Source organism: Spirosoma pomorum, assembly GCF_054776615.1.
In genome coordinates this window covers 1-57,671 of sequence record NZ_BAAHBP010000025.1, presented here as the reverse complement: position 1 = coordinate 57,671, position 57,671 = coordinate 1, and the positions used below count along the sequence as shown (strand labels likewise).

Below are 57,671 nucleotides of genomic sequence, written 5' to 3'. Positions count from 1 at the left end.
AGCGGCTGATAGTAACACATGGCCGGTGGAGCAACCTCAGGACCGATTTTTCGGGCCGCCTGCAGAATGGTCGTTCCCGGCTCAACTTCGACCTCGATCCCGTCAATGGTAACTTTTACTAACTGTGGCTTAATATCTTCCATATGTATAGAACGGCTATCAACCGTTTAACAAATCAATTAATTTTCGAGGACGCTAGCTTAAACAAGCGCCATCTCGCCCCGGTAAACAGCACCGGGCTGGGTTGCTTCCTGAGGATTCGTAATGTGCCACTCAAATTCGTCGCGGAAGTGACGGATCGCACTGGCAACTGGCCAGGCCGCAGCATCACCTAACGGGCAGATGGTATTCCCCTCAATCCGGCGCGCTACGTCAACCAGCAAGTCGATATCTTGTTGATGGCCGTGGCCGTACTCAATCCGGTGTAATACTTTCTCCATCCAGCCGGTTCCTTCGCGGCAGGGGCTACATTGTCCGCACGACTCGTGGTGATAGAAGCGCGAGAAATTCCAGGTATTACGTACGATACAGGCGGTTTCGTCAAAAACAATGAATCCTCCAGAGCCAAGCATCGTTCCTGTCTTGAACCCACCTTCGGACAGCGATTCGTACGACATCAGTCGCTTATCGCCATTTTCTAGCGTGAGCGCTAGGTTGGCAGGAAGAATAGGGACGGATGAGCCACCCGCTACCAAGGCTTTGAACTTATGCCCCGGCCGGATGCCCTGGCACCATTCGTCGGCGTAAATGAAATCTTCGACTGGAACGCCCAGCTCGATCTCGTAAACGCCAGGACGCTTGAGGTGGCCTGACGCCGAAATCAACTTGGTGCCGGTACTACGTCCGATCCCGATCCCCGCATAGGCATCACCACCATTGTTCACAATCCAGGCCGTAGTGGCAATTGACTCGACGTTATTGACAACGGTTGGACTTTGGTAGAGACCCTTTACTGCCGGGAAAGGAGGTTTGTTACGTGGGTTACCCCGTTTACCTTCCAGCGATTCGAGCAAAGCAGTTTCTTCACCACAGATGTAGGCGCCACCACCCGGCTGAACAATCAGCTCCAGATCGTAGCCGGTACCCAGAATGTTTTTTCCCAGAAAACCCTTTGCAGTTGCTTCGGCAATGGCTTTTTCCAGAATATGGATCACGTACATCAACTCACCACGAACGTAGATGAATGACTTGTTGGCACCTAGTGCGTACGACGAAACGATCATTCCCTCAATCAACAGGTGAGGGAGATTTTTCATCAGGTAATGATCTTTGAACGTGCCTGGCTCTGACTCATCGGCATTGCAGACGAGGTAGCGGGGTACACCTTCTGGTTTAGCCAGAAAGCTCCATTTCATACCCATCGGGAAGCCAGCTCCACCGCGACCCCGAACGCCTGCCTTCTTTACTTCTTCAACAATTTCATCGGGCGTCATGGTTTTCAACGCCTTTTCAACAGCGGTATAACCGCCCTGCTTCCGGTAGACATCGAATGTCTCGATACCGGGAACGTTGATATGTTCGGTTAAGATTTTGGTAGCCATGGCGGATTATTTTGACAGCTCGTCGATGATTTCGTCCACCCGCTCGTTGGTCAGGTGCATGTAGTATTTTTCCCGGATCTGGAACACAGGGCCCATGCCGCAAGCAGCCAGGCACTCAACTTCTTTCAGGGTAAACTGACCATCCACCGTTGTCTGACCAGTTTCGATGCCAAGCCGCTGTTTCAGGTGAGCCAATACGTCTTCGCCACCCATCAGGCAGCAAGGGCCTGTCCGGCAATATTCGATAACGTGTTTGCCGACTGGGTCAAGATGATACATGGTGTAGAATGTAGCTACCTCATATACCTCGATTGGTTGAATATACAGCATTCGGGCAACGTAGTCCATCCCTTCCGGGCTGGTCCAGCCTTCCTGTTCCTGTAGTAGGTGCAGTAGGGGGAGTAATGCTGATTTTTGCCGACCCTCCGGATAACGAGCAATAATTTCCTGTGCTTTCGTCAGTCGGTCCGGCGTAAACTGTACGGGGGGATTTGTTTCAGTAGTCATAATGGTTCGGCCGAGTTACGCGTCGAGCTCTCCCGCAATTACGTTCATGCTACTCATAATAACGATGGCGTCGGATAGGGTTAGGCCCTTACACATTTCTGGATAAGCCTGGTAGTAAATGAAGCAGGGACGACGAAAATGCAGCCGGTAAGGCGCACGACCACCGTCACTAATCAAGTAAAAGCCTAGTTCGCCGTTGCCGCCTTCTACCGCATGATACACTTCACCAACGGGAGCATCGATCTCGCCCATCACAATCTTGAAGTGATAGATCAGCGCTTCCATGTTTTTGTATACTTCCTGCTTAGGCGGGAGATAGTACTGTGGCGCGTCGGCGTAGTACGGACCTTCTGGCAGGTTATCCATGGCCTGCTGAATGATACGCATGCTTTGCCACATCTCTTCGTTACGTACCATGAACCGGTCGTATGTGTCGCCACTTTGCCCAACAGGAATGTCGAACTCAAAGTCCTGGTACGAGGAATATGGATTCATAACCCGGACGTCGTAATCAACGCCCGCTGCCCGCAAGTTAGGACCGGTAAATCCGTAGCTCAACGCGCGTTCTGCCGAGATCCCACCAACGTTGACAACGCGGTCCATGAAGATCCGGTTGCGGTTGAATAGGTTTTCAAACTCACGGAGTACTTTGGGAAAACGAGCCAGGAATTCTTTGATTTTACGAATAGCGGTAGGCGAGAGGTCGCGCTCCATGCCGCCAATACGACCCATATTGGTCGTCAGACGGGCACCGCACATTTCTTCGTAGATCTCGTAGATGAACTCGCGTTCCTGATAGATGTAAAGAAAACCAGTGAATGCGCCCGTATCTACGCCTAGGATACCATTACAAATAATGTGGTCAGCAATACGGGCCAACTCCATCATGATAACCCGGATGTACTGAGCCCGCTTTGGAATGTCGATGCCTAGCAGCTTCTCGACCGTCATGTGCCAACCCATGTTATTGATGGGCGACGAACAGTAGTTCATCCGGTCAGTAAGGGTCGTAATCTGGTAGAAGGGCCGCCGTTCGGCAATTTTTTCGAAGGCGCGGTGAATGTATCCGATCGTCTGTTCGCTCGAAACGATTTTTTCGCCATCCATTTGCAGGATGTTCTGAAAAATACCGTGCGTCGCAGGGTGCGTCGGCCCCAGGTTCAGGGTTGTCAGTTCGTTAACGTACTGAACACCCGTATCATCGTTCCTGGCAGGAACGTTTTTATTAGCTATGTCGAGTTCTTCGGAGACCATGAGTAAAGGGTAAATGAATGAAAGAGGAAAAGAGTGAAAGTAGTTACGCTCATTCACCCTTTTGCTCGTTCACCATTGGTTATCGTCCAAACAGAGCATCAATTTTGTCTTCCCGGGTAGCATCCTCTAAAGGATACTGTTTCAACATGGGGTGATAATCCATCTCCTCCATATTGAGAATACGACGCAGATCAGGGTGACCGTCGAACATAATACCGAAAAGATCGAAAGTTTCCCGTTCCATCCAGTTGGCTCCTGCGTAGAGCGGAGTAATCGTTGGAATATGAACGTCTTCGTTGGAAAGATATACTTTGATACGAAGGCGGAAGTTGTTGACCAGACTATGCAGGTGATAGACTACACAAAACTCCTTGCCCACGGTATCAGGATAGTGAATCGCCGTAACATCGGTCAAAAAGCTCACCTGAAGCGTTTTATGGTCCTTTAGATACGTAACAAGAGAAACAAGCTGGTCGCGATCTGCCGTAAATGTCAGCAGATCGTATGGATCGTCGAAATCACTAACCGATTGACCGAATTGTTGAATAAGTGTCTGCGCAACTTCTTCGTTGGTCAGCATTGCGTAACTAGTGGATAAATGAACGAAAAAGATGAAACCGAAGCCATACTTACTGGATGTTATACGAGTTCAATAGCTTCTGGTATTCTTCGGTATTACGTCGACGTAATGATTCGTTTTTAGCTAACTCCTGAATCTGCATGACGCCATCCAGAATCTGCTCCGGACGAGGAGGGCAGCCCGGTACGTAAACGTCAACCGGTATGATGCGGTCAATACCCTGTAACACGCTGTACGTATCAAAGATACCACCACTAGAGGCACAAGCGCCAATGGCCATAACCCACCGTGGTTCTGCCATCTGCAGATAGACCTGCTTGACAATAGGTCCCATCTTTTTGGCAATTGTACCCGCAACTAACAGCATATCTGCCTGACGAGGGGAAAAGCTGGGCCGCTCTGAGCCAAATCGGGCTAGATCGTAAGTCGAACTCATTGTAGACATGAATTCGATACCACAGCAGGAAGTTGCAAAAGGAAGTGGCCAGAGCGAGTTAGCCCGCGCCAGACCAATCAATTTATCGAACGAAGTTGCCTGGAAACCTGCGCCATTGTAGCTCTCAGGGCCCTCAACCATTTTAATATCAGATGCCATAAAAAATGATGATATTATCCAATAAAGTAACGGAATAACTTCCTTTATAATTCAGTTACTCCCACTTCAGGACTCCTTTGCGGATAACATAGTAGAAACCTGCCAGCAGCAGTCCCATAAACAAAATCATTTCGACGAAACCTGTCATACCTAGTCCTTTGAAGTTGACAGCCCAGGGATACAAAAAGATCACTTCAACGTCGAAGAGAACGAAAAGAATAGCGATCAAGAAGTACTTGATCGAGATGGGCGTGCGCGCGTCGCCCTGAACTGGAATACCGCATTCAAACGGATCATCCTTCTTCTGACTGTTACGCTTTGGCCCAATCATGTGGGTAACAATCATCGTTGTAACGATGAATCCCAGTGCTAAACCAAGTTGAATAAGGACCGGTAAATAGTCAGCCGGTAAGTAGGTTGTATTCATACCAAACAAAGACTGAAAAAGGGGCTAAACGTTGTAAAAAAGGGCTTTAATTAGCTATAAATAGCACTAATTTACGACTACCTCAAAGATACAATTAATGCTTTGCATCACAATATTGGCCAGTTTCTTTAGAATTGTACTAAATAGCAGGCCCCGTATCTACTATAGATAACGGGGCCTGCTATTTAGTACATTGGCTAGTTACCGGTTGATAATAAGCCGCTTCGACAAATCGAAGCTTGCTGACTGAACACGGATGATATAAACGCCCTGTGCGAGATTAGCGATATCCAATGCTTTCCGTTCATTCAGGCTCGGAATCTGGGTCGCAAATACTCGTGCACCAGATAAGGAATAGATAGTTATAGCAGCGTTTTCCAGGTTTTCCAGCGTTTCGATGGTTACTACTCCCTCGCTCGTTGGGTTTGGGTATACACTCAAACCGCCATTTGACGCGTCAAACGTAAACGCTTTAGGGGCGCTAAAATCAGAGTAGCAGGTCAGGGAATTGTTGTTCAATCGAAATTCTGACTTAGTACGCGCGGAGTAATTAGAGGTGACCACTACTTTAACAACAGCGCTCGTCTGCGGAATAACCTCACTACCACGTCGCCAGTCATATAAGTCTGTTTGGCTACCAGTTGACGTAGGCAAAACAGCTTGTAACGTAAAGGTTCCTATTTGCTCAATAGATGGCGACGGCAGCTTGCTTCGAACCGTTAACGTAATGGGCGATGATTGCGCCGATCGACAACCATATACGTTAAGCGCCTGAACCGAATACTGACCACTTTGGTTGACTCGCACCGTGTTGCCAATTGCACTTGTACTCCAAAAGGCCGTACTGGTGCCGGTAGTTGTCGTTGCTAGAGCCAGCGTAGAATCTGCACACACCTGTTGTTGGCTGGCCGCGGGTACCGATGGCTGGCTAGCCAGAGAAATCACCGGCGTTGTTGGTTGAATAGGACCCTGTACATCAACCGTAGGGGATAGATACGTGTTGCCGGTCTCATCTTTTAGTACGGCCCGGTATACACCTGGAGTACTGACATTAATGCTACGACTGGTCTGACCCGTCCGCCAGGTATATGATTTGTACAGCGTAGGCAGGGTCAGGGTCAAGTTGTTGTTGGTTGTTGCACAGTTGACAGTAACTGCCGGTGGAGCCAGCGCCGGCAATGGACGCGAACTCTGGAAGAACACTGAACTTAAGCTTTCAAACCAGGCCTGACCTAATTGGCGGAGCCCATCACCACCGAAGTGTACATCGCCTTCGTAGCGTGGAATCTGGATATTATCGGTGTAAGGTCCCGCAAAAACGTTGTTATTGTAGGTATTGATTACGTCGTTTTGCGCCTGAATAACTTCCTGACTGACTTTACCCGAATTATAGGATGAACGAGCCAATACCCAGGCCGGATAACGTTTTGTATCCGCCCGTGTTTTGTTCACCAGGTACTGCATGTCCTCGGCGTAGGCTTGGCGAGTCGAGTTGAGCGGTACGTTGTCGTTTTCCCCCTGTTGCCAAAGTACGGCCCGCAATCCTTGTAGGGAGCAGTAATAACGAAGGGCAGTAATCAAGTTGCCGTAAGGCATACCCTCCGGGAAATTCTCGGAAGGTGTCCCCATCGCAAATATATTTTTGGTGACTTTTCCTTCTGAGCTCTCCCGCCAGTTTTTGATAACAGTTGCCTGCCAAGCCGTATTAATAAACAAGACGGGAACGTTGTACTGCTTGGCAATCAAATCCCCTAGTATACCCCAGCACCAGGCGCTTTGTCCACGAGGGCCAATCAGGGAGCTGGCGCTTAACTGCTGAAACATGGGTGATGGGGGATCGCCTAGCGAGTTAGCAGTAGTATTGTCGAACGTAACGCAGTTAACGCGGTCGTCGGATGCCGCAGGTGCACCAAAATTCTGAAAGCCCTGGGCGTTAGACTGGCCAGTGACGATGAAAACCTCACCAATACCGATTTTACGGATTACATCAGTGGCCAGTTCTGCCCCACCAACAAAGGCTCTGACCTCGAGCCGGTACCAGCCACCCTGCGCCCGGACAGATCCCTGAAAAACACCGCCCTGAGGACTGCGCTGAATAGTGGTCCAGTTCGTATTAAAGCCTTGTCCGCTTACTTCTGTCTGGACCCGAGCCTGAACACTATCGATGGGCTGATAATAGTTGCCAGATAAATAAATCGTGGCGGTATTGTCATTCTCTCGCTGGAAGACCGCCCGGCTTTCCGGGTAGGTAATTTTAATAGGCTGTGTTGACTGGGCTACTGCAGTATTAACTATGCATGGTAGACAGGCAATCAGAAACTTAAAAAATAAGTAACGATTCTTCATCCGTTGATCAATAAATAAGATCCTTTTTTGCTTACGCTCTCCCCTCTTTATGGTACAAATACGTAATTCGAAGGAGGTTCGGTTTCCTTAGATCTTCAGTCAGGAAACTATCTAGGTAAAGTGCAAAATTAGGGCTAATTTCTTTGATTAAACGGTAGATTATAGAGAATATTACAAACCCAACAAAATTCGCTTCGATACGTCAAAATCAGCCGCTTGAACGCGTAGTATATATGAACCTACAGCAAGACCCGTTAGATCAATTTGTTTTCGCTCGCCAAAAGTCGCAATCGAGAAATACGCCAGGCGCTGTCCAGTCAGGCTGTAGACTGTGATGAGACCATTAGTCAGCTCATTCTGCGTCTCTAAGTACACAATCTTGTCCGGATTTGGATTCGGATAAATGCTGAGCCCTTGGTTGCTGGGATCAACAGTGAATGTCAACGGAGCGGAAGCCACCGAAAAACAAGTCAGTGTTTGTGCGTATACCGTAGACGCTTTTGCCGTATACTGGCCTGATTGACTAGCCTTGATGTATTCCGTTTGAGCCGATAGTGAGTCATTATCACGACGCCAGCGAAAGGCTGTTCCGTTCGTCGAACTAACTGCACGTAGTGTATATACGCTGGCAATATTTACGGTTGGCGCTGGAGGCAGAGGCCGAGTTTCTAAGGCTCTTGAACCGGCTTGAGCGGAAACGCAACCATTTACATCACGCACTCTAGCTGAATACGTACCGGCTCGATTGACAACAATACTTGCAGTTGAATCACCTGTGTTCCAGAAAACAGTGTAAGGACCTTCTACTCGCAGCGTCGCCCGATCGTCTTCACAAATGGCAGAGCCCCGGTTTGATAAAATGGTTGGTGTTGCTGGCAGTGCATTGACAGTGACAACAATGGTACTTGAATTTGGCGATAAGCAACCGTTCCGATCTTGAGAACGAGCGGTATAGTTACCCGATGCAACGGCATTTATTTGGGCACCGGTTTGCCCTGTCGACCAGACAATGTTGTTATTACTGGCACCACGTAGCGTAACCTGATTACCAGCACAGAAGGTTGTTGTGCCTAAGGCAGTAATGGTTGGCGAAGCGGGTAATGGGTTTACCACCGTAGTAATTACATCGGATAAAACTGACGCACAACCAAAACGATTTATGGTACGAACGGCGAAAGTTCCAACCTGATTAGTCGTCAGGCTACGGGTTGTCTGACCGCTGGTCCATTGGTAAAGGGAATCAACGGGGGCGGTTAACGTAACGTTTTGGTCCGCACAGAAGGTCGTAGGACCACTGGTTGCAATGGTAGGTTTGGCTGGTACAGGATTAGCCGTCACTACGATACCATTAGAACGGGCTGACGTACAGCCATTCTGATCGGTAACCGTCGCGAAAAAGTTACCCGACGTACCTACAGTAACTGCCTTTCCTTGTTGTCCATCGCTCCAGTTGTACTGAACGTTATCGCTCGTAATACGTAAAACAGTATTATCTCCCTGACAGAACGTAGTCGGTTTATCATTCACGATACTTGGCATAGGCGGGAGGGGGTTAACGGTTACGTTGACCACGTTAGATGTAAACGTACAACCGCTCACATCCTGGTAGCGAACGTAATAAGCACCGGCTGAAGTCGTGGTGAAGACGCGGCTAGAAGCCACCGAGCTATTGTTTTGCTGATTAAGCCAGGTAACGTTATCGTAGTTCGTTGTCAGCGATAAGTTGCTGCCGATACACACTGATGGTGGACGATTATTAACGACGGAAGCTACCGGTAAATCTGCTACTCGTGCTTGACCCGTAAAGAACGTGTTACCGCGAGCATCTTTGACTTTAGCCCGGTATAGCCCTGAACTCTTGGTAATTGTATTACCTGTTTCGCCGGTTTCCCACACGATGGATGCATAGGAGCCGTTCACCGAGATGTTGACGTTATTATTATTGGCGCAGGCAACAGTCAGAGTAGGAGCAGCTGCTGGGCCAACGGGTGTTGAACGCTGAAAAAAGGAATCATTCAGACTGTTGCTCCAGGCCGAAGCTAATTCAGTTAACCCTGTTCTGTCGAAGTGAAGACCTTCTGGGTCTTCTAGCGGGGGACGTTTGCGCGGAATTTGAATATTGTCCGTTTCTGGACCTGCGAATGTATTAGCGGTGCTATTGATGACGGTGTTCTGTGCCGCAATGATGTTGGCATCCGTTAGACCGATAAAATCACCGTATGAAGCGCGGGCCACTACCCATGACATGTTGTTATTGTAATCAGCGCGGCTTTGCCCAATCACAGCTTGTAGGGAACTAACATACTGCTGGGCTGGGGTATTAAGTAGGTTATCCGCTTCCCCTTGTTCCCAAAGTACTGCTCGTAAGCCGAGTGTATTAGCGTAAAATTGCAGCGCTATTTTTAAATTGACGTAAGGCTGTCTGGGGAAATAAGGATCGCCAAAGATGTACCCGTAGGCAATACCGCCCTCTGGAGCGCTATCACTCCAGTTTTTCGAAGACGTTCCTGAAAAAGCGCTGTTAAAAAACATAACTGGCACGTTCAGACGCTTGACCAACAAGTCGCCTAATTGTCCCCAACACCAGCTGCCTACACCACGGGGAGCAATTGTAAAGCCCGACGTATTATCCAGTTTAGTAAAAACGGGGGTAGGAGGGTCGTTTGGAAATCCATTGTCCGGATAGCGGTAATTGACGCAGTTCACTAGATCGTTGCCCGGATTTGGCGCATCCTGGTGAACGCCTTGTGCATTAGATTGTCCAGCTACGATGAAAACTTCGCCTACACCAACTCGTTCAATCGACGTAGCGCCTACCTGCTGGTCGTTGTTCATGCCGCGAACTTCCAGATTATACCATCCTCCTTGACCCGTCAGATCCCCTGCAAATACTCCTCCTGTTGGATTACTCTGAATCGCACGCCAATCAGTGGTAGTACCCACTCCATCCCGGGCCACTAATCTGGCTTCTACTCGGGTCACTGTAGATGTATAGTAACCTGAGATTCGGAACGTAGCTTGGTTTGCGTTGTTACGTTGAAAAACAGCTCGACTTGTAGGAAACGAAACTTGAATCTGAGCTAGAACTAAAGAAGGTAGTAAAAATAAAAGGACCGCTACGTACAGATATTTCATAAGAGTCAACGCCGGCTGTGTGTGCCGTCAGATGGAAAGAAACAAGGGTTATTGGTTGTTGTCAGCAGGCTCGACAGTTGTCAAGTGCTGCCATATTATATCCTTTAAGTTATCTAATCCGATCTGACTTACCGCTGAAATAAGAGCAACCGGGACTTTTTGGGGCAAATTCTTTTTTAACGCATCAAGCGTTTCGGTATCAACGGTATCTATTTTCGTAATAGCTAGAATCCGGGTTTTATCCATCAGTTCCGGATTATACTCCCGCAACTCGTTGAGTAATGTGTTGTATTCCTGCCGAACATCTTCTGTATTAGCAGGGACCATAAACAATAAAATCGAGTTACGTTCAATATGCCGCAAGAACCGAAGCCCGAGCCCTTTCCCCTGCGAAGCGCCTTCGATGATGCCGGGAATATCGGCCATCACGAATGATTTATACCCTCTATAAGCTACGACCCCTAAATTGGGTACAAGGGTTGTAAAAGGATAGTCAGCAATTTCGGGTCGTGCCGCTGACATGACAGATAACAGTGTCGATTTTCCCGCATTAGGGAAGCCAACAAGCCCGACATCGGCTAATAATTTTAACTCTAAAACAACCCATTCTTCCCGTCCTGGTTCGCCTGTTTGTGCGTAGTCAGGAGCTTGCTGAGTAGCGGATTTGAAGTGATCGTTGCCGAGGCCGCCCCGCCCGCCGGGTAGTAAAATAATTTCCTGCCCGTCTTCAGTAATCTCAGCCAGTTTATTCGTTGATTCCGGATCTCGGGCTATTGTCCCCAACGGAACATCCAGAATAATATCTTCACCCTGAGCGCCTGTTCGGCGCCCTCCCTCTCCAGATACGCCGTTACCAGCTTTAACGTGTTTTCTGTACTTCAAATGGAGTAGTGTCCATAGCTGTGCATTACCCCGTAAAATAATGTGGCCTCCTCTCCCTCCATCACCACCATCGGGTCCCCCTTTAGGGACGTGCTTTTCTCGGCGAAAATGAACAGATCCCGCTCCGCCAGCGCCCGATCGGCAGTTAATCTTTACGTAGTCAATGAAGTTCGATGAAGCCATGCTTTTTTTTTATTACGCTAGCTGATTAGCCAGCGTTGCTTTACTGTGCTTTTACGGTTACCTGCTCAATTTTTTGGCAGATGGCCGTAAATATTGATTCAATATCTCCTATGCCATCAACGGCCAGGTATTTTCCCTGCTTCTCATAAAAATCAGCTACGGGCATAGTGTCGCTGTTGTACACTCGTACGCGTCGACGAGCTGTTTCCTCATCACGGTCGTCAGGACGGCCAGATGTCTCACCACGCTTCAACAACCGCCGGATCAATTCTTCGTCTTCAACGACTAATGAGATCATAGTCGTGATTTCCGTATCATACTGCGTCAACAAGGTGTCCAGAGCGATAGCCTGATTGACTGTACGAGGAAAGCCATCGAAAATGAAGCCAGATGCTTCCTGGTTTTCCCGCAGTTTATAATCAATCATACCAATGACTACCTCGTCGGGAACCAGCAAACCTTGGTCCATCAACTGTTTAGCCCGGAGGCCTAGTTCGGTACCGGCTGCAATTTGAGACCGTAGAAGATCGCCTGTAGAAAGATGAACCAGATTATATTTCTTAATTAGCTTTTCACTCTGGGTACCTTTACCAGCACCAGGAGGGCCAAACAAAACCAGGTTAAGCATAAAGCTTTACGGAGTTAACTATTGATTAAAAATGTGTTCGCAAATTTACGAGGCTGACTGATATAAAATAATTTATTAAAAAGGCCAACGATAGGTTTTTACGTTAGCAAAACTCGTAGGAATGGACACAAAAAAAGCGCGGGATTTTCATCCCACGCTTTTCATTGCTTTGTCACGAATTATTTCGTGCTTTTCTTCGCTGCCGTTTTAGGAGCAGGCTTCGTCGCTGCTTTAGGAGCCGGATCGAGTGCTGCTTTAGCCTGTGCGTCGTTAGGATCGATAGCAAGCACTTTATTCAAGTACTCCTTGCTCTTTGCATCGTCCTTATCTGCTGCAGCATAAGCTGCCAGGGCTTTGTATGCTGTAACTAAATAACGCGAATAGTCAGTCTTATCGGTAGAGTCTCTCGGCGTTGTAGCTTCAGCAATAAACTTCTCGTAATAAGGCACTGCTGCTTTGTTAGTCAATGCTACTGCTTGTGGATAAGCATAGTAGTTAGACTGAGCACGATAGTAATAAGCAGCTGGATAGCCTTTACCTGGGATAGATTCAATCCGTTTTGCTGTTTCAGCGAAAGCTGAGTCAGCACGCAGGTAATACATCTTACGTGTTTCTGCAATCTGAGCCGAATCCATTGGCGCTGCCGTAGAATCACGACCTACACGTGGCGCATACTGGTAGTTAGCCAGCGCCATATACAGGAAGTCGTTGTTCTGTGGCTTGTCGTCGTTCTTGATAGCCTTAGCATACGTGCTTGCAGCTTTGTCGTACTTCTTGGTATCGTAGTACTTCTGAGCGATCTCACGATATACGTTGTCAACCGTATCCAGCGGAGCTGCTTTCTCCAAATAGGCAATAGCTAACGAATCACCTTGTGGCGTTTTCATCATACCGTACGCCCGGCCCAGATACTTATAATCGTCCGCAATTACTTTATTAGGCGCTTCGCTAATGAATTTGTTTAACGATTCAACTGATTGCTGAGGCTGATTCATGCCGTAGTAAGCCCATCCGTAAATCCGGTCAATGATTGGGTTGTTGATTTTCCCTTTCAGTTGATCCAAATAGGTGATAGCTTTCTGATAATCCTGCGCCAGGAAGTAATAACGAGCTACATCTAATAACCGCTCAGGGTCAGTTGTACCGCTTTTCTGAACATACTTCTCGTAGTTTTCAGAGGCACCTTTGTAAGCCCGTGAGCTAGCTAGAGCATCCGCATAGGCCAAGTAAGTTGGCGCAAACTCAGGATCGATCTCGATCGCTTTGTTAAAGAAGTTTTGAGCCTCTTTGTAGTTTTTACCACGGAGATACAACCGACCAATTTTGTAATCAGCTTCGGCTAATTTTGGATCAATAGATAGCGCGTTTTCGTATTTGGTGATCGCGTTACCTCCGTCGTTCTTCAGGAAGTAAGCATCGCCTATTGCCATCTCAATCTGAGCATTTTCGTTCTTCTTGTCGCGTTCATCGGCGATCGTCAGCAAGCGAATTGCCTCAGCCGGATCGTTCGTCGAATCAGACAGAGTATACATTTCGCCAGCCCGCAACAGAACCTCAACGTTCTTGCTCTTTGTCTTGTCAACTGCCTCATCGATCAGCGTCTTCGCCGTTGCCCGGTCTTTCTTCGCTAGAGCGACTCCGGCCAAACCTACTTTATTCAACTGGTCTTTTGCGTCAGCAGCCTGGCCTTTTTCAAAAGCAGCCTTTGCTTTGTCAATCTGACCACTTTTCAGATAAGCATAGCCCAAATAAAACTGATTTTCAGCTGAAGGAGAGCTAGATGCCAGCTGGGTCAGTGTTTGCTCAGCCTTGTTGAATCGCTCTGCTTCTACGTCCTTCAGGGCCGCAGCACGATCCTGTGCCGTTACCTGAGTGGTAGCAGCAGCCCCAAGGAACAGCATGGCTAAGAGCGACTTATTTTGCTTGTTCATCATGTATTTTAGGTTGGAATTATGAAATGGTTTAATGCTTATTTAACAAAAGGCAAAACTAAAAAATTGCTTTTAAAGCAAAAAACTTACTTAGTCTGTAAGCTTTATCTCCCGATTATATGGTATTGTTGGCCAAAGCCCCAATTTATAAATAATCAAAGAGCCTGCGTCACGAACAATATAATTAATTAACCCGCCACCTAGACCCGGATGTGCTTCCCGGCTTATGATGTAAATCGGGCGACGTAACGGATATCGTTGCATGCCAAGATCCTCTTGAAATGGCTGAAAATAGTCATCCCGAGTGGTTGGGTTCTCTTTACTTGAAACACCCATGACGCGTAGGTTCTTGGCCAGTTCAACCGACAGTGGCTCGTCGCCGTCGCTAATCCAGTTTACGCCGATAAAGCCTAGCGCAGTAGGATTTTTACGGACAAAATCGATAACCTCCCGATTAGAACGAACTGTAAAAATCCTCAGTTTTGACAAATCCTTTACGTCAAATTTTTTTAGAACAAACTCCAGATTACTTGAATTGTTATTGTCGAAGACTAGCGTCAGGGCGCCTGACTGGTTACCGCCTTTCAACTCAGACCATGATTTTATGCTGCCTGAGAAGACTTTACGCAGCTCGTTCATGGTAATCAAGCTATCTGTGTTGGCTTTATTAATAATTAACGCCACCCCATCCGTTGCAATTTTTTCTACGTCGCCTTCGATTTTCCGTTTGTCCAGCACCGATCGTTCACTCTTTGTCAATTCCCGGGTTGTAAAAACCAGCCGGGCGCTGTCGCGAAGCATTGTATTAATGGCTTCGGTTTCAGGTTTGTAAATAACATTAAAATGAACGTTTGGATAAATACCGGCATAAGCCGATGTTAACTGTGTGACGAGCGGACGGAAAGATTCATCAGCAGCTACTGTGATCGTACCCTGTGATGGGCTGTCCAACGGTGGTTTACCGTTACCGCAGCCAAATAGTGCCAGAGTAACTCCACTCAGTAATAATTTTTTAGCTATCATCTCTGAAAGTTTGATAAGCCCGATACGCTCTGAAACTTCCATACACCAGTAGCAATACCGCCAGCCCATAACGAATATAAGGGTTCGGTAAAACGCTAAAAGACTGAGAGGAGGCAATCAGTCCGATGCCTCCTCCCAAATACGCCATTGAAGCCAGCACTGATAGGTACAGTGTTAACCGCTCCGGGCCTCGACTTTGTCTACGCATAAATGGTTATTCCAGCGTAAAGTTGATCGGCAGGTTATATTTAACACGCACCGGACGTCCGGACTGTTTACCTGGCCGCCATTTCGGCATTGCTTTGATTACACGAATCGCTTCTTCGTCAGTACCGAACCCTAATCCTTTAAGTACGGATACGTCCTGAATACTACCGTCCGTGTTAACAACGAAGCTAACGAATACACGACCTGCTACGTTTGCCCGCTGAGCAGCTGCTGGGTACCGTAGATTTTTGCTGAGGTACTGACCAAGAGCAGCCATACCGCCATTGAATTCAGGTTGCTGTTCTACCACCGTGAAGACTTGTTCTTCTTTCGGAGCAGCTTCGACAGCTACCTCAACGCGAGTTGGTGCAGCCGATGCCTCCGGGGCAGCAATAACTTCCTCAGCGTTTGGGTCACCTACCTGAGTCTTTTCGGCAGCTACAGCTTCTTTCAGTTCTTCAACTGCAGGCGGTGGCGTTTCTTCAGGTACCTCCTGGTCTGGTTTTACCTCAGGTGGGAGGAACTTCACCGTGTTTACCTTCGGCATTTCAACCGGTGGTGGTGGCGGTGGTGGTGGCTCGTTCGGATCAATTGGTGGAGGTGGTGGTAGGTTTACCAGATTTACCTCTACCATTGCCTGTTCGTCTTCTTCCGGAGCAAGCGCGGTAATGATGGTTGGGGTAAGCACACCCAGGATGAATATGGCACCACCGATCAAGAGAGCGCGGGTGACAATTTTGGGGTACTCAGTCCGCAACGCATAAGCACCGTATGCTTTGTTCCGATTCGCAAACACGATATCATCGAGTGTTGCGTCGTTTGGAGTTTCTGCCATGGTGTATTATACGTCTAATTTTGCTTTGTCTTTCAGAAGTTTTACTTCTTCTGGGGTGAGTTGATCAACCAACGCGTACCGTTTGGTTTTCGTAATAGCCATCTCATCCAGTACGTCAACCATGTTTTTATAGTTTGACGCTTTCGTTGGCTTGATTACTACGACGAACTTGTCTCCAGGTACCTTACGGGCATTCTCCTGAATGGCTTGACGGAATTCGTAACCATACCCTACCGTTTTTAACTCTGGGTCTTCGTTGGCAGCCTTACCAAAAATGTAATAGGCTTTATTGTCGTCTCCCAGAAACACCGTCATTACGTTCGACGCTTTGATGGGTTCTGTTTCTTCCTGCTTTGTTTTGTCCGGCACGTTGAGCGTCATCGAAGATGGTTTGCTCAGGGTGGTAGCTAGAATGAAGAAGGTGATTAGAAGGAATCCCAAGTCAACCATGGGCGTCATATCCACACGGGTAGACGCTTTCTTTGACCGTACCTTACCACCATCATGCTTGCCACCACCACCACCGGTGTTAATTTCTGCCATGGCTTTTTTTGTTTAGCTTTAATTACGGTTAAATAATTAAAGTTGTGGGTTAGTCAGCTTTCCAGCCAGCTGGCGGAGCTTCCGTGCCAGTGATCAGGTTGAACTTGTTGATATTCTGCGCTTGAAGCGTAGCCAGCACGTTCTTAAACTCCGGGAATTTGGCCAGGTTATCGCCTTTCAGCGCGATACGCAGACCAGTATTAGCTTTCCGGGAATTAAATACCCAATCCTTAAGCTCGTTAGTAGCGCCTGCTCCTGTCGAATCTGTCGGAATACCTGGCTGCTTTACCTGTGCCCGTTGAGCCTCAGGTAATTCCAGGTATGATTTTAACTGGTTGATAGGCAGACCAAAGTTTGACATTAGCGAAAACTCTTTCTTTTCCTTATCGGTAAAAGTGAGCCCTTTCGCAGCTGATATGTTGTCCAACATCGTAATACGATCCTGAGGGCTATCAACGCCAAAATAAACTTTCCCGTCTTTGCCCAGACCAATAGTCATGATGTCCTTATCGGGAACCTTGATACCGGAGATAGACGAAGGCGTTTCGATTGACGCAGCATCCTGAGATCTAAACTGAGCGGTTAGAATAAAGAATGTCAGCAACAGGAACGCTACATCAGTCATCGCGGTCATGTCCACTGAAGAACTGGCGCGCTTTACTTTAACTGCAGGCATGAGTGAGTTAGTTTCTGCCTGCCCAACGGTTGGTCGGGCAGGCGGTTTTTGTCAACTAAAAAGAAATCCTAGTAATGAGCAGCAAAGTTCTGCTGAATGCTCAGACCGATTTCATCGATGTTGTACGTCAGAACGTCAATCCGGCTGGTAAAGTAGCTATACATGATCGTAGCGATAGCAGCTGTACCGATACCCAGAGCCGTGTTTACAAGGGCTTCAGAGATACCCGTCGACAGAGCACCGGTGTCAGGCTGACCGCCAGCACCCATGGCTGCGAAAGCACGGATCATACCAAGTACCGTACCAAGCAGAGCGATCAGTGTCGAAACCGAAGCCAGCGTAGCAATGATCGTCAGGTTTTTTTCCAGCATTGGGAGCTCCAGCGTCGTGGCTTCTTCTACTTCTTTCTGCAGAGCAACCAGTTTCTGTTCTTTGCTCAACTCGGTGTCGGTCGACAGTTGTTGGTATTTTACCAGCGCTGTTTTTACAACGTTACCAATCGAACCTTTTTGACGATCGCACTCCTGGATCGCACCAGCTACGTCATTTTTGTCGAGTTGGCTTTTTACTTTCCGAACGAAATCATCGATTGAACCCGAACCATTTGCACGGCCGATGGTGATAAAACGCTCAATTGAGAAGACCAGTACCGTTAGGAAACAGGTGAAAAGAATAGGTACGATGAAGCCACCTTTGTAAACGGTACCAAAATAATCACCTGGTAATGGCTCTTTCGTGTTATCACCGTCCTGAAAGTGGCTGGCATCACCGAAAACGAACAGGAAGGTCAGAATACCAATCACTAACAGGACTGGAATCGTGAACGCTGGGTTCAGACCGCTCGACTTCTTTTTTGGTGCCGCTGCTTTGGCTGGTGCTGGAGAAGGAGTTTGTGTTTTCATTGGAACTGGACTGTAGGGTTAAAATTAAAAGTTGGTTTGCTCGGTAAAAAAAGCGAAAAATTTAGACTGTTTCAGATTGGCCAGTTAAAAAATTAACTAAAACAATCCGAAGCCTCCACAAAAATAGGCTTTTTTAGAAGAAAACAACGCAACCATATAAACCAAACTTTTTCTTTTTATGGAAGTACACCAATAAATAATAGAACAAATCTGATTTCCTTGGATTGCCATCAAGCTAACCATTTTGCAGTTAATCTACTGTTTCTCAGCAAATCGACACTCTTCTCATTCTGTTAGGCCAAACATGATATTAACAAGGGAGGGGCTTTATTCATAAAATAATTGTTAAGTGACGCTTAGTAGACATATTCGCTCTGGAAGATCTTCAACAATAAGATGCAGCTATTAACATGATTCCACACAACTTATTGAAAAATTAATGATATGTCCGTAAAAGCAGGTAACTAAGGGAGGGGGCAAAGCTGCCGAATGTATATAACAAAAAAACCGCCAGATGAACTCTGACGGTTTAAAGTCGGGAAGGCGGGATTCGAACCCACGACCTCTTGCACCCCATGCAAGCACGCTACCGGACTGCGCTACATCCCGATGGGACTGCAAAAGTAAGTCGCTTTGTTGACAAATAGAAAAAACAAAGCCGGAAAAATGGACGTTTTTCCGGCTTTGCTACAAGTTTATTTTTTGTTACTGCTGCCCTGTGCCGCCGGTGGCTGTGCAGGACGACTTTGCTGCATTGGATTTTGAGTGGCTCCGCCAAAACGCTGTTGCTGCTTAAACAACTGGAAACGAGTAGGCTGGCTTACTCGTGGGAATGAGTTGTTGCCAGCATCAATATCCGCAATCTCATAGAATGGATCCAGGGTCCACTGGGTTACCTTCTTATTTGTGACAATCACTTTATTGATTGACACATCATTGAAGCGCCAGATTTCGGCTGGGAAGCGAGCTACTGAATCAGAGCCATCTTCAAACTGCATCCGAACAATAACCGGCATCGGCACACCACCTTTGTTTTTGAGTGACAACGTATAAAAATTATTGTTGTCAGCAGCTTCAATGGCCTTACGTTCTGGTTCGCTCAGCGTGGCTAAATAGTCCTGGTATTTTTTACGATCAGCATCCGTAACAGCGTATGGATCATAGCTATTATAGAAATCACGCATGCTTGAATCTACCGCAACAACGCTCTCGTTCTGAGTGGCTGCATCGCGTTGTTTGGCAATGGTACCTGCTTTACGTTTGGCTTCGGCACGAGCGGCTGCTTTTGTCAGTTCTGGATTGCCTGAGTCAACCTGATACCAACTTACTTCTGCCAGCTCCTGATCGACAGGCTCTACGCCGTAAAACCAACCTTTCCAAAACCAGTCGAGATCAACGCCCGAGGCATCTTCCAGCGTACGGAAGAAATCAGCTGGTTCGGGTGATTTGAAGGCCCAGCGACGCGCATATTCTTTAAAGGCATAATCGAAAAGCTCGCGGCCCATGACGGTTTCGCGCAGGATATTCAGGGCTGTGGCTGGTTTTGCATAGGCATTGGCTCCTAGGTTGATTACGTTATCCGATGAACTCATGATAGGCGACAGTACCGACTTATCGGATTTCATGTAATCAGTAATGTACTGAGGCTCACCCCGGCGGCTTGGGAAGTTATAATCCCATTCTTTTTCGGCCAGATACTGACAGAACGTATTCAAGCCTTCATCCATCCAAGTCCATTGCCGCTCATCGGAGTTAACGATCATTGGGAAGAAGTTATGACCTACTTCGTGAATGATGACGCCAATCATGCCTGCTTTCGTGCTTTCTGAGTACGTACCATCGGCCTCAGGGCGGCCACCGTTAAACGAAATCATTGGGTATTCCATACCACCACCAGCGGTAGCGTGGCAGGAAATCGCAACTGGGTATGGGTATTTAATGGTCCGGTTACCGTACGATTTCAGCGTGTGCTCAACAACGCGGGTCGAATACTGGCCCCACAGTGGGTTGCCTTCTTTAGCGTAAAACGACATGGACCAGATCTTATGTCCGTCGCCGTATACATCGGTCTGCATGGCATCCCAGATAAACCGACGGCTGCTGGCGAACGCAAAGTCCCGAACATTAGAAGCTGTGTATATCCACGTTTTCTTGCCTACTTTATCCGTTGGTTTGGTTTTCAGAGCAGCCTCCGCTTCATCCTGCGTTACAATAACAACCGGCGCTTTTGCGCTTGCAGCCTGAGCCATGCGTTTCTGCTGCGTAGCGGAAAGAACCTGCTTGTAATTCTGACACTCGCCGGTAGCGCCAACAATGTGATCGCTTGGGGCGGTGATCGCTACTTTGTAGTTCCCGAAAATCAGCGTAAACTCACCCTGACCCAGAAACTGCTTGTTCTGCCAGCCATTCACGTCGTTGTAAGCGCACAAACGGGGAAACCAGTGGGCAATAAAGTAGTTGTAGTTGCCATCTTTGGCAAAAAACTCCATACCACTACGACCGTAGTACTCAGTGATGAAGTAGTTCCAATCTACGTTGAACGAATAGCTGCCACCGGGCTTTAGTCCTGTTGGCAGATCGACGCGCATCATTGTCTGATTGATGGTGTACGGCAGCGCTTTACCTGACTTCGCGTCTTTAATCGACGTAATGTTATAGCCGAATTTGTCGGAAGCCTGCTGCTGGCTACGTTCCCGAACCGACGTCAGATTCTGCAGAGCGCCGAAGCTCATGCCGCTCTCGTTGATGGTACCCGTCCGCGTAATACTACCCGTTGACCCTTTGGCAAACAGATTCTGGTCGAGTTGCAGCCAGATGTATTTTAGCTCGTCGGTCGAGTTGTTATGATACGTAACAGTTTCGGTCCCGATGATCTTCTGGTTAGCATCGTCCAGCTCGACTTTTATGTCGTAATCGGCTCGGTTCTGAAAATAGTCCTTACCAGGAGCCCCTGCGGCCGTACGAAACGTATTAGGTGTTGGCAGCGTGGGGCCTAGCTGTTCAAAACGCGTATTAGCACTCTGGGTTGGTGCCGCTGGTCGCTGGGCCAACAAGGTGGCTGACCAAAGGGTTAGACCAGCCAGTAACACTATGTTTCTCATAGTCGATTGGAAGTTGGAGGTTTGTTTAGTTGCGGCCGGTGCCCTGTTTCGCTGGCGATGCCTGGCGTTGCTGCTGCATCGGATTTGGTGCGGCTGCGCCCCGACCCTGTTGCTGCTTGAACAATTGGAAGCGGGTTGGCTGGGCTACCGGTGGGAATGAGTTGTCTTCTGTATTGATGTCAGCAATTTCATAGAATGGGTCGAGCGTCCATTGCTTCACCTTCTTCGTCGTGGGGATTACTTTCTTAATCGATACATCGTTAAAGCGCCAGATTTCGGCGGGGAATCGGGCCACTGAATCCGTGCCATCTTCAAACTCCATACGTAGGATTACAGGCATCGGAATACCACCTTTGTTCTGCAAGGAGAGCGTATAAAAGTTTGTGCCTGCGTCAGCTAATGCCCGCTCTTCGGCTGACAACGTAGCCAAATAGTCCTGGTATTTCTTTTTATCAGCATCCGTAACAGCGTATGGGTCATAGCTGTTGTAGAAATCGTTCATGGTGCTGTCTTTGGCCACAACGGTTTCGCCTTTAGTCGATGCATCGCGCTGTTTGCTGATGGTGTTCGCTCGTTTCTGGGCTGCTGTGCGCGCTTCGGCTTTCGTGATCTCTGGGTTCTGCGAACTAGCCTGGAACCACTCTACTTTAGCAAGCGATTGGTCAACGGGTTGTACGCCGTAAAACCAACCTTTCCAGAACCAGTCGAGATCAACGCCCGAGGCATCTTCCAGCGTACGGAAGAAATCAGCTGGTTCGGGTGATTTGAAGGCCCAGCGACGCGCATATTCTTTAAAGGCATAATCGAAAAGCTCGCGGCCCATGACGGTTTCACGTAGGATGTTCAACGCTGTGGCCGGTTTGGTGTAGGCATTTGGACCGAATGTGCCCGGTAAAATATTGTCCGAACTACTCATAATAGGAACTTGCTGATTCGAATCGAGCTGCATATACGGGACGATGTACTGCGGGTCGATACCGTGAGCAGGGAAATTAGCATCCCATTCCAAACAAGCCAGTCCTTCGAGGAAGCTGTTCAATCCTTCATCCATCCACGACCATTGGCGTTCATCGGAGTTAACGATCATCGGGAAGAAATTATGACCGACCTCATGAATGACTACGGAGATCAGGAAGTTCTTGGTACCCACGGAATAAGTGCCATCGGCTTCGGGACGAGCGCCATTGAAACTCATCATTGGATATTCCATGCCACCAATAGGGCCGTGAACGGAGTAAGCTACCGGATACGGGTAGGCGATGGTTCGGCGGGAATATGACTTCAGGGTGTGAGCGACAAGCCGGGTTGAATATTGGCCCCAAAGCGGATTCGCTTCTTTTGGGTAAAGCGACATCGCCCATACGCGCTTGCCTTCAACTGTTGGCTGGAGGGCATCCCAGATAAATTTGCGACTGCTGGCAAAGGCAAAGTCGCGTACGTTATCCGCTTTGTAAACCCAGGTTTTCCTGCCCTTTACGTCGGCAGGTTTTGCTTTTTCTGCAGCTTCAGCGTCGGCTTGCGTAACGATTTGTACTGGATTTTCGCCCGGTTTATCGCCCCGAAGTTTGGCTTCATTCCAGCGCTTTTGCTGGGTAGCCGTTAAGACCTGTGCTGGGTTTTGCAGCTCACCCGTGGCGCCAACAATGTGATCGCTTGGGGCGGTGATCGCCACTTTATAGTTTCCGAAAATTAGTGTGAACTCACCCTGACCCAGAAACTGCTTGTTCTGCCAGCCGTTTACGTCATTGTAAGCGCATAACCGCGGAAACCACTGGGCCATTTCATAGATGTAGTTACCATCCTTCGGGAAAAACTCATAACCCGACCGGCCACCAACGGCCTTAGAGTCAATAATTTTGAAATTCCAGTCAATAGTAAAGGTTACTGACTTGCCGGGGGCTACCGCTTGTGGCAAGTCAACACGCATCATCGTCTGATTAATCGTGTACTTGATCGCTTTACCCGACTGATCGCGTACAGATGTGATTTTGTGGCCATAATCTTTCCCCGCAAGGCCCGCGCTAGGGTCGAGCTGTCGCACGGTAGCGCCCCGTTCGGCGTTGATGCTGCCCGTTTTAGCAACGTTACCAATCGCATCGGGCTTGAACAGGTTTTGATCCAGTTGCAACCACAGATAAGGGAGGGCATCGGCAGAATTATTATGATACGTTATGACTTCCGAGGCCGTTATCTTTTGAGTGATATCATCCAACGTAACTTTGATATCATAGTCTGCGCGGTTTTGAAAATAGTCCTTTCCGGGTGCTCCGGAAGCCGTCCTGAAGGTATTAGGAGTTGGCAGTATCGGGCCAAGCTGCTCAAAGCGAGTATTGGCCCTTTGCGTCGGGGGGGAGGGCGCTTGTGCATGGGCAGACCATGTTGACATGGCCAAACTCGCCATGAGCAAAATTATCTTTTGCATAAATTGGATTGTAGTTGTTGACAGGAGGGCTAAAAATACAAAAAAAAGAGGTCTCCCAGATTTGTATTTTGATGAGAATGAAGAAGCCGGGTAGGAACGGCAAACATTACTTCATTAACGCTGCCAAATATTCGTTAGCGATGATAAGCGAAATGGCCATTCCCGCTACAATTCCCGAGACGGCGAGGGTCCAGCGCAGGCGATTAACGGAGAAGAAGCTGAGCACCAGATAGGCCAGCGTCAGAATAATGCTTACTATCAGCAGTTGGCCTAGCTCCAACCCAATATTGAAAGCGAGAAGAGGCTGAACAATATTGGCTTCGCGCCCTAGTAAACTCCGCAGATAATTTGAAAAACCCATGCCGTGAATTAAGCCAAATGCTAACGCTAATCCATAACGACCTAAGTCGCGTTTGGGGGGAGCTGATACGGAGCGAATGCCTGACCGGGTTTCCTGGTAGCCGAAATTAATCAGTGCGGTAAATAAGATCGTTATTGGAATTAGTAACTCAATAACCTCAGTCTTGTACTGAATTAAACGTAACGTGGCCAGTGCCAGCGTGATAGAGTGGCCTATCGTAAATGCCGTAACGAGAATTAGTACCTGCCGCCACTGCTGAATGGTGTAAACTGCGCAAAGTGCAATGACAAAGAGAATGTGGTCATAGCCCCCTGGATCCGTAATGTGGTCGAAGCCTAAACGCAGGTATATCAGAAAGTCATTCATTGGTGAGACGGGGTGCGAGGAAATAGAGAATTAATTGGTTTCCTGAAACCAACTGGCGTAAAGAACGTAATTGTCAGCGGTTCGCATAAAGACTTCGGCCTGCTCTGACGAGACTGATTTTAGCAGACGTGCCGGATTGCCGGCGTAAATAGTACCGGGCGGTACAACCGTATTCTGGGTGATAATGGCACCAGCAGCAATGATGCTTCCCGTTCCAATGATAGCGCCATCCATGATGATGGCACCCATGCCAATTAGAACTTTGTCGCCGATAGTACAGCCGTGAACAATGGCGTTGTGAGCAATGGAAACACAGTTACCAATAACGGTTTTCGTTTTCTGGTACGTGCAGTGAATAATGGCCCCGTCCTGAATATTGGTACGGTCGCCGATGGTGATCGAGTTAACATCACCTCGAATAACTGCATTAAACCAAACGGTGCAGTCCTGCCCCATGTGAACATCGCCAACGATGGTTGCATTAGGAGCGAACCAGCAATTGTCCCCGAACTCAGGTGTGTTACCCCGAACAGATGCAATCAAAGCCATGAAACAAAGGTAAACAGCAGACCATAAAAAAAAGGGCAACGACTCAAACTGAGTTGTTGCCCTTTTTTACGTGCTTACCAGCAATCTTATTTTTTTATTTTATCGACTGCCTTCTCTAGAGAATCTTCGATATCATCAACGATCTTATTGGTTTCGCGACGTACTTTCTTAAAATCATCTTCGCCAGAGCGCTGTACTTTGTAATAAGAGTCAGACAATTGGCGACGTTTATCTTGCAGGTCTTTCACCATGTCTTCGCGTTTCTGCCGCTCTTTCCGGCTTTCGTTCCGGCCTTCTTTTTTTGCTTCGTCAATCTTGTCGTCAAGCTGATCGATCTGGTCCGAGATTCGATTCGTTAGATCACGGCGGTCATCGCTGTACTTGTCGTTGTCTTTGCGATCATCCCGATCCCGGTTGTCCCGATCATCTCTGTCTTTCCGGTCCCGATCCCGGTCGTTGTTCCGGTCCCGATCATCCCGGTCATCGCGCATGTCCCGGCGTTCCCGACGATCGTCCCGATCCCGGTTGTCCCGATCATCACGCATGTCGTTGCGATCATCGTGCATATCGCTCCGGTTGTCATTACGATCCCGGTCATCGTTGCGATCACGCCGGTCGTCGCGGTCACGGCGATCGTCAGAGCGGTAACTGTTGCGGTTATCATCGTTACGATCCCGGTCGTTGTAGCGCCGGTCATCATTTCGGTCTCTGTCCCGATCATCGTACCGGTAATCTCTGTCGCGATCGTTATACCGGTCCCGGTTATCGTTGTTAGAATAGCGATCACGATCGTTATCGCCAGAGCGATTGTCGTATGAACCACGTGAATCACGGTCCCGATTACGGTCGTCGTATGAGTCACCGCCTGACATACGACTTGGCCGATCTCCGTATGAATTGTCGGAGCGGTTGTATGGGTTACGATACGAATCGTTGTTTCTTGAATTATCCGACTCATCGCGGTTTGACCGGTTGCGTGACTCATCGCGCGAGTTGCGGCTACCGAACAATCCGCCTTCCCGGTTTCTTGACTCAGATCTGTTTTGGGAGTCACGGCTGTTGTCTCTGTCGCGGTTGCGATCATCGTCGCGACCGCGGTCATCGTTGTAGTCATCCATCTCCTCGCGGGAGACCATGTCCTGACGACTATTTTTAGAATCGCCATAGAGCCAGCCTTCAAACGAAGCGCATGATGATAGGCTCAAGGTCGTAGCCAACAGGGCTCCTACTACTAGTACTTTCCTTTTCATAACGTTAGTAAAATTTGTTGTTGGTATCTTTTCCCGAACTACACTCCATAGCAGGTCCCTACTTTAGAAGAATAATCCATAAATGAGTTGATCACTTGGAACTGATTCTCAACTCATCATACTAAAGACGACTTAAGAAAGAAATATGTTTGCTCTCTGAGCGAAAAATTATGCAATAGTCAAGCCTTGAACGGTGACAATCAGTATCATAGCTATTTGTTAGGTAGTTTGCTATTCTAGTTCGATCTGAGCTTTGCTTTAAACATTTGTGCAGCTAGGCAGGTAGTCTGAAAAAGGACTCTGAACCAACATAGATAACCAAAATGACCATTCAATTCTTTGGTGCAGCCCGCACCGTAACAGGTAGTAAACATTTGATCACGACCGAACAGGGCACTCAAATTCTTCTCGATTGCGGGCTATTCCAGGGAATCAATACTGATGAGCTTAATCAAACATTTGGCTTCAATCCTGAAAAGGTCAACTACATGGTTTTGTCCCATGCTCACATTGATCATACTGGTCTGATTCCCAGATTAGTTCGGCAGGGATTTAAGGGGCCAATCTTTACCACGTCGGCTACCGTCGATTTATGCGAGATTATGCTGATGGATAGCGCCCGAATTCAGGAACGGGATCTGGAACGCGTTAACAAACGTCGGAGGTATCGAGGAGAACCTGAGCTTGAAGCATTATATGACGAAGACGACGTAACAAAAGCTCTCGCTCAGATGCAGCGGGTCAACTACAACCAGCCGTTCAGCATCTGCGAGGAGGTAACCGGTTTACTGACCGACGCAGCACATTTGTTGGGCAGTGCTGCTATCAGCTTAACCATTCGGGAGAAGGAGGGCGAAAAGAAGCTATTCTTCAGTGGCGACATTGGCCGGCCAGAAGATAAAATCCTGCGTAAACCTGATCCGTTTCCACAAGCTGACTATATCATCTGCGAGTCAACCTATGGCGATCGGCTGCACGAGAAAGAGCCAGATGTGAAAGCACACCTGCTACGTATTGTCGAAAAAACGTGCTTGGCTAATGGTGGGAAGCTGCTGATACCTGCTTTCGCCGTTGATCGGACTCAGGAGTTGATTTACGCGCTGGATCAACTGTCAAGCGAAGGTAAGTTACCCCGGTTGCCGGTTTACATCGATAGCCCAATGTCAGTGAAAGCAACGGACGTAATGCGGGATCATGAAGAGGATTTCAACCCTGAGATTCTGGCGTATGTCAAAAAGGATGGCGATGCCTTTAGTTTTCCAAGTCTGCATTACGTGACGGACGTAGAAGAGTCAAAGGCAATCAATGGTCGTGATGAACCCTGTATCATTATCGCGCCGTCAGGAATGGCCGAGGCTGGTCGTATCAAACACCACATCAAAAATAACATCGAAGACCCGCGCACAACGATCCTATTGGTGGGTTACGCATCACCTAATAGTCTTGGCGGGGCACTCAAGCGGAACGAGAGGCAGGTTACTATATTTGGTGAAGAATATACGGTCGCGGCTACCATCGAAATAATGGATTCCTTTTCGGCGCATGGCGACTATAACGAGATGCTTGAGTTTTTAAGCTGTCAGGACGCGAGCCAAGTCAAACATGTCTTTCTCGTACACGGCGATTATGATAAGCAATTAATCTGGCGGGAAAAATTGTATGAAGCCGGCTTTCAGAACGTTTCTATTCCGGACATGCGAGAGAAAGTTACATTGTAATTCAACAAAAAACCTCGACTTGAATGAGCCGAGGTTTTTTGTTGAATTATGGACTAGCAACTTCACGTAAATTGCACACGGGAAAAACAGCGATTCAGGACAATACGATATACTTTACCAAACTGTGCGTAACACCACCGTTTAAGTTGTTTAACTTCGTCAGGCATCGTAAGCAATTGAATGGCTTTCGCCAGTTCTTTCTCGAACAGTGCTTTATCAAAACTCACCTTCTGAAGGATCGTTTTGATGTATTCAAGCATTGAGAGCATAACAGTTAATCAGTTTAAGGAATCAACAAAAAAGAAAGGTTTATTGGTCTGTAAGTAGCAGACGTAACTAAACCTGTAACGCCATCTACTGTGATTTGTTGCTGTAAAATTAGCTTTGGATTTGTATTATTAAAATTAATATTTGTACTATTTTTTTTAATTTCTGCACCTGTTTTAAGTCAATCAGCTGACAATGTATCAGTTATTGAATTCGGTGAGACTACTTTTTCGATTGAACGGCCCTTTACTATTACGGTGATTATTCCAGGGAGTGAGACAAGGCCCAGCATCGCTTTTCCTGATATTCCAGGTTTCACCAAAAAAGGGATATCTGCCAGCGTAACGACTAGTGAGGTGGACGGTAAAACAGTGACCAGTCAGGTCATTACGCAAAGCTATCAGGCAAAAGCTACGGGCCAGTTTCAGTTGTTGCCATTTAGTTTGACTATTAACGATGAAGTGATTCGATCGGAGGGGATGACGTTAACTGTTCGGGGGACGGCAGCAACCAGCCAGCCAAATTCGGCGACAGCGACAACTAAAATTACCCCCCCCGCCGGAGCCGCTTTTTTATTGCTTCGTCCTTCTAAGAATAGCATCTATACTGGGGAAGGTGTTGCCCTGACATTATCCTTTTTCGTGGCTGATAATTATCCGTACATTCTCGACTTCACGGCGCTCGACCGGCAGCTTCAGATCATCACGAAAAAAATAAGGCCCGTTAACGCTTGGGAAGAAAACCTGAACATTTCGGAATTGAAACCAACCAACGTAACGATCGGGGGTAAGAAATTCAGAGAGTACAGGATATATCAGGCTATCTTTTTTCCGTTGGCTAACCGCCCCATTCGTATCCCATCAGTATCATTGCAGTTAAGTCGACGCCCTATTATTGGGCCGCCAGCGTCCCAGCCCGAGACTATTTCATTCGCAAGTACTCCTCTGACGATTGCTGTTAAAGCATTACCGATACATCCGTTACGTGGTCGTGTAGCCGTCGGTACGTTCCGATTGGAAGAGAGCTTGGAGCGGCAGCGAGTGCAGGTGGGACAGAGCGTTCGTTATCGATTCGGGATTGCGGGTGAAGGAAACATTGCTACGCTGACACCACCGACGCTACTAAACGAAACGAATAGCGCCGACATATTTCCGCCTGAAGAGCGGCAAATCATCAACCGGCAAGATGACCGGGTAACGGGGCGAAAAACGTTTACGTATTTCATTGTACCCCACCAGAACGGAGTTATTTCGCTGGCTAACCGATTCCAGTGGATATTTTTTGACCCACAGTCACAGCGGTATGATACGTTACGTCCAGGACTTCGATTACGAGTGGGCAGCGGAGGACAGGATCTACCGGCCGACTCGATGGCAACTCTAACCAATACGAACCAAAACACTGGCCCTGGCTCGATTTACAAGGGCCTGGCCCAACTTGATAGTACCGATCAACCCATTAGTGCAGCAACCATAATTCGAATTATTGCGAATTTTCTGATTGTTTTTATGCTGATAGGGATGATTTTTGTCTTTTTTAGAAAATGACCCAATCGCTGGCAGTCAGCGAATTTTGTCCAGACTCGGCCTTGCCGACTAGTTATGAGCAGTACTTACGGAACAATTTTTAAGATAGCTACCTTCGGCGAATCGCATGGCCCCGCAATCGGCGTTGTGATTGACGGATGTCCCGCTGGTCTCGCCTTCGATCTTGATTTCATTCAGCACGAACTGGATCGGCGTAAACCAGGACAGTCACGCATAACCACCCAACGGCGGGAGGCTGACGAGTTTGAGGTCCTGTCCGGCGTGTTTGAGGAAAAGACACAGGGAACGCCTATTGCGCTATTGATTCGCAACACAGATCAGCGTAGCAAAGACTACGGCCATATTGCTGAACAGTTCCGGCCTTCACACGCTGACTACACGTACCAGGCTAAATATGGTACGCGTGATTATCGGGGTGGGGGACGTTCGTCAGCCCGAGAAACGGCAGCCCGTGTTGCCGCCGGGGCGGTAGCTAAACTCTTATTGGCTCAACTGGGAGTTAAGATTCAGGCGTACGTATCGCAGGTTGGGGCGATGAAACTGGAAAAAAGTTATTCGACACTAAATCTTGCTCTGGCCGAAGAGAACGCCGTTCGTTGCCCTGATCCGGTTATGGCCGAACAGATGTTTCAGTATATCGATGAGACGCGTAAGCGAGGAGATTCCATTGGTGGGGTGGTTGATTGCGTCGTAACTGGGGTACCAGCCGGATGGGGTGAACCCGTCTTTGATAAGCTACACGCTGAGCTGGGTAAGGCAATGCTAAGCATCAACGCCGTTAAAGGGTTTGAATACGGCAGCGGCTTTGCAGGCGTGGAGGAATACGGATCTACGCATAACGACGAATTTTTCACCGATGCTGACGGGCGTGTTCGTACAAAAACCAATAAGTCGGGTGGTATTCAGGGCGGTATTAGCAATGGGGAAGAAATCTATTTTCGGACGGCGTTTAAGCCAGTTGCTACCATCATGCAGGACCAGGATAGCGTCGATGTTAACGGGCAGCCGGTGACCGTATCAGGAAAAGGCCGGCATGACCCTTGCGTTGTCCCTCGTGCTGTACCCATTGTTGAGGCAATGGCTGCACTAGTATTAGCCGATATGTATCTCCGTAATCGCGTTGCTTAGGTTGAGTCACTCAAAGCGATCGAACACTTGTAGGTATTTTGGTTTTCCGTAAGAAAAGGTAGCGTTGATGCTACTCCTTCTTACGGAAAACCGACTGCATGATGGCAAAGCCCAAAAAGCCGAAGCCAATGGCTTGCCCGATAATACCGACACTTAGCAGTGTTCCGGCCCAAGCTTGTCCTTTGTAAACAGACCCAAGCAGCAGTAGCACAATACCACTTAGCCAAAATCCGGCTGCTAGCAGAACATATTTATTTTTGATAGTGACCATACGCGTTTCCTTAATCAGCTTATTGAGCTTTCTGTTACGTAAACCAACGCTGTGGCTGACAGGTTTTTGTCTGCCAATTGTTACGTTAGCACAGTCCTCCTTGCAGCGATTCGAGTTTCATCGCGGGCTTATGGGAACGCAATTTACGCTAGTCTTCTACACAACGGATAGCCTGACCGCCAATCGAATTAACAACGCTGTTTCGGCACGGATGGATTCACTCAATCAGGTCATGAGTGATTATATGGACGGTTCGGAAATCAACCGACTATCCGAAAGCAGTGGGTCTGGCCGGTGGGTACCAGTCTCGGCCGATTTATTCAACGTTTTACAACAGGCGCAGTACATTGCCATACATTCCAATGGGCGGTTTGATCCTACCATCGGCCCATTGTCTTTACTATGGCGCCGGGCTGTTCGACGTAACGAATTCCCCTCTTCAGCGGAACGACGTCGGGCGCGTCGATCAGTCGGTTATCGATTGATGAAACTAGATTCTCAACGACATGCGGTATTTCTCAAAAAACCGGGTATGCGGTTGGATGTGGGTGGCATTGGGCAAGGATTTGCCATCGACGAAGGACGTAAAGTGCTGGACAAGCTGGGCGTAAAATCAGCGCTACTTGATATAGGAGGAGACATTCTGGTCAGTGCCGCACCACCAGCTACTACAGGATGGCGCATTGCTGTACCCGACAAGAATGGTAAAGAAACGACGTTGCTATTGACGAATGCCGCTATTACTACATCCGGCGACACCCATCGATTTCTGCTATATAAAGGCAGAAAGTACTCGCACATCATGAACCCGTATTCCGGCTTAGGCATACGGCGTTTTATGCGAGTAACTGTATTGGCCCCAGATGGCTATCGGGCAGATGCTCTTACCAAAGTTTTCAGTGTAGCCCGTCCGGGTGAACGTAAGAAGATGCTCCGTCAATTTCCCGGTATCAGTGTACACATCATTGAAAATAAAAAGGGACAACTGCAGCAGTGGCAGTCATCCCCTTTCAACTGATAGATTAATCGGCTAAACCGTGATCGTTTTGCCTGGTACGGCAATCTGATACATACCGTTGGCATCAGGCAGGCTTTTCGGCATCGCGTCCCAGGCCAGTTTGTCGGGGAAGAGGTCAATCTGAGAATTTAGCGCTTCGTCCCATTTGACTACCTTGCCGGAGTAAGTAGCCATCCGGCCCATAATAGCCGTCATTGTACTTTTGGCAACGCGTTCGGCATCCGCGAATTTGTATTCACCCTTGGCTATGGCATCAAACAACTCATCGTGTTCAATCTGGTAAGGGTTGCCATCCGCTTTACTATTGTGCGTATAAATAGGCTGGCCCGTATAAGACATCAAAACGCTCTTCTTCGGCTCGAACGAATCAATTTTTCCCTTTGTGCCTAAAAACATTTCATCAACCTTGCTGTAGGTACCTTCGTAATGGCGACACTGGCTGTTGATCGTCGTACCGTCTTCGTAGACGTAATCAACGATGTGGTGGTCAAAAATTTCACCGTAATCTTTTCCCGTTCGAACCTGGCGGCCACCCGTACCCTGGCAAGAAACGGGGTAGCTATTTTTGGCCCAGTTTGCTACGTCGATGTTGTGCACATGCTGTTCGTTGATGTGATCACCACATAACCAGTTGAAATAATACCAGTTGCGCATCTGGTAATCCATCTCAGTCTGATTCGGCTTACGAGGCTTCTGCCAGACGCCACCACTAATCCAGTACACCTGACCGCCAACAATATCACCGATAGCACCATCGTGGATGCGCTTCATTACCTCGCGATAGTTGGGTTGATAACGACGTTGCAGACCAACGACTACGTTTAGTTTCTTCCGCTTAGCTTCTTCGGCCGCTGCCAGCACCCGCCGAACGCCTGGCGCATCGGTAGCGACGGGTTTTTCCATGAAAACTTGCTTGCCTTGCCGAACAGCCTCTTCAAAATGGCTGGGCCGAAAGCCCGGTGGCGTTGCCAGAATAACAACATCAGCCAGCGCAATCGCTTGCTTATAACCGTCGAAGCCAACAAACTTATTCTCTTCAGGAACCACTACTTTGGGCGTTCCGTCGGCAGCTTTCAGGTTGCGGCCCATCAAGGCTTTGTAGGCATCGTCTAGTCGATCGCGGAAAGCGTCGGCCATTGCCACAATTTTTACATTTTGCTTAGTATTCAGCGCTTGTTGAGCGGCTCCCGTTCCCCGACCTCCGCAACCGATCAGCGCTACTTTGATCGTATCGTTCGCTGTGAAATAATAGCCAGCGGCCCGGCTACTAAATGGAAGGCTGCTCAAGATGGCCCCTCCAGTCAATAGGCTAGAGGCTTTAATAAAATCGCGTCGGCCGGTATTTTCCGGGAGCTTGTTCTCTTCTGTGCTCATATTACGTGGCAGTTTGATATCCTGATCGAAAACAGAAAGACAAGGACTGGCACGATTTACTACCCTAAAATAAATCCGACCTTAAAAACTAGGAACCGGTCATTTGCTTACTTTATAATCGAATTGCTTAGTTGCCTAAAGGGCGTAATTAGTTATAAATGAATGATCTTTACTGTACCAACGAATATTCATAACCGATGAAAGAACTGTCTACCTTTAGTTGGATCACCTGCCTATGTTTTTGCCTTTGTATTTATCAGCCTACTACTGCTCAAACTCGCTTGGCGGGGAAGGTAATTAATGCTGTTAGACAGGAGGTATTACCCGGAATTAGTATTGCTGTCAAAGGCAAAGTGGCAGGAACGATCACTGGCGAGAACGGTAAATTTTCACTGACGACCTCTGTTCCAACTCCATTCACTATTGCGATTACGGGCGTTGGTTTTCAGACTCAGGAACGAACGATTACCTCCGATCAAACTAACCTTACTATTGAGTTGCGGGAACAGCCCATACTGGGACAGGAAGTAGTGGTGGCTGCTTCACGAGTGGAAGAAAACGTAATGAAATCGCCGGTATCGGTTGAAAAGCTGGACTTGCGGGCTATTCAGTCGACGCCCGCTGCTACGTTCTATGATGCGTTGAGTAACCTGAAAGGGGTTGATATGGGTACGCAGAGTCTTACGTTTCGTTCGGTCAATGTTCGGGGATTCGGCGCGAATGGAAACCTACGGGTTGTGCAGCTTGTCGACGGAATGGATAATCAGGCTCCAGGGCTTAACTTCTCTATTGGCAACATCGCTGGTGTATCAGAACTGGATCTGGAGAGTGTCGAATTATTGCCAGGGGCGGCCTCGGCTCTGTATGGTCCTAACGCGATCAATGGGTTGTTGCTGATGACGTCAAAAAGTCCGTTTTTGTACCAAGGGTTGAGCGCACAGGTAAAAGCCGGAGCCATGAACGCGTCCAACCGGAGCACCGCCGTTACGCCTTACTACGATCTGGCAGTTCGGTACGCGAAAGCATTTAATAATAAGCTAGCGGTCAAAGCCAATGTATCTTACTTGAAAGCTACCGACTGGCAGGCGACCGATTATCGTGATCAAAGCTTCGCAAATGGCTATACGCTCGAAACCGGTAACCAGCAAAATAACCCCGGTTACGATGGTATCAACGTATATGGGGACGCCAGCGCCAATTTGTATAGCAGTTTGTACGGCAATGGTCAACCAGGTACGGGCGCGAATGGTACTTCGCAGCTCTTAGGATTAATCCAGAGTACGCAGATTCCACTGGCAAATAACCAAACCTTACCGCAACTGACTGGACAAACGCCACAGCAGCTTTTTAACACTATTATTCCCAACATAACCATTTCACGTACCGGCTACCGGGAGCAGGATCTGATTGACTACAAAATCAGTAATTTGAAACTGAGTGGGGCTGTTCACTATCGTATTAATGACGCAGTGGAACTGATTGGGCAGGCAAACTGGGGGACCGGCACGACAGTCTACACGGGTATCGATCGATTTTACATCAAAGGCTTCTCGCTAGGGCAGTATAAGCTGGAATTGAAAGGAGCTAATTTCTTCGTTCGGGCCTACACTACGCAGGAACGATCAGGGGACGCATATGCCACTGGTATCCTTGGGCAGGGTATTAATGAAGCCTGGAAAGGAAGTGTCGCCGGGTGGTTTCCCCAACTTTTTGGCAGTTACGCCCAGAGCGCCTTACTAGGTTATGCTCAGTCCTATCTGGGAGCAGTCAGTAGTGGTCAATCAGCCGCAGCCGCCCAGGCTAGTGCTCAGGCTTTTGTCAATAGCCAACAGAATGCCTGGCTGGGCGTAGCACGCGGTATTGCCGACAACGGTCGGTTCGAACCGGGCAGTGCCGCCTTTCAACAAGCGTTTGAGACGGTGGCTACCAAACCAATTCCTGGTGATGACCAGGGGGTAGGGGCTCGGTTTGTGGACAAGACAAACCTGTACCACGGTGAATTCATGTATAACTTCAACAAGCTGATTAAGCCATCAACGCTGGAACTGATCGTTGGGGGAAATGTCAGGCGATACGCACTCAATTCGAACGGTACTATTTTCCTGACAAAAGAAGACGGTTCCGAATACACAATTAATGAATTTGGCGGCTACGCACAGGCCGCTAAAACGATAGCGAACGTACTAAAACTTACGGGGTCAATTCGGTACGATAAGAATCAGAATTTTAAACCACAGCTTAGCCCCAGGCTATCAACGGTGGTGACCGTTGCGGGTGTGCATAATTTCCGGGCCTCCTTTCAACAGGGGTTTCGGATCCCAACAACGCAGTCTCAGTACATAAACCTGAATACACCAACGGCCCGACTGGTCGGTGGATTACCTGTCTTTGCGCAGAAATATAACTTTGCTGGTAACCCGATCTATACCTCTACGTCGGTATTAGCCTTCGCCAGTGCAGTACAAAACGGGACATCCCCAGCTCAGGCTAGTACCTTGCTAGAGTGGTTTGTAAATCCTGGTTACGATCCGGAACGGGTAGAAACGTATGAGATTGGGTACAAGGCGCTGCTCAAAAATCGTCTGTTTATTGATGCATACTACTACTACAATCGCTTTCTCAATTTTGAAGGGTCACAGGCCGTTGCTCAGGATAATTCGCCGGGGGGAAGTGGTTTCCCCTTATCATTGCTGAGTAACACGACGCGTAACGTCTACACGTTTCCGGTTAATGCACCCATTCAACTGAAAAATGCAGGCTGGGCCGTCAGTCTTGACTATATACTTCCCAAGAACTTCACTGTGGGGGGCAACGTGTCTTTCAATACGCTACTGAACAGTGATAAAATTCCCTACGGATTTATAACAAACTTCAACACACCTAAATACCGGTACAACGTATCGTTTGGAAACCGGAATTTTCAGCAGACCGGAATCGGATTTAGCGTGGTCTGGAGACACCAGGATGCGTTTGTCTGGGAGTCGAGTTTTGCCAACATTGAAGCCCTCAACCGTCGGCAGACTGTTATTCCAGCCTTTGGTACTTTAGATGCGCAGATCAACAAGCAATTGAAGCAGTATAGGTCAACGCTAAAACTGGGAGGGACTAATCTTCTGGGGAACCTGTATCGGCAGTCCTGGGGAAATCCACTCATTGGTAGCCAATACTACATTAGCTTATTAATCGAGTAACGATTTTTATCAATCAGCAGCTGATTTACGAGAAGCGTAACCAACTACTATACCTCACATTTGATGGTTGATTGGGGGCAATCTGAACGTATTAAGCAGGAAATGCCTTATTTCCTGCGGATACTAGCACGAAAACACCTTGGCTGATTCTACTTCTCCCGAACCAACATCCTCCGCTCCCTTACCACGTCGACTGAACCTCCTACAGGGGACGGCGCTCAACATGATTGATATGGTGGGCATTGGACCATTCGTTGTGTTGCCGCTAGTTATAAAAACGCTGGGTGGACCGCAGTTTATCTGGGCTTGGGTGCTGGGGGCGGTCGTGTCGCTTATTGATGCGTTTGTCTGGGCTGAGTTGGGGGCTGCTTTTCCACAGGCGGGAGGTAGCTACAACTTTCTCAAAATAGCCTATGGCGAACGACGCTGGGGCAAACTGCTATCATTTCTTTACGTCTGGCAAACGTTGATTCAGGCTCCACTGGTTATGGCGTCGGGCGCGATTGGTTTTGCCCAGTACGCATCGTACTTAATGCCGCTGGAGGAGTGGCAACGTCGTCTTGTATCAGGTGGTGTCGTTCTGATAATCATTGCCCTGCTCTACCGCCGAATTGATTCCATCGGTAAGATCGGACTAATCATGTGGGGGGCTGTGTTGCTTACACTGGGTTGGATTATCATAGGCGGGCTCACGAACAGTCGCATTCCGCTGGCAACTACGTTCGACTCTATTCAGGCGGTTAGCGGTAGTGTACTGGCCGTCGGACTTGGGCAGGCGTCTGTGAAAACTATTTACTGTTATTTGGGGTACTACAACGTTTGCCATCTGGGCGGAGAGATTCAGCGACCGACGCGAAACATTCCAGCCAGCATGTTCATTTCGATTGTGGGTATCGCTGCGCTGTACTTGTTAATGAATCTTTCGGTTGTCAGTGTTGTGCCCTGGCAGGAAGCACAGAACAGTGAGTTCATCGTCAGTACGTTTGTGGAAACCCTTTACGGGCCTGAAGCAGCTCGACTAGCAACGATTCTAGTATTGCTGGTTGCTTTTTCGTCGCTGTTTGCTGTGCTGCTGGGTTACTCACGCGTACCCTACGCTGCTGCTGCTGACGGGCAATTTTTCTCGATTTTCGCCAAATTGCACCCCACTCGTCAATTCCCTTACGTCTCTTTGTTATTTCTGGGTGGCTTAGGGTTTGTCTTTAGCCTCCTTTTTCGCTTGGGGGATGTTATTACGGCTATCCTGGCAATGCGGATTATGGTCCAGTTTGTCGGGCAGGCAATCGGTTTGTTACTGTTGCACCGACGACGTAATGCTATCGAATTTCCTTTTCGAATGCCTTTCTACCCAATACCGGTTCTATTAGCGATTAGCGTCTGGCTATTTGTCTTCGTATCTACAGGGTTACCGTTCATCCTCTCTGGAATCACAGTGACAGCTGTGGGTGTCATCGCCTTCCTGTTATCGGCAGGCGTACGTAAGCAATGGCCCTTTCAGCCGACATCAGGAGCTAATCCGTAAATCGAGCTGACTAATGTCGTCTTCGCCATTTAGGTTATTGCCAGTAGGAGACTGGCTACCCGGAGTCGAATTCGGGTCAGCCTGGTCAACCTGCCAGATCTGCGCTGTGCTTTTAAGCGGAGTGTTCGCCTGGACCTGAGCCGTAAAGATCAGTATGACAGAGCTATTGCTGGGTAACGACGACACACTACAGTCCAGGATAGCATAAGCGCTAGTACTGGCGACCTGCACGAAGCCCGTAGGCGATGAAACAAAACGGAGGCCACGTAACGTGTCCCGTACCACGACATTCGTTGCTGTCAACCCGCCTGCGTTGGTGACTAAGACCGAAAAAGAAACAACAGATCCAACTTTAGAAACTAGGCTACCAACTACTTGGCGAACTGACAGATCAGCTTTGTTCGCGTCTGCCACTGGTTGATTCGAAACAACTGCTGGCAAAGGTGTTTGGTTGGGGTTGGGTGATGTGTATAAAGCGCCTGCTGCTGAAGTCGTGCGCATATCGACGGTTGCCGTGTCATCCTGCCCATCGCCTGTCCCCGAATTTGGCTGAGAATCCGGATCTGGTTGGCTGCTGGTAGTAATCTGAACTGCGTTTTGATAAGCACCCGCTTGCGTGGGGATGAGTTGATATCGGAACGTAGTAGAAGACCCGCGGCTTAGTGATATGTTACCGGCGGTGACTAGCGAATTAGCCGCCGTTATGCCTGCGTCACCGTTCAGGAACGAGAGCCCTTCAGGTAGACGGTTCTGCCAGCTGATACCCATTGCATCATCCGGTCCATTATTAAATACAGTCACTGCATACGTAACGGGCTGGTTCTGCACAGCTATCCGGGGTGTAGCAACAAGCTGAATACTTAAGTCGGCGTTGCTTTGCTGAGTGACTGCCCCATTAACAACCGTAACAATATAGTCTTCTGTTTCGCCGTATGTGTAGGAGCCACAAGGATCACTAGGTACAATATCATAGGCCAATACAACCCGGATCGCCAATGAACCTGAGGCTACAGTTGAGGGGATCGTTATGGCTCCCGTAAATCGTTCCCGTACAGTCGAGGGCGTTTGAAAAAGGCGTTCGCCTTGTTCAGTTTCATAGGCTCCGTTTCGATTAAGATCAGCCCAGATGCTAATTCCTTCGGGGTAATTCGCGCTTAGAAAGCTTCCACTGACCGTGTATTGCTGGCCTGCTGTAACCGTCGCCGACGTCGTAAATGAAGAATATCCATTGGGCGAACAGCCCGAGTTTTGACTTAGTGGTGTTGCATTCAGCGATAAACTGGCGAGCCCATCGCCGTAGAGGCAATTGGTTGTGTACACAGGGTTACAACCCCGAGTCGTGATACTGATAACCGAACTGACATTCGAAGTTGAATTGGCCGGCCGTACCCGATAATAGTAAGTTGTAAAGCTGGTCGTTTTGCTATCTACGAATGAAATTCGATTAGCACCTACTCCGCCAATCGGGACAAAGTTCGCATTGGGTTCTGTTGACCGCTCGATGAAATAACCGACCTCGTTGGTCGCATTATCCTGCCAAGTGAGCACGATGTTATTATCCTGAAGAGCGGCTCCCAGATTACTGATCATTGCTACATCAGCCGACGGGTAGTTAAGCGAATAGGCTGAGTGCGTCTGACGAAGCGCTAAGCCGGCCTGCATTCGATCGTACTGCCCCTGGCTAAAATTGTGCGTACAGGCAAAATAGTACGACATAATGTTCGTAATGGAAGGTTGATACAATGCTCCCTGTGCATCTCTGGCCGTACCATTATAAACCTGACAGCCATTTTGAAATGCTGTGGTCGCATCCGAACGACCAAAAGGATCTGCGGGCGTATCACAGAGCTCGTCGCCTGTAGTCATGCAGTTTGCTCCATTCCCCCGCGTCACTAGTTCGTCTGTACCTACACTGCTTTTACCAAACGTGTGAATTAGATTGAAGTTATGGCCTAATTCATGTGGAATCAATCGGTTACCTAGATCGGCCTCATCGTCTTCATCCAGAATAAATGAGCGGGTTGACTGAACAGTATTGCTTGGGAAATAGGCATACCCAGCTACACTCGCGTTCGTAAACGTGTGGATATAATATTGATTCAGCGCATTGTTTACGTCGCGGCCGTTTATCCCCGACTCGTCAAAGGCCGGAAATCCGTTGAAAAGGTCATCGTTATTGATGTAATCAGGAGTCGTTCCTGCCAGGTAAAACTGAACGCCAGCGTTGTTATTGAGGTAATAGCGATTCGTGTTGGCAATGACATTCACGAGTTTGTCTAATGACATGCCGTCTGTTCCGTCACTGCGCCGAATAATATGGGGGCGGATGGGCACGTATGTAATGACGTTGATATTGGCTCCTGACGTCTTTTTTACCCACAGGGCAGCCGCAGCCTGGCTGCTCAATTTACGTTGTTCATCGTCGCTCAGATCAGGGGTCGCACAACTAGGACGTTGTCTGTCTGATATGTGCTGCGCCTGAAGAAGGATGGCTGATAACGTTAGTACAAGGCTAAATAACCAACGTAGAGATGCTACCATAGAGGAGAAGGAAGAGTAGGTGCGTAGCTCAAATTTTATTCCAAATGCAATTACGCCAGCAGGAGAGGCACGCGAATCAGACCCTAATGATACGTAAAAGGTTGTAATGCTGGTTTAGACCTGATCATACACTAAAAATTAATCGTTCGCTTAACGCGAAAGCCAACTCACCGCGCGTCGAAATTGACGTTGCAATCAGGTCGAAATTGACGTTGCAATCAGTTGGCTTTCGCGTTATCAAATGGCAATCTCAGGCCAGCGCTTCAAACAAAATTTCGGCTGGATGTTTCGCCTTACGGCCGGTGCCATCCTTGATCTGGTGGCGGCAGGACGTGCCGGGAGCGGCAATAATGACGTCGTCGGGCTGCTGGCGAACTGTTGGAAATAGCACCAACTCGCCAATTTGCATGGACACATCGTAATGCTCGGCCTCGTAACCGAACGACCCCGCCATACCGCAGCATCCCGAAGGAATTAGTTGAACGGTATAGTTTTTAGGCAGCGATAAAGACTTTTTACCCGGCACTAATGATGAAACAGCTTTCTGCTGGCAGTGACCATGCAGTTTGATCAAGCGCGTTTCAGTTGTGAAAACATCCGACGGGATGCGATTCGCATCAATCTCCCGGGCAACAAATTCTTCAAATGTTAGCGCATTTGTAGCAATACGGCGCGTTGCCTCAACCAACGATTCGTCCACCAGATCGGGATATTCGTCGCGGAACGTCAGAATTGCTGAGGGCTCCAGACCAACCAGTGGCGTTTCAGACGTAACGATATCCTGTAAGGCTCTGATATTTCGTTCGGCTAGCGTCTTGGCATATTTGAGCATCCCTTTCGACAAAGCCGCCCGTCCACTTTCGCCATGTTCCGGAATAATGACTTCGTAGCCTAGTCGCTCGAAGAGTTGAATTGCCTTTTGACCGACTGACACATCGTTATAGTTGGTGAACTCATCACAAAAGAGATATACCTTCCGCGACAGCTTTTCTGTGGATTTCGTTCGACTTTTCGCCCAACTATTAAGCGTTGTTTTCTCCAAAAGCGGCATCGTACGATCTGGGTGAAAACCAACGATCCGGTTAGCTATCCGCCGGGTGCCAGGCGTTCCCAGGATGCCATTCCATGCCCAGGGCACGAGGGCGGCCAGACTGGATAGCCGCGAAAAGTTAGCGATCAGCCGCGACCGGATGGGGACACCGTTTGTGTCGTAGTAATGCTGTAAGAATTCGGCTTTGAGTTTGGCTACGTCTACGTTTGATGGGCATTCGCTCTTGCAGCCTTTGCACGACAAACACAGATCGTAAACTTCCTTAATTTCTTCGTGGTCGAAGCGATTCTCTTTTGGCGAGCGGGTTAACATCTCGCGGAGAATGTTGGCCCTGGCTCGGGTCGTATCTTTCTCATTCCGAGTGGCCATGTAGCTTGGGCACATCGTACCGCCTGAAGCTTGTGTTTTTCGGCAATCGCCAGACCCATTGCATTGTTCAGCGTGCTGTAATACGTCCTGATCCTTGTACCGGAAGTACGTCTGGAAAGCAGGCGTCTGCTGATCTGCCTCATACCGTAGAAACGTGTCCATTGGGGGCGTTTCTACGATCTTGCCAGGATTGAAAATACCATCCGGGTCCCAGGTATGCTTGATTTCCCGCATGAGCTCGTAATTATGCGGTCCAACCATCTGCGGAATAAACTCACCCCGTAACCGGCCATCGCCATGCTCACCCGATAAAGAGCCGTCGTATTTTTTTACCAGCGTCGCAATCTCTTCGGCGATCATGCGGTATTGCTGGTGCCCCTCCTGCGTTTTCAGGTTGATAATTGGGCGGAGGTGAATTTCTCCCGAGCCGGCATGAGCGTAGTGCACTGCCGACATGCCATTTTTCTGAAGGATGTCGTTGAAATCGCGAATGAAATCAGGAAGGTCACGGACGTCAACGGCGGTATCTTCGATAACGGCGACGGCTTTTTCATCACCAGGCAGATTACCCAGTAGACCCAGACCGGCTTTACGAAGTGTCCAGATTTTCTTTGTGTCTTCGCCGAACAGGAGCGGATAATGATACCCTAGTCCCGCTGCCTGCATTTCAGCCTGCATCTCCTGAGCCAGTTGTTCGATCTCCTGCCGCGTGTCGCGCGATAGATCGACAACCAGGATAATCGGGAAATGATTGCTCGGCGTTTTCTGGACGAAAAAGCTATTTTTCTTCTGTTCCGGGTTACTGTCAGCCCGTTCCAGGATGATGTCATCAATTAGCTCGACGGCATACGGTCCATACTTTAGCGCCACAAGAGTGGTCCGGAGCGCTTCGTCGATGGAGTGACAGTGCACACAAACCAACCCGCCCTCTTTGGGAGGCAGAGGGACCAGATTAAGTTTGATTTCAGTAATGAAGCAAAGCGTTCCTTCTGATCCCGCGATGAACTTTGCCAAATTGAAGGGAGGTCCATCTGGCGTGAAGGGTTCCATACCAAGCAACGTATCAAGTGCGTAGCCCGTGTTTCGGCGTTCGATCGTGCTTTTGGGGAAATTTTTGCGAATCTCATCCTGATTAGAGGAATCAGAAAGAATTGCGTTTGTCTTAAGTAGAATTTTGTCCGCCAGCGTCGCTAAACCATTTCGGCGACTTGCTTCAGCAACCTGCTTCGTAAAATTCCAACCACTCGTATCGCTGAATTCAATCTCGGAGCCATCCGCCAATAGAGCCTTAACGGCTAGCGTATGTTCGCGGGTGGCTCGATACACTACTGAGTTAGAACCGCAGGAGTTGTTACCCACCATCCCCCCAATCATAGCACGATTGGCCGTTGAGGTTTCTGGACCGAAGTAGAGACCGTAGGGCTTCAAAAACTGGTTGAGTTCATCACGGATTACACCCGGCTGCACCCGCACCCACTTCTCATCGGGATTGATTTCCAGAATCTTGGTGAAGTGCTTTGAAACGTCTACTACAATACCACTACCAACAACCTGACCGGCCAGTGAGGTGCCAGCCGTGCGAGGTATCAATGACGTTTTATGCGTTCGAGCAAAGTCAATTAGAACCTTCAGATCATCGACTGTCTTTGGCACAGCAACGGCCATTGGCATCTCACGATAAGCGGACGCATCAGTTGCGTAAAGGGTTCGCTGGGTAAAGTCATCATAGAGATCACCAGTCAATTGGTCGGCCAGTTGCCGAGTTGGAGCGGTATTCATGAGTAAGTAAAAGAGGCATCCACAGCAATTAGACAAATTTAGTGACTATAAGCTCATATTTTTTATATGGTATGTTAAAACTACTTATAAAAAGGCGGCTTGGTAAAATCATACTATGTGGTATATTTATACTCCGGTATAGTTCTTATAATCAGATGTATAGGTAATATTATTTCATTACGTTACTCGGAATTATTCAAACTGTGTATTAATTAATTTTTTTAATAATAACACTATATTGATGTTTAGTGTGCTTATTTTAATAAGCTGGCTTGTAAATTATGGTTACAGTTTGGTAATTTGCTACTAAGTTCAGTCTTATGTTCTATTCTTTCGTAGCACGTTTCCAAACGTGGTGTCTTACAGAGTACTGATTACACAGGATTGACGTTTTTTCACCCAAAACAGCGTGTGTTTGTTTTTAACTTTTTACTATCAAATCTATGATGGACAATTCCTACACAATCAATCACAGGAGTGATTACGTAGGCAATATCGGCAAGTCTCGGTTACAACGGCTAATGAAGACTACGTTGGCTGGAGCAATGACGATGCTGATACTCATTGCGACGCTGCAAGTAACCTATGCGCAGAGTGGAAAGACCGTTACTGGTAAAGTAACCGATCCGGGTGGAACTCTAGGGTTACCGGGCGTAACAATTCAGGTAAAGGGGACCACAAAAGGAACTACTACCGATGTAAACGGCGAGTACCGTTTGGCTGATGTTGCTGCCAACAACGTGCTTGTTTACAGCTCAATTGGCTACACAACGCAGGAAGTTTCCGTTGGAACTCGTACGACGATCGATATTTCGCTGGCAGAGGACAACAAAACTCTGAGCGAAGTCGTCGTTGTTGGTTATGGTAACCAACGGTCAAAGGACGTAACGGGTGCTGTTCAGTCGGTTGGTCCTAAGGATTTCAACAAAGGCGTTATTGCATCGCCAGAGCAGTTGCTTCAGGGCCGGGTTGCTGGTGTGCAAATCACCCCATCAAGCGGTGAACCTGGTGCTCCTATCAACGTACAAATTCGTGGTACGGCTTCATTACGTGGCGGTAACAACCCGCTGTTCGTCATCGATGGTGTCCCTCTGGATGGTGGTAGTACGGGTGACGGTGGTGTTGACTTCGGTGGTGGTTCTTCGGCCGCTCGTAACCCACTGGCTTTCTTGAACCCTTCTGATATTGAGAATATCTCGGTTCTGAAGGATGCTTCTGCTGCTGCTATTTATGGTGCGCGGGGTGCTAACGGCGTTGTTCTGATCACCACGAAAAAAGGAAAAGCTGGTGCGCCAATCTTCAATTTCTCGGCTTCAGCAGCTGTTTCGAGCCCGCAGAAACGGTACGACCTATTGAACGCATCAGATTTTGTTAGCGCAGCCGTTGCCGCTGGTGGCGATCGTGCAGTTCTCGACAGAGGAGCCGTTACAAACTGGCAAGATCAGGTTTTCAGAACATCTGTTAGCCAGATTTACAACGTCGGTTTCGGCGGTGGTACGCAGGATACGCGTTACTTCTTCTCATTAGGTTATCAGGACCAGCAAGGAATTATCAAAAACTCGTTCCAGAAACGGATTACGGGTCGTATCAACGCGTCGCACGAGCTGTTTAACGACAAGGTTATCATTGACATTAACGCAACAACGTCGGGAATCAATGACCGGTATGCACAAACGGGCGAAAACGCTGGTGCACAAGGTAATTTGATCGGGGCCATGATTCAGGCTAACCCAACCTATCCTGTCTATGATACGGATGGTACATTCTTCCAGCCTGGTGGTGACTACCGTAATCCAGCGGCTTTGATCAATTACATCAATGATCGGGGCACGACAAACCGTACGCTGGCAAATGCCAGTGTTACCTGGAAAATCCTGGATGGCTTACAGGCGAAGGCTAACTTCGGTATTGATAACTCGACGGCTGTTCGGGAAACTGCCCTCGATTCCCGTTTACGGGCCAACTATACAATCCCTCTTATCTACGCTGGATCGTCTACGTTGGCATCTGCTACAGTATATCGTGACAATTCGACCGGCTTAGGTGGTGGTGCCTACATTCAGAACCGCTTACGTAATTCTCGTCTGGTTGAATACACGCTGAACTACAACAAGGCGATTGGCAAAAGCAATCTGGACGCTCTGCTCGGGTTTTCATACCAGATCTTTGAGAACAAAAACAACTTTCTGGCAGGCGGCAACTTCCCTTACAACGAAAGCTCACTCAGCTATCTGGACAACATCGGTTCAGCAAACGCTAGCAACCGTACGTCGTTCGGTGCTGGCTCTGGCCGTAGCCAAAACGAGCTACAATCGTTCTTTGGTCGGGTGAACTACAGCATTCAGGACAAGTACTTGTTGACTGGTACATTACGGGTTGACGGTTCGTCGCGATTCGGTTTGAACAACAAATACGGTTATTTTCCGTCGATTGCTGCTGCTTGGCGTTTGTCCGAAGAAGAATTCATCCCGAAAGATATCTTCACGGATCTGAAACTACGTGTAAACTACGGGGTGACGGGTAACCAGGATTTCGAAGGTGGAGCCTCTAAAATTATCTTCCAGCTTAATTCAGATGGTTCGCAGACGCAGTTGAATAACCCGAACCCAGATCTGAAGTGGGAACAAAACAATACCATCGGTGCTGGTATTGATTTCTCTATCCTGAAAGGTAAACTGGGCGGAACAATCGATTACTTCCACAAAGCGGTTACGAACACGCTGTTCCAGGTATTCTACGCACAACCTGCTGCTGTGCAATACCGTTGGGTGAACCTGCCAGGACAAGTAATCAACGCCGGGGTTGAATTAAACCTGACGTATCAGGCGGTACAAACGGCTAAGTTTGGCTGGGAAGTGCTTTATAACATGACGTTCCTGAAGAACACAGTGAAAGGTCTGGGTACTGTAGTGCCAACCGGTACGATCAATGGTCAAGGTCTGTCTGGTGCGTATGCGCAGACGATCCGTGATGGGTATCCAATCTTCTCGTTCTTTATGCCACGATTCACGGGCTATGATAACAGTGGCTTCGGTACATACGCAGACAATGGTGCCGTTGCGTACCAAGGAGCTCCGCTACCAAAAATCCGCCTTGGTCTGACGAACAACTTTACCTTCGGTAATTTCAACGCTAGTGTATTCTTCAATGGTCAGTTTGGTGGATACATTTACAACAACACGACGAACGCATTATTCCTGAAAGGGCCACTGCGGTCTGGTCGCAACGTGTCGCCAGAAGCAGCTAATAGTCCAGAAAGTCCACTCAATCCTGGTTCGGTATCAACCCGCTTCCTGGAAAAGAGCGATTACATTCGGTTGAGCAACGCATCGATTGGCTACCGTTTCAATCTTCCACAAGGAAGCGTAGCCAAATCTCTGACCGTGTCGCTGGCTGGGCAGAATTTGCTGCTCTTCACCGGCTATACAGGTCTAAACCCAGACGTAAACACGGTTAAGTATTTGAACAATATCCCATCGTTGGGTATTGATTACACGCCTTACCCAGTTTCTCGGACTGTTACGCTTGGTTTGAACGTTGGATTTTAATTTAACTCCGGTCTACTGGCAATGCTACTAGACCGATTAACAGAACTAAGAAAATGATCAAACTATCAGGACACCAACTGTCCGTATTTTTTGGTGTAACTGCTTTACTTGGTGTAGCCAGTTGTACGAATCTGGATGACGCTGTTTTTGGGCGATTATCGTCGTCGGAAGCATCTGCTTCTACAGTTCCGCTCGATCCAACAAGTACCCTCCAGGGCGCCTATCAGTTGCTGAACAACATCGCAACAAACCAAGGAAACACGTATGCCATGGAAGAGCACCCATCCGATGAAATGATGGGTCCAACGCGGGGAACTGACTGGGATGACTTTGGCCGTTGGCGTCGTCTTCACCAACATACCTGGGATGCACAGAACGATCAGATCCTGGGAGCATGGAACGATCTTAATAGTGGCGTGTTCCGCTCAACGCAGGCAATATCCGTCGCTGGATCTAATGTCCAGTTAGCGGCTCAAGCGCGTTTTTTACGTGCGTTCTTTATGTATCACATTGTTGATTTATGGGGTCAGGTTCCTATTCGTGGAGTAAATGACTCGCCCGATTCCAACCCGACCGTTCTCAATCGGACGCAGGGAACCAACTATGTGATCACAGATTTACGTTACGCCTTTAACACCCTGACGGCAACATCGCCTAGTCAGGCAACGAAAGAAGCGGCTGCCGCTATGCTGGCGAAAGTCTATCTGAACAAAGCAGTTTATACGAATACTACCAGCCCCGCTGGTCCGTATACATTTGCGAAGGCAGATATGGACTCGGCAATATACTTCTCCAACCAGGTTATCAGTTCAAACAAATTTGCGCTGACCACAAGTGGTAATTACTTTGATAACTTCCACTGGGAGAATGATAGCCGTTCGAAAGAGCTGATCTTTACGATTGCCAATACAACAGCTAGCCAGCCTGGTAACGTGAGAAACCGGTACTACATGACGCTGCACTATAATCAGTACGTAAGCGCCTGGAATGGTTTTACGACGCTGGCTGACTTCTACAACAGCTTTGAAGCTTCTGATGAACGTCGCGGTGGAGCAGTTAATGGTTTCACAGGAACGACGGGGCTAAATGCAGGCTTCCTGGTTGGACAGCAGTATACCACGGCTCCTACGTCTGGAACCGCAGCTGCGTCAATCGTTGCTGCGAAAGATCGCCTAGGGAATCCGCTGATATTTACACCACAGGTTAACCTGTCGTATGCTACTGAGACGCAGGGTATCCGGGTTGTTAAATACCTACCGCAACCTGGAGCTGTCGATGCTCCTTCAAACGATTACGTGTTTTTGCGTTACGCTGACGTACTGCTAATGAAAGCGGAAGCCCTATTGCGGGGTGGTAGCGATTCGCAGGGTCAAACGGCCGCCGGTATCGTGAACAACCTGCGTACGACTCGGAAAGCATCGAGCTTAAGCACGGTTGATTTGAACGTTCTGCTCGCTGAGCGTGGTCGTGAATTGTATTGGGAAGGATGGCGCCGGAGCGACCAGATTCGTTTTGGTAAATTCCTGGATCCCGTGGATCAGCGTCCAACAACTTCACCGGCAACGGCTGTATTGTTCGTATTGCCACAACAGGCCGTTGACAGTAACCCAAATCTGAAACAGAACCCCGGCTATTAAGCCAGCGATTCTGTTATCGAAACAAAACAGCAGCCCGAAATCGGGCTGCTGTTTTGTTTCATCCGTTTGGAATACGAGCGGGTTACTTTTCGTTTATTGTTTGATGAAAAAAGTTGTCTACGGACTTTGTTTGGCTGTACTAACTGCCTGCTCTCCAAAGAAGACACTGTTTGAAAAAACAGACGCTGAAAAGACGGGTATTACGTTTGCAAATCAGCTAACGGAAACCGAGCGGGAGAACATCCTGGCGTTCGAGTACTTTTATAATGGTGGTGGAGTTGCTGCGGGGGATTTGAATAACGACGGTTTACCTGATCTGTACTTTACAGGTAATCAGGTTGGGAACAAGCTATACGTCAACAAGGGTAATCTGACATTTGACGATTTGACTAAAAAGGCTGGAGTAGAAGGGCGTACCGGAGGCTGGAAAACGGGTGTGACACTCGCCGACGTCAACGCTGACGGCTGGCTGGATATTTACGTCTGCTACTCGGGTTTACGTCCGGATTCGCTCCGCAAGAATCAACTCTTCATCAATAATCACAATCTTACGTTCACTGATAAAGCTGAGGAATACGGATTAGCCGACTCTGGTTATTCGGTACAGGCTAACTTCTTTGATTATGACCTGGATGGAGATCTGGATTGTTTCTTAATCAACCACGGCTTGTCCGATTATCAGCGTAAAGAAGCGGTAGCTATGCGATCGGAGCGTGATTACAACGCAGGTGATAAGCTACTGCGGAATGAGCTAACTACCCAGGGGCGCTTTATTGACGTGTCTGAGCAGGAAGGCATCAAAGGGAACCCTCTTGGCTTCGGGCTTGGCGTTGCCGTCTCGGATGTCAATGGGGATGGATATCCGGATGTATACGTAACAAATGACTTTGTCGAGGACGATTATCTGTACGTTAATCAACGCAGCCATCAGGCAAAAGGGCCAGCTTTTCGAGATGAGCTTCGGGAACGAGTTGCGCATACGTCTTACTCATCAATGGGTGTTGACATTGCCGATATTAACAACGACACGTTACCGGATATACTGACGCTGGACATGTTACCGGAAGATAACGCCCGGCAAAAATTGCTGCTCTGGCCCGATAGCTGGTCCGTTTACCAGGCACAGTTACAGAACGGTTTCTGGCATCAGAACATGCGGAATATGCTTCAGCTTCAGCAGCACAATGGGCAGTTTTCGGAGATCGGTCAGATTGCTGGGGTATCGAATACTGACTGGAGCTGGGGGGCTCTCCTGGCGGACTTTGATTTAGATGGACGTAAGGACATATTCATCAGTAATGGTCTCGGCCGCGATTTAACTAACGCTGATTTTGTTAAGTACGCCAGCGAGCAGGAAGAACAGCGCACCGGACAAGCGATGCTTGAACAGCTGAAGCAGATGCCATCGACGCCAACAAAAAACTATATCTTTCAGAATACGAGCACCGAAAATAATACTGTAAGCTTTACCAACCGACAAGCTGAATGGGGGTTCGACGAAAATATACGCGCTAATGGAAGTGCATACGCTGATTTGGATGGCGATGGTGATTTAGAAATCATCACCAACAATCTGAATGAAACAGCTCATATCTACAAGAACACAAGCCGGGAGCAGGAAATCGGACGTTTCCTTAAGATCAAACTAAAAGGGGGTGCGGCTAATCCCTTTGGCGTTGGGGCCACTGTACAGGTGGAGCAGGGGGGGAGTCGGCAGGTACAGGAGTTTTATCCAACTCGGGGCTACCTGGCGAGTAGCCATGACCAGCTACTGTTTGGTCTACCGAAAACTGATCGGCCCGTAAACGTAACGGTTCGCTGGCCAAACGGACTAACTCAGACTGTAAAAAACGTCGCGTTAGACCAAGCGTTGACTCTATCAATTAAGCAGGCTGACAAACCTGTTAACGCAGTTGCTAAACAAGCAAAAACGTTACTGACTGAAGTTTCAGAAGTCAATTGGCAGCACGTGATAAAGCCAACAAACGATTTTGAGCGTCAGCTCATGCTGCCTATGCACTATTCGTATACTGGACCGCGTCTGGCGGTTGGCGATGTGAATGGTGATGGGGAACCAGACGCGTACGTAGGTGGTACACCAGAGCAGCCAGGAACGCTATTGATGCAGAAAGCAAGTGTATTGACACCACAGCCATTAACCGGAGCTCAACCGCGAAAAAATACGGATGCGGTATTTGCTGATTTCAATGGAGATAAACAGCCTGACCTGTACGTAGTCAACGGCGGGTACGGGGTTCGCGATACAACCGACTTGCAGGATCAACTGTGGTTGAACTATGGCACCGGAAAGTTTAATCCGGCTACTTTGCCTACTGAAGGATCAAACGGTTCCTGCGTTAAGGCTTTTGACGTTGATAAGGATGGAGATATTGATTTATTCGTCGGGGGCCATGTACGACCTGGTAAATATCCATATGCCGATCAAAGTTTTCTGCTGATTAACGACGGTAAAGCTCAGTTCCGACAGATCAGCTTAGGCAAGTTGGGGCTAGTGTCCGATGCTGCCGTTGTTGACATGAACAAAGACGGCTGGCTTGATCTAGTTATTGTTGGTGAGTGGATGCCAGTAACTGTCTTGTTTAATCAGAAAGGAAAATTTTCGACTCAGAATCAACAGGTTTATAATAACCTGTCGGGTTGGTGGAATCGTATTAGCCAGGTAGACCTGGATGGTGACGGCGATGAAGACTTAATTGTTGGTAATCTCGGTCAGAATACGCAGATACGAGCAAGCGAGGCCGAACCGGCCACCTTAGTCTATGACGATTTTGATCGGAATGGGACAATCGATTGCTTCATGAATTACTATATTCAAGGCAAGTCTTACCCGGCGCACACCCGTGATGAAATCGGAGAGCAAATGCCTACGCTACGTAAAACGTTTACCAATTATCAACTCTATGCGAACGCAACAATCGAGCAATTTGCCGACGCTAACACAATAGAAAAGGCCAACCACCGAACAATTAACGAACTCCGAACGCTGGTACTGGAAAACCGAACTGGCGCAAATGGAACTAGCGAATTGATTCCGCATGAGCTTCCACAACCGGCCCAATACGCACCCGTGTACGCAATTCTACCGCAGGACTTCAACCAGGATGGACGACCGGACTTCCTACTGATGGGCAACAATTCCATGTTTCGACTGCGGATTGGTAAAGTAGATGCTAACCAAGGAGTCATGCTACTAAACCGGGGCAATTGGCGATTTGATTATGTGCCATCGGCGCGGTCTGGCCTTTTGGTTAAGGGCGATGTACGAGACGCAAAACGCCTTGGTAACTACGTTTTGGTCGGCCAGAATAACGACAAGCTACTCACTTTCAGAATAAATCATTAATTCAGCCACGCAGCTACCGTAACACATGCGTAACGTGCTTTTCCTACTAACCTTGGGCATACTAGGGCTAGTAAGTTGTAAATCCGATCCAGAGCCCCTGTTTCTTGAATTACCCGCTTCGCAGACAGGAATAGACTTCGCGAATCACATTCTGGACAAGAAAAATTTCAATATTTTCAACTACCGTAATTTTTACAACGGTGGCGGGGTAGCCATTGGCGACGTTAATAACGATGGCTTACCCGATGTATTCTTTACGTCCAACTTCGAGGAGAACAAACTATACCTGAATCGTACCAAACCTGGTACGAGCGATTTGAAGTTCGAAGACGTAACGAAGCAGGCTGGAATCGTGGGTAAAAAGTTCTGGTCAACGGGCGTTACGTTCGCCGACGTCAACGGAGATGGTCGATTAGACATCTACGTCTGCAACTCGGGTAGCCGGGATGCTCGGGGCAACCAATTGTACATCAACCAAGGCAGTAAAAACGGAATCCCTACATTCACCGAGCAGGCAGCAGCCTACGGGTTGGTGGACGGCGGCTTTTCTACCCATGCTGCTTTTTTCGATTACGATCGGGACGGTGATCTGGATATGTATCTGCTGAACAACAGCTTTACACCAATGGATCGGCTCGGCTACGCAAACCTACGCGAGACGCGTGATAAGCTGGGTGGGGATAAGCTATTCAGAAATAACGGAACGAACGCCGATGGTACCGCCAAACCTTTCACCGATGTATCCGCTGAGGCCGGTATCTACGGAAGTCTGATCGGGTTCGGTTTAGGCATCACGATTGGTGATGTGAACAACGACAACTGGCCGGATATCTATATTTCAAACGATTTTTACGAACGGGATTACCTTTACATAAACCAGAAAAACGGTACGTTCAAGGAGGAGATAGAGCAGTACATGGGGCACGTTAGCTTAGCCTCAATGGGAGCCGATATCGCTGACGTGAACAACGACGGCAATCTCGACATTTTCGTAACGGACATGCTACCGGGTGATGATTACCGGCTCAAAACGACAACTGCTTTTGATAGCTACGAACTGGGTCAATTGAAGGAAAGCCGCGACTTCTATTATCAGGACTCCCGGAACATGTTTCACCTGAACAACGGGAACGGTACCTTCTCCGAAATTGGCCGCATGACGGGTACTAGCGCTACTGACTGGAGCTGGGGGGCGCTGCTATTTGACATGGATATGGATGGTCGTAAAGACGTTTTCGTCGCCAACGGCATTGTTAAGGACTTGACAGATCAGGATTACGTATCGTTTTTGGCCGATAATCCTGATTTGCAGGCCATGATCGATGGCACCAAGAAGTTCGATTACAAAGAATACGTCAATAAAATGGGCTCCCGTCCCTTGCCTAACTATGCTTTCCGCAACCTGGGTAATGGGATGCAGTTTGAGAATAAAGCCGCCGAGTGGGGGCTGGCTGCCCCGTCGTTCTCCAATGGCTCTGCCTACGGGGATCTGGACAATGACGGGGACCTGGATCTAATCGTGAATAACAATGAGGCACCCGCATCGATCTACAAAAACACGTCGGTTGAGGTTAACCATAAGCATTTTCTGCGGGTAGGGCTGGATGGCTACGCGCAAAACAAAAATGCTATTGGGGCTAAAGTTTACGTCCATCAGGGCAAAGAAACGCAGTACCTTCAGCAGATGCCCAACCGGGGTTTCCAATCGTCCGTTGACTTGACGTTGGTCTTCGGGCTGGACAATAATGCTACAATTGATTCCGTAACGGTTATCTGGCCCGATGATAAGAAGCAAACGATTAAGCAGCCTAAAGCCGATGGAACGCTGAAACTGTCTTATAAAAACGCATCTCAGCGAGCCGTCTTTACTGATCAAAGTAAAGTCGAACCAGACTTTTTTAAGGATATAAGCGCTACAGCTAAACTAGACTACGTCCACCGGGAGAATGATTTTGTGGACTATAACCGCGATGGTCTTCTCAAGCAAATGCTGTCGCGGGAAGGTCCTGCGTTGGCATTTGGAGACGTAAACGGCGATGGGCTGGATGACGTATTTCTGGGTGGGGCTGTAAACATGCCCCGATCGCTCTATACGCAGAAACCCGATGGAACATTCAGCTTATGGAAGCAGCCCTTCCTGCTCGACGCGCTTTACACCGAAGATGTAGCTGCTACGTTCTTCGACGCGGACGGAGACAAAGATCTTGACCTTTACGTAGCTACGGGTGGTAATGAGTTCGCGGACAATACCGCGCTCGCGGATCGACTGTATCGCAATGATGGAAAAGGAAATTTCACCTGGGACAAGACGCTGCCCCGCACCTTGGAGAATAACTCTTGTGTAGCCGCAGCGGACTTTGATCGGGATGGTGATCTGGATCTATTTGTAGGAGGGCGAATGGTAGCTAGTGAATATGGTAAAAATCCGGATCAGGTCTTGTTGGTCAACGATGGAAAAGGAAACTTCCGGAAAGCCACGGCCGAGCTAATGCCGTTTTCCAAAGAAATAGGTATGGTTAAAGATGCCGTATGGGCAGACGTTGATAAAGATTCTTACCCTGACTTGGTTCTGGTTGGTGACTGGATGCCCATCACTATCCTGAAAAATAAAGGGGGTAAAGGTTTCGAGCGACTGGAAAACGAAGTCCTGGCTAAATCCAGTGGTTGGTGGAATAGTATTCGGGCCGCTGATCTGGATCAGGATGGGGATGTTGATTTTGTCGTAGGTAATCTAGGGCTTAATAGTCATCTGATTGCTAGTCAGGACCAGCCAGCCCATTTGTATGGTAACGACTTTGACCGAAATGGTACTTATGAGCAGGTTATGACGTGCTTCCGGCCTGGAGCGGATGGTGAAAAGCGCGAATGTGTCGTTGTGCAGAAGGCTGATCTACAAAAGCGGATTCCGTCCATCAAAACGAAGTATATCAAATACACTGATTACGCAAAAGCATCGTTCGAGGATATTTTCTCGGAACAACAGCGGCAGGGAATGGACGTAAAAACGGCCAATACTGCGGAAACGTCAATCTTGATCAACAATGGTGATGGTACGTTTGCCATCAAAGCACTGCCCATTCAGGCGCAGACATCGCCGATTCACGCCATACTGACAGGTGATTATAACAAAGACGGCAAAACAGATGTGCTGCTGGCGGGTAACTTCTTCGACGTATTAACCGAAGTAGGCCGTTACGATGCCAACTATGGCTTACTACTTCTGGGCGATGGCAAACTCAATTTTAGAGCGACCGACCCCAAGAAATCTGGCTTCTTTGTAAAAGGTCAGGTACGGCGGATGGTACAGTTAAAACAAGGCCAACTTATTCTAGCCAAGAATAATAGTCAGGCGCAGGTTTTTATGCCTAAGAAATAAAGTTAGTCGTCTTAATACTACTACGATGTTGCTTTGGACTAGGCCATAAGTGATAGGAACAAGGATGATTTTACAGCGCTAAGGCTTATCTGAAAATCTTTTCGACCAACGGAAAAGCAAGCTGTGTCAAACCTATGACTGCGGATAAAGAATCATATCATTTAGTCACTCGATATAATTCTAGGACTCATCCGAAAGGAGTAAAAGTACTAGTGCCATAGCTTCCTATTGTTTAACCGTTTAAGCTAATTTTGTAGCTTAATATACCGTATCAACGTACGTCTACCCGTTCTTGATCTCTTTATGACCATTCTATTTCGATTGGGCTATGTAATCGTTCTCGGCCTGCTCTTGATAACCAGTTGCCAGAAATCAGCGACTCCCGCCGAGTACAATGCAAAAGCCGCTAACCCTGAGTATTACAATGCTGCACTGGAGAAACTGACGGAGGTAATCATTCATGATATCTTTTCGCCACCTGTTGCAAGCCGAATTTATTCCTATGCCAACCTGGCTGGTTACGAAGCGCTAGTACCGTTCGATACTAAATACCAGTCGCTGGGGGGAAAACTGAAATCATTTCAGACGGGGCCTAAACCGGTACCAGGTCAGGAATATTGCTTCCCGCTGGCTAGTACGCATGCATTTATGACTGTTGCCCGCGCGCTGACGTTCTCGGTGGATTACTATGATAAGTTCGAGCCTGCGTTTTACGAGCAGTATAAAAAAGATGGCGTTCCGGACGAGGTATACGAACGATCAATGGCGTACGGCGAAATGGTTGCGAAGCATATTCTCGACTACGCGTCAAAGGATAACTATAAGCAAACCCGCGGCTTTAAGCACACGGTGACCAATGAAGAAGGGACCTGGGTGCCAACGCCACCGGCTTATATGGATGCCGCGGAGCCGCAGTGGAATAAACTGCGTTGCTGGGCGATGGATACGTGTTCGCAGTTTATGCCCCCCCGACCTTATCCATACAACATGACCAAAGGAAATCCTTATGAAAAAGAGGTCATGGAGGTATATACAGCTGGAAAGCGAGCTGACAAAACAGAACAGGACGTCGCCTACTTCTGGGACGATAACGCGTTTGTCATGAACGTAGCGGGGCACGTCATGTTTGCCTCCAAGAAAATGACTCCGGGTGGGCACTGGCTGGCCATAGCGGAAACCGTGACTCGGCAAAAGAAATTGTCAATGATGCAGACGATAGAGGCCTATGCGTTGACCTCGTTTGCGCTGTCGGACGGATTTATTTCCTGCTGGGACGAAAAATACCGCAGCAACATGATTCGGCCCGAGACGGTGATCAACAAGCTGATTGACCCTAAATGGACGCCGTTTCTACAAACTCCCCCTTTTCCTGAATACACCAGTGGCCATAGTGTCATTTCAACAGCCGCTGCTACCGTATTGACTAACCTGATTGGGGATAATATTGCGTTCACGGACTCCACTGAGTTGAAATATGGGCATGGAGTTCGTTCGTTCAAATCATTTATTGATGCGGCTAACGAAGCGTCGGTCAGCCGTCTCTATGGTGGAATTCACTATCGCTCTGCACTCGATAATGGTCAGTTACAGGGTCGTAAAGTTGGACAGTGGGTGCTACAACGACTAAAAGGTCAAAAAGAGGCTGTCGCCCAACGCTAAGAGCGTGTTTTGGAATTAGATTTGGCTTGATGGCTGTATTCGTTGTAACATAATCTGAATGTTGGCC

General features: G+C 48.3%; 38 protein-coding genes and 1 tRNA gene (1 of these 39 running past the window's edge). 11 read left to right on the top strand and 28 right to left on the bottom strand.

Annotated features, from left to right (window positions below; all coding sequences use genetic code 11):
* The 23 genes from ACYVAD_RS14890 to ACYVAD_RS14780 all read right to left on the bottom strand — a co-directional run.
* Positions 1 to 143, bottom strand: partial view of an NADH-quinone oxidoreductase subunit G gene (locus ACYVAD_RS14890; RefSeq protein WP_461140298.1) — the beginning only. It extends 943 nt beyond the left edge of the window; 143 of the gene's 1,086 nt are visible here — the first part of the coding sequence; it begins with the start codon at positions 141 to 143; the stop codon falls past the left edge of the window.
* A 57-nt stretch (positions 144 to 200) separates the two neighbouring features.
* Positions 201 to 1,541, bottom strand: coding sequence for an NADH-quinone oxidoreductase subunit NuoF (nuoF, locus tag ACYVAD_RS14885; protein WP_461140297.1), 1,341 nt, complete (start codon positions 1,539 to 1,541; stop codon positions 201 to 203).
* A gap of 6 nt (positions 1,542 to 1,547) precedes the next feature.
* Entirely contained in the window at positions 1,548 to 2,048 is a 501-nt protein-coding gene (gene nuoE / locus ACYVAD_RS14880; RefSeq protein ID WP_461140296.1) for an NADH-quinone oxidoreductase subunit NuoE, read from the bottom strand.
* A gap of 15 nt (positions 2,049 to 2,063) precedes the next feature.
* Positions 2,064 to 3,302 (bottom strand): NADH dehydrogenase (quinone) subunit D, encoded by a 1,239-nt coding sequence (nuoD, locus tag ACYVAD_RS14875; protein ID WP_461140295.1) that lies wholly within the window; start codon positions 3,300 to 3,302, stop codon positions 2,064 to 2,066.
* 79 nt (positions 3,303 to 3,381) lie between these two features.
* The gene (locus tag ACYVAD_RS14870) at positions 3,382 to 3,882 is read right to left on the bottom strand and encodes an NADH-quinone oxidoreductase subunit C (RefSeq protein ID WP_461140294.1); all 501 of its coding nucleotides are present in this window, start codon (positions 3,880 to 3,882) and stop codon (positions 3,382 to 3,384) included.
* Positions 3,883 to 3,931: 49 nt separating this feature from the next.
* Positions 3,932 to 4,477 (bottom strand): NADH-quinone oxidoreductase subunit B, encoded by a 546-nt coding sequence (locus ACYVAD_RS14865; protein ID WP_461140293.1) that lies wholly within the window; start codon positions 4,475 to 4,477, stop codon positions 3,932 to 3,934.
* 55 nt (positions 4,478 to 4,532) lie between these two features.
* Complete coding sequence (locus tag ACYVAD_RS14860) at positions 4,533 to 4,904, bottom strand: NADH-quinone oxidoreductase subunit A (protein ID WP_461140292.1); 372 nt, start codon at positions 4,902 to 4,904, stop codon at positions 4,533 to 4,535.
* 201 nt (positions 4,905 to 5,105) lie between these two features.
* Positions 5,106 to 7,250, bottom strand: a complete 2,145-nt coding sequence (locus tag ACYVAD_RS14855; RefSeq protein WP_461140291.1) for a T9SS type A sorting domain-containing protein — start codon at positions 7,248 to 7,250, stop codon at positions 5,106 to 5,108.
* Between the two features lie 171 nt (positions 7,251 to 7,421).
* Positions 7,422 to 10,232 (bottom strand): T9SS type A sorting domain-containing protein, encoded by a 2,811-nt coding sequence (locus tag ACYVAD_RS14850; RefSeq protein WP_461140290.1) that lies wholly within the window; start codon positions 10,230 to 10,232, stop codon positions 7,422 to 7,424.
* A 201-nt stretch (positions 10,233 to 10,433) separates the two neighbouring features.
* Positions 10,434 to 11,450, bottom strand: a complete 1,017-nt coding sequence (gene obgE, locus ACYVAD_RS14845) for a GTPase ObgE (protein WP_461140289.1) — start codon at positions 11,448 to 11,450, stop codon at positions 10,434 to 10,436.
* 40 nt (positions 11,451 to 11,490) lie between these two features.
* Positions 11,491 to 12,078, bottom strand: coding sequence for an adenylate kinase (locus ACYVAD_RS14840; RefSeq protein WP_461140288.1), 588 nt, complete (start codon positions 12,076 to 12,078; stop codon positions 11,491 to 11,493).
* A gap of 179 nt (positions 12,079 to 12,257) precedes the next feature.
* Positions 12,258 to 14,012, bottom strand: coding sequence for a tetratricopeptide repeat protein (locus ACYVAD_RS14835; RefSeq protein ID WP_461140287.1), 1,755 nt, complete (start codon positions 14,010 to 14,012; stop codon positions 12,258 to 12,260).
* Between the two features lie 87 nt (positions 14,013 to 14,099).
* Positions 14,100 to 15,032, bottom strand: coding sequence for a PstS family phosphate ABC transporter substrate-binding protein (locus ACYVAD_RS14830; protein ID WP_461140396.1), 933 nt, complete (start codon positions 15,030 to 15,032; stop codon positions 14,100 to 14,102).
* Between the two features lie 214 nt (positions 15,033 to 15,246).
* On the bottom strand, positions 15,247 to 16,074 hold the full coding sequence (locus tag ACYVAD_RS14825; protein WP_461140286.1) for an energy transducer TonB: 828 nt from the start codon (positions 16,072 to 16,074) through the stop codon (positions 15,247 to 15,249).
* 6 nt (positions 16,075 to 16,080) lie between these two features.
* A complete protein-coding gene (locus tag ACYVAD_RS14820) occupies positions 16,081 to 16,617 on the bottom strand; it encodes an ExbD/TolR family protein (protein WP_461140285.1) in 537 nt (178 codons plus the stop codon).
* 49 nt (positions 16,618 to 16,666) lie between these two features.
* Entirely contained in the window at positions 16,667 to 17,293 is a 627-nt protein-coding gene (locus ACYVAD_RS14815; RefSeq protein WP_461140284.1) for an ExbD/TolR family protein, read from the bottom strand.
* A 68-nt stretch (positions 17,294 to 17,361) separates the two neighbouring features.
* Positions 17,362 to 18,195: a MotA/TolQ/ExbB proton channel family protein gene (locus ACYVAD_RS14810; protein ID WP_461140283.1), complete on the bottom strand. Its 834-nt coding sequence runs from the start codon at positions 18,193 to 18,195 to the stop codon at positions 17,362 to 17,364.
* 535 nt (positions 18,196 to 18,730) lie between these two features.
* A tRNA-Pro gene (locus ACYVAD_RS14805) sits at positions 18,731 to 18,804 on the bottom strand.
* 86 nt (positions 18,805 to 18,890) lie between these two features.
* The gene (locus ACYVAD_RS14800; RefSeq protein ID WP_461140282.1) at positions 18,891 to 21,296 is read right to left on the bottom strand and encodes a M1 family metallopeptidase; all 2,406 of its coding nucleotides are present in this window, start codon (positions 21,294 to 21,296) and stop codon (positions 18,891 to 18,893) included.
* 25 nt (positions 21,297 to 21,321) lie between these two features.
* Positions 21,322 to 23,718, bottom strand: coding sequence for a M1 family metallopeptidase (locus ACYVAD_RS14795; RefSeq protein ID WP_461140281.1), 2,397 nt, complete (start codon positions 23,716 to 23,718; stop codon positions 21,322 to 21,324).
* Positions 23,719 to 23,824: 106 nt separating this feature from the next.
* Entirely contained in the window at positions 23,825 to 24,445 is a 621-nt protein-coding gene (locus ACYVAD_RS14790; RefSeq protein WP_461140280.1) for a HupE/UreJ family protein, read from the bottom strand.
* Between the two features lie 30 nt (positions 24,446 to 24,475).
* The gene (locus ACYVAD_RS14785) at positions 24,476 to 24,994 is read right to left on the bottom strand and encodes a gamma carbonic anhydrase family protein (protein ID WP_461140279.1); all 519 of its coding nucleotides are present in this window, start codon (positions 24,992 to 24,994) and stop codon (positions 24,476 to 24,478) included.
* An 86-nt stretch (positions 24,995 to 25,080) separates the two neighbouring features.
* On the bottom strand, positions 25,081 to 26,244 hold the full coding sequence (locus ACYVAD_RS14780) for a sll1863 family stress response protein (RefSeq protein WP_461140278.1): 1,164 nt from the start codon (positions 26,242 to 26,244) through the stop codon (positions 25,081 to 25,083).
* A 323-nt stretch (positions 26,245 to 26,567) separates the two neighbouring features.
* On the opposite strand from ACYVAD_RS14780, the gene ACYVAD_RS14775 reads away from it, so the two are divergent.
* Positions 26,568 to 27,962: an MBL fold metallo-hydrolase RNA specificity domain-containing protein gene (locus ACYVAD_RS14775; protein ID WP_461140277.1), complete on the top strand. Its 1,395-nt coding sequence runs from the start codon at positions 26,568 to 26,570 to the stop codon at positions 27,960 to 27,962.
* A 62-nt stretch (positions 27,963 to 28,024) separates the two neighbouring features.
* Here ACYVAD_RS14775 and ACYVAD_RS14770 read toward each other — a convergent pair whose 3' ends face one another.
* On the bottom strand, positions 28,025 to 28,231 hold the full coding sequence (locus ACYVAD_RS14770) for a hypothetical protein (RefSeq protein ID WP_461140276.1): 207 nt from the start codon (positions 28,229 to 28,231) through the stop codon (positions 28,025 to 28,027).
* 90 nt (positions 28,232 to 28,321) lie between these two features.
* Between ACYVAD_RS14770 and ACYVAD_RS14765 the strand changes: the two genes are divergently transcribed.
* Together ACYVAD_RS14765 and aroC are read left to right on the top strand one after the other, a co-directional pair.
* Positions 28,322 to 29,776, top strand: coding sequence for a BatD family protein (locus ACYVAD_RS14765; RefSeq protein ID WP_461140275.1), 1,455 nt, complete (start codon positions 28,322 to 28,324; stop codon positions 29,774 to 29,776).
* A gap of 54 nt (positions 29,777 to 29,830) precedes the next feature.
* The gene (gene aroC, locus ACYVAD_RS14760; protein ID WP_461140274.1) at positions 29,831 to 30,904 is read left to right on the top strand and encodes a chorismate synthase; all 1,074 of its coding nucleotides are present in this window, start codon (positions 29,831 to 29,833) and stop codon (positions 30,902 to 30,904) included.
* A 70-nt stretch (positions 30,905 to 30,974) separates the two neighbouring features.
* Here aroC and ACYVAD_RS14755 read toward each other — a convergent pair whose 3' ends face one another.
* Entirely contained in the window at positions 30,975 to 31,175 is a 201-nt protein-coding gene (locus ACYVAD_RS14755; protein ID WP_461140273.1) for a hypothetical protein, read from the bottom strand.
* 130 nt (positions 31,176 to 31,305) lie between these two features.
* Between ACYVAD_RS14755 and ACYVAD_RS14750 the strand changes: the two genes are divergently transcribed.
* Positions 31,306 to 32,193: an FAD:protein FMN transferase gene (locus ACYVAD_RS14750; RefSeq protein ID WP_461140272.1), complete on the top strand. Its 888-nt coding sequence runs from the start codon at positions 31,306 to 31,308 to the stop codon at positions 32,191 to 32,193.
* 12 nt (positions 32,194 to 32,205) lie between these two features.
* Here the strand turns inward: ACYVAD_RS14750 and ACYVAD_RS14745 are convergent, their stop codons facing one another.
* The gene (locus ACYVAD_RS14745) at positions 32,206 to 33,567 is read right to left on the bottom strand and encodes a Gfo/Idh/MocA family protein (protein ID WP_461140271.1); all 1,362 of its coding nucleotides are present in this window, start codon (positions 33,565 to 33,567) and stop codon (positions 32,206 to 32,208) included.
* Between the two features lie 281 nt (positions 33,568 to 33,848).
* Between ACYVAD_RS14745 and ACYVAD_RS14740 the strand changes: the two genes are divergently transcribed.
* Together ACYVAD_RS14740 and ACYVAD_RS14735 are read left to right on the top strand one after the other, a co-directional pair.
* Complete coding sequence (locus tag ACYVAD_RS14740) at positions 33,849 to 36,758, top strand: TonB-dependent receptor domain-containing protein (protein ID WP_461140270.1); 2,910 nt, start codon at positions 33,849 to 33,851, stop codon at positions 36,756 to 36,758.
* Positions 36,759 to 36,897: 139 nt separating this feature from the next.
* Complete coding sequence (locus ACYVAD_RS14735; protein WP_461140269.1) at positions 36,898 to 38,280, top strand: APC family permease; 1,383 nt, start codon at positions 36,898 to 36,900, stop codon at positions 38,278 to 38,280.
* On the opposite strand, the gene ACYVAD_RS14730 is transcribed toward ACYVAD_RS14735, so the two are convergent.
* Together ACYVAD_RS14730 and ACYVAD_RS14725 are read right to left on the bottom strand one after the other, a co-directional pair.
* Positions 38,263 to 40,821 carry a GEVED domain-containing protein gene (locus tag ACYVAD_RS14730; protein ID WP_461140268.1) on the bottom strand — a complete coding sequence of 853 codons (2,559 nt, stop codon included), beginning with the start codon at positions 40,819 to 40,821 and terminating at the stop codon, positions 38,263 to 38,265. The two genes, ACYVAD_RS14735 and ACYVAD_RS14730, sit on opposite strands and share 18 nt — an antisense overlap.
* 250 nt (positions 40,822 to 41,071) lie before the next feature.
* A complete protein-coding gene (locus tag ACYVAD_RS14725) occupies positions 41,072 to 44,020 on the bottom strand; it encodes an FAD-binding and (Fe-S)-binding domain-containing protein (RefSeq protein ID WP_461140267.1) in 2,949 nt (982 codons plus the stop codon).
* 443 nt (positions 44,021 to 44,463) lie between these two features.
* On the opposite strand from ACYVAD_RS14725, the gene ACYVAD_RS14720 reads away from it, so the two are divergent.
* The 5 genes from ACYVAD_RS14720 to ACYVAD_RS14700 all read left to right on the top strand — a co-directional run bounded on the left by ACYVAD_RS14720 (position 44,464) and on the right by ACYVAD_RS14700 (position 57,604).
* Positions 44,464 to 47,568 (top strand): SusC/RagA family TonB-linked outer membrane protein, encoded by a 3,105-nt coding sequence (locus tag ACYVAD_RS14720; RefSeq protein WP_461140266.1) that lies wholly within the window; start codon positions 44,464 to 44,466, stop codon positions 47,566 to 47,568.
* A 53-nt stretch (positions 47,569 to 47,621) separates the two neighbouring features.
* Positions 47,622 to 49,205, top strand: coding sequence for a RagB/SusD family nutrient uptake outer membrane protein (locus ACYVAD_RS14715; protein WP_461140265.1), 1,584 nt, complete (start codon positions 47,622 to 47,624; stop codon positions 49,203 to 49,205).
* Positions 49,206 to 49,308: 103 nt separating this feature from the next.
* On the top strand, positions 49,309 to 52,569 hold the full coding sequence (locus tag ACYVAD_RS14710) for a VCBS repeat-containing protein (protein WP_461140264.1): 3,261 nt from the start codon (positions 49,309 to 49,311) through the stop codon (positions 52,567 to 52,569).
* Positions 52,570 to 52,594: 25 nt separating this feature from the next.
* A complete protein-coding gene (locus tag ACYVAD_RS14705; RefSeq protein ID WP_461140263.1) occupies positions 52,595 to 55,945 on the top strand; it encodes a VCBS repeat-containing protein in 3,351 nt (1,116 codons plus the stop codon).
* A gap of 303 nt (positions 55,946 to 56,248) precedes the next feature.
* Positions 56,249 to 57,604, top strand: coding sequence for a vanadium-dependent haloperoxidase (locus tag ACYVAD_RS14700; RefSeq protein ID WP_461140262.1), 1,356 nt, complete (start codon positions 56,249 to 56,251; stop codon positions 57,602 to 57,604).
* Positions 57,605 to 57,671: the final 67 nt, after the last annotated feature.

Coding starts and splice junctions, on each gene's coding strand:
- ACYVAD_RS14725 (WP_461140267.1), bottom strand. CDS start 44,020: ATGAATACCGCTCCAACTCGGCAACTGGCCGACCAATTGACTGGTGAT.
- ACYVAD_RS14750 (WP_461140272.1), top strand. CDS start 31,306: ATGGGAACGCAATTTACGCTAGTCTTCTACACAACGGATAGCCTGACC.
- ACYVAD_RS14745 (WP_461140271.1), bottom strand. CDS start 33,567: ATGAGCACAGAAGAGAACAAGCTCCCGGAAAATACCGGCCGACGCGAT.
- ACYVAD_RS14800 (WP_461140282.1), bottom strand. CDS start 21,296: ATGAGAAACATAGTGTTACTGGCTGGTCTAACCCTTTGGTCAGCCACC.
- ACYVAD_RS14785 (WP_461140279.1), bottom strand. CDS start 24,994: ATGGCTTTGATTGCATCTGTTCGGGGTAACACACCTGAGTTCGGGGAC.
- ACYVAD_RS14780 (WP_461140278.1), bottom strand. CDS start 26,244: ATGAAAAGGAAAGTACTAGTAGTAGGAGCCCTGTTGGCTACGACCTTG.
- ACYVAD_RS14855 (WP_461140291.1), bottom strand. CDS start 7,250: ATGAAGAATCGTTACTTATTTTTTAAGTTTCTGATTGCCTGTCTACCA.
- ACYVAD_RS14700 (WP_461140262.1), top strand. CDS start 56,249: ATGACCATTCTATTTCGATTGGGCTATGTAATCGTTCTCGGCCTGCTC.
- ACYVAD_RS14775 (WP_461140277.1), top strand. CDS start 26,568: ATGACCATTCAATTCTTTGGTGCAGCCCGCACCGTAACAGGTAGTAAA.
- ACYVAD_RS14705 (WP_461140263.1), top strand. CDS start 52,595: ATGCGTAACGTGCTTTTCCTACTAACCTTGGGCATACTAGGGCTAGTA.
- ACYVAD_RS14770 (WP_461140276.1), bottom strand. CDS start 28,231: ATGCTCTCAATGCTTGAATACATCAAAACGATCCTTCAGAAGGTGAGT.
- ACYVAD_RS14820 (WP_461140285.1), bottom strand. CDS start 16,617: ATGGCAGAAATTAACACCGGTGGTGGTGGTGGCAAGCATGATGGTGGT.
- ACYVAD_RS14835 (WP_461140287.1), bottom strand. CDS start 14,012: ATGATGAACAAGCAAAATAAGTCGCTCTTAGCCATGCTGTTCCTTGGG.
- ACYVAD_RS14825 (WP_461140286.1), bottom strand. CDS start 16,074: ATGGCAGAAACTCCAAACGACGCAACACTCGATGATATCGTGTTTGCG.
- ACYVAD_RS14730 (WP_461140268.1), bottom strand. CDS start 40,821: ATGGTAGCATCTCTACGTTGGTTATTTAGCCTTGTACTAACGTTATCA.
- ACYVAD_RS14830 (WP_461140396.1), bottom strand. CDS start 15,032: ATGATAGCTAAAAAATTATTACTGAGTGGAGTTACTCTGGCACTATTT.
- ACYVAD_RS14840 (WP_461140288.1), bottom strand. CDS start 12,078: ATGCTTAACCTGGTTTTGTTTGGCCCTCCTGGTGCTGGTAAAGGTACC.
- nuoD (WP_461140295.1), bottom strand. CDS start 3,302: ATGGTCTCCGAAGAACTCGACATAGCTAATAAAAACGTTCCTGCCAGG.
- obgE (WP_461140289.1), bottom strand. CDS start 11,450: ATGGCTTCATCGAACTTCATTGACTACGTAAAGATTAACTGCCGATCG.
- ACYVAD_RS14860 (WP_461140292.1), bottom strand. CDS start 4,904: ATGAATACAACCTACTTACCGGCTGACTATTTACCGGTCCTTATTCAA.
- ACYVAD_RS14710 (WP_461140264.1), top strand. CDS start 49,309: ATGAAAAAAGTTGTCTACGGACTTTGTTTGGCTGTACTAACTGCCTGC.
- nuoF (WP_461140297.1), bottom strand. CDS start 1,541: ATGGCTACCAAAATCTTAACCGAACATATCAACGTTCCCGGTATCGAG.
- ACYVAD_RS14715 (WP_461140265.1), top strand. CDS start 47,622: ATGATCAAACTATCAGGACACCAACTGTCCGTATTTTTTGGTGTAACT.
- ACYVAD_RS14795 (WP_461140281.1), bottom strand. CDS start 23,718: ATGCAAAAGATAATTTTGCTCATGGCGAGTTTGGCCATGTCAACATGG.
- ACYVAD_RS14720 (WP_461140266.1), top strand. CDS start 44,464: ATGATGGACAATTCCTACACAATCAATCACAGGAGTGATTACGTAGGC.
- ACYVAD_RS14865 (WP_461140293.1), bottom strand. CDS start 4,477: ATGGCATCTGATATTAAAATGGTTGAGGGCCCTGAGAGCTACAATGGC.
- ACYVAD_RS14870 (WP_461140294.1), bottom strand. CDS start 3,882: ATGCTGACCAACGAAGAAGTTGCGCAGACACTTATTCAACAATTCGGT.
- ACYVAD_RS14755 (WP_461140273.1), bottom strand. CDS start 31,175: ATGGTCACTATCAAAAATAAATATGTTCTGCTAGCAGCCGGATTTTGG.
- aroC (WP_461140274.1), top strand. CDS start 29,831: ATGAGCAGTACTTACGGAACAATTTTTAAGATAGCTACCTTCGGCGAA.
- ACYVAD_RS14815 (WP_461140284.1), bottom strand. CDS start 17,293: ATGCCTGCAGTTAAAGTAAAGCGCGCCAGTTCTTCAGTGGACATGACC.
- ACYVAD_RS14810 (WP_461140283.1), bottom strand. CDS start 18,195: ATGAAAACACAAACTCCTTCTCCAGCACCAGCCAAAGCAGCGGCACCA.
- ACYVAD_RS14790 (WP_461140280.1), bottom strand. CDS start 24,445: ATGAATGACTTTCTGATATACCTGCGTTTAGGCTTCGACCACATTACG.
- nuoE (WP_461140296.1), bottom strand. CDS start 2,048: ATGACTACTGAAACAAATCCCCCCGTACAGTTTACGCCGGACCGACTG.